The sequence below is a fragment of the Streptomyces sp. NPDC002490 genome (assembly GCF_040296045.1).
GTDB lineage: Bacteria > Actinomycetota > Actinomycetes > Streptomycetales > Streptomycetaceae > Streptomyces.
On record NZ_JBEOWM010000027.1, the window covers coordinates 1 to 56,087 of the forward strand.

Genomic DNA, 56,087 nt, shown 5'->3' on the forward strand with positions numbered 1-56,087 from the left:
GGCCGGGCGCCGGCGGGGGCGTCCGTTCCCCCCCGGGGCCGCCCCCCCCCCCTCGACCGGTGGCCCTACAGCGCCTCGCGGGACGGGGTGACCGGGGCGCCCGTCGGGCGGACGGGGGGCTCGACGCTCCACGGGAAGTTGATCCACTCGTCGGTGCGCTTCCACACGTACTCGCACTTCACCAGCGAGTGCGACTTCTCGTAGACGACCGCGGACCGCACCTCCGCCACGTGGTCGAGGCAGAAGTCGTGCACCAGCTTCAGCGTCTTGCCGGTGTCGGCGACGTCGTCGGCGATCAGCACCTTCTTGTCGGTGAAGTCGATCGCGTTCGGCACCGGCGCCAGCATCACCGGCATCTCCAGCGTGGTGCCGACACCGGTGTAGAACTCGACGTTGACCAGGTGCAGGTTCTTGCAGTCCAGCGCGTACGCCAGCCCGCCCGCGACGAAGACCCCGCCGCGCGCGATGGAGAGGATCAGGTCGGGCCGGTAGCCGTCGTCGGCGATGGTCTGCGCCAGCTCGCGGACGGCGGTGCCGAACCGCTCGTAGCTGAGGTTCTCGCGCATGCCGCCGCCCGTCGCGGCCTCGCCGCTCACACCCGGGTCCGGTGGAAGTTCTGGAAGGAGCGCGAGGCAGTCGGGCCGCGCTGGCCCTGGTACCGCGAGCCGTAGCGCTCGGTGCCGTAGGGGAACTCGGACGGCGAGCTGAGCCGGAACATGCACAGCTGCCCGATCTTCATCCCGGGCCACAACTTGATCGGCAGCGTCGCCAGGTTGGAGAGTTCGAGCGTGACGTGCCCCGAGAAACCGGGGTCGATGAACCCGGCCGTCGAGTGGGTCACCAGTCCGAGCCGCCCGAGGCTGGACTTGCCCTCCAGCCGGCTGGCCAGGTCGTCGGGGAGCGAGATGACCTCGTACGTCGAGGCGAGCACGAACTCGCCCGGGTGCAGGATGAACGGCTCGTCGCCCTCGGGCTCCACCAACCGGGTCAGGTCCGCCTGCTCGACCGAGGGGTCGATGTGCGGGTACCGGTGGTTCTCGAACACCCGGAAGTAGCGGTCCAGCCGTACGTCGATGCTCGACGGCTGCACCATCGATTCGTCGTACGGGTCGATGCGCACCCGTCCTGCGTCGATCTCGGCCCGGATGTCCTTGTCTGAGAGAAGCACCCCCCGAGGATACGCAGTGCGGCCCGCCGAACGCGCCGCCGGGCAGGTCGGCGCACCGGCGGGCCGACCGGCGGAACCCGTCCGCCGGTCCCGCGCCGTGGGGCTACCGCTTGCCGGGAGGCACCGGCACGGCGCTGCGGAGCCGCGCGCAGCGGGGGCAGCGCAGCAGCCGCCCGGGGCCGAGCCGCCCGGCCTGCTGCATCGGGAACGTAGCGGTGCTGAACACGTGCCCTTCGGCACAACGGACCACGGTGCGCTCCATCAAGTCCTTCGAGTCCCTTCCCACGAGCCGCGTCTGACGCCGGCCGTACGGGGCAGCCACCTGGACGCCCACCAGGCCGGTACGAAGCGGAACATTACGGGACGAACAGGACGTCTCCCGGACGGCGCTCCGGCACCGGTGACCCCACCCGCACGCTCCGCGCGCGCCCACCGTACCGCCCCCAACTCCGGCCGCCCGCACCCCCGTCCGGCACGCCGCGACACCGGGCCGCGCGGGCGGGAACACCTGGTGACGGGGATGGGGTAGAGTGAGCGACGATGCATCACCGGTTCAACCGGTTGCACTCGCGGGTGTAGTTTAATGGTAGAACATCAGCTTCCCAAGCTGAGAGCGCGAGTTCGATTCTCGTCACCCGCTCCACAGTCAAGGCCCAGGTCGTCGACCCGGGCCTTTTCGCTGCCCCTCCGCCGCCGACTCGGGGATCGTCACGTTGCCGGGAGTCGGTACGACAGCACGTAGGCGTCGGCCGCCATGACGGTGTCGCAGACCTCCACGGCCCGGCCCTCGGTGTCGAAGGCGGTCCGGATCAGGTGGATCACCGGGACGCCGGAGGCCAGTCGGAGCGTCTTCACCTCGGCGGGCGAGGGCATCCGGGCACGGATCTCCTCCTCGAAGTGGTCGAGGCGGTGGCCGAGTTCTTCGAGTCGGGCGTAGATCCCGCCGGGGCCGGGGTTGGGTTCGGCGATGGGGGTGCCGCGGGCGATGTCGAGGGGGAGGTACGAGGCGGCGAACTCCACCGGCCGACCGTCCAGGAGGTAGCGGCGGCGCCGGGCCAGTACCCGTCGCACGGAGCCGAGCCGGGTGGAGACATCCTGACTCGCCTTCTCCTCCTTCACCTCCAAGCCGTCGACCTGGGGGTGGCTGCCGGCCGCGTCGGCCTCCACGATGAAGGCCGACTTCCCCTGCTCACGATGGCGCCGGGCGAACCGGTCCGAGGCCAGCCGCCGCACCGGCGGCCGGGGCCGCACGAAGACACCCTTGCCGTGCTCCGCGTGCACCAGGCCCTCCCCCTGGAGGACGGAGAAGGAGTTCCGGACCGTCATCCGGGACACCCCGTAGTGCTCCACGAGCTCGGCTTCGGAGGGCAGCTTCTCCCCCTCCTTGAACCGCCCGCGGTCGATCGCCTCACGCAGTTGGTCAGCGATCTGCCGGAACACCGCACGGTCGCTCGTGGGGTCGAGCACCCCGAGCACGTTCGAGGGGATCGAAGACATGTGTACTCCTTTAGGCGTCTAGACGAGTAGCTGGGTCTTGTTGCTACGGTGAGAGCCTAGTCAGCTGAGAGGGCCCGTGGAACGTGAGCACTGACCGCCCACACTCCGTGAGCGTCGCGGGGGTGATCGTGGACGACCAGGGCCGGGCCCTGCTGATCCAGCGACGTGACAATGGCCACTGGGAACCGCCAGGCGGCATCCTCGAACGCGAGGAGACCGTACCCGAGGCACTGCAACGCGAAGTCCTCGAAGAGACCGGCATCAAGATCATGCTTCCCGCAACGCTCACCGGGGTCTACAAGAACATGAAGGGCCTCATCGTCTCGCTGGTCTTCCGCTGCGAGGCCGCCGACGGCACGCCCGCCGTCGGAAACGAGACCCGCGCACTGCGGTGGGCCACCCGCGAAGAAGTGATCGAACTCGCCGACGAGGCGTACGCGATCCGCGTTCTGGACGCACTCGACACGGCGAACCCGCCCGCCATCCGCGCCCATGACGGCGTGAAACTCGTCTAGCCCGAACCCGCTGCACATGGCGGCCTACCAGCATGAAGGAACTTGTATGCACGAGTATACGAGTACGCCGAGGGTCTGGGGACTATCCTGCCCCGGATTCCCCGAAGAGGTCAGCCGAGCTCGCCGCTGGACCCGTGACGTCCTGCGCGGATCACCCCTGGCCGACGACGCCGAACTGATCGTGAGCGAGCTGAGCGCCAACGCGATCCTGCACACCGCCAGCGGCCGGGAACACGGCAGCTTCCGTCTGGCCGTCTGCGTCTCCGCGCAGGTGGTCGCGGTGTCCGTGACCGACGACGGAGGCGTCGACGGGACCCCCAAGGTCGGGCACGACCAGGACCAGGACGCCGAACACGGCAGGGGACTGGGCATGGTCAGCGCGATCGCCCACCGGGTCGTCGTCCACGACAGCGACCACGGCCACACCGTCACCGCAGAGCTGTACGCGGACCCGCACGGAGGAGGTCACCCGTGCGGGACGACGTGACCAGACGGGGCTACTGGTGCGAATGCTGGTCGGATTGACCTCACTGGTCGGCGACGGTCGGCGCGGTTAGGAGCCCTCGACGCCTACACGGCACGCCAAGCGGACCGCTGGATCGCCGACACGCTCTCCGCACCATCTTCCCGATCTTGGACGAGGACGCTTCCGACACGGCATGGAGCTGGCTGTCCAAGGGGCGTGTGAACACCAGGCTGACCCTTCTCCGCTCCGACCCCTGCACCGTGACGGTGGCTCACGCCGACGTCCGCCTCGTGTGGACGATCAGACCGGTGGTTTTCCTGCTGCTGGCAGGTTTCGGAGGTGCCGAACTCCCTTGCCGTGCCTCTGGCTTCGGGCCCCACCTGACCGAGTGAGTTACAACTTTCTCTACGGGTTCAAGGCCCCCGGCTGCGCTCCGCTCCGCCGGGCGCGCTTCCCGGCTCTGGCTGCGCCCGCGCTCCTGCCTTCGGCCCGCTCGGCGCTGCCGCCGCCGACGCGCGCCCGCGACTGGATAGGCCCGAGGGGCATGAGACGAGAACCAAGCCGGCGGCTTCAAGACGATGCCTCCGGCGGGGGCGCTCAGACTCCGGGATGAGAGCCGGGGTGAGTGGTGGGTTGAGCGGGAAGCGGGAGTCCTACTCGGCTCGTGTCGGCCTGTGCGCCGAGTGCCGATCGCCCACGAAGGAAGTGGTGAGCTCGAAGCGCATGGCCCGAACCAGATGCCCTCGTTGCTCTGCTACTTCGGCTAGCTTGTCGCCTCCGGTCAACGCCTCTCGCGCTGCTTCGTAGACCTTGGTTCGCAGTTCGCCCATCATCGAGAGGACGGGTGTACCGGCCAGAACCGTCATCTCGACATCACAACGCTTGAAGCCTCGGGCGGCATCCAGCTGGGCAGCGGCGAGTGGAGAAGCCTGACGTGCATCGTCTGATGTCTGGATGCCTGGCGTAGCCGGAATACCACCGAGGTCTCTGAGGTCGCGGAGAACCTCGACCCAGTCATCAATGTGTGCGAGAAAGCGGATGTAGAGGGCCCGGCGTTCCTGCCAGAGGAGGGCTTCACGCTGGTCGAACGTAGCTGATGTTGATTGGACTAGGGCCAGGGTTTCTTGGCGGTCCAAGTCTGTCTTCTGCCATGTTCGCTGTTCTCGGGACTGTCGCCGTTGGAGGAGGTAGCCGACAACGGCTCCGGATAGCGTCCCCACGACCGCGATCAAGGCGACTACGTACGATTCCATGGCCGCCTCCTGCTGCTCTGCTGCCTGCCCTCATCAGGATGTCTGCTGTCACGTAGCGGCGTGCAGAGTTCGCTGATAGAGACCACAATGTGCCCGTGTCAAGGTGGTCTAAGGGAGTTGGCATCAGCGCTGGACATCAACAGAGACGTACAACAGCGGCCACGCTTGCACTTCAGGCGGGGACTACCGATCGTCCGAGTCGGTAGCCCTTGATGACCGACCTGATAAGGATGAGGCCCGGAGATTGCAGTACGGCAGCGAAGTACAGCAACCCCACCGACCGGGAGTGCCCCACACTGATCCTCACGAGCCTCCCCGCAGCCTGTATGACCGTCAATGACCGATCTCTACAGAGCTACGGATCAGAAGTTCGTCCAGTCAGTCCACCCCCATCAGCGCAGCTCGCCTTGGTCGACGGCATGGCAACGTGGCTGAGGCTGGTGGGAGTGCACCGAGGCACACGCGTGCGTGGTCGGTCGACACACCCGCCGTCGTGGCTGACTTTCGTCGGCTGAGTATCAGAAACTCCCGGCAGAGCTTCGCCAAGGGACGTATGAGGCGAGAGCCCGTGCCACTCGCGTGCCAGGTCCGGTGGGGAACTGCGGGGAACAGAGGGGACTTGCCTTGGGGTGGCGCGGGGCTCCAGCACCACCCCACCGCAGGTCAGCGCAGCGATCGCCGCCAAGGGACCCGAGCTTCCCAAGCTGAGAGCGCGAGTTCGATTCTCGTCACCCGCTCCACCACGAACCCCCAAGTCGTCGACCTGGGGGTTGTTCGTTGTCGGCGGGGAGTCTGAGCTCCTGTCCCTCTCACCCGCCGTGCGGCTCACCGCGGGCGCATCCGAACGTCCGGGAGGCCGCCTCACCGCACCCTAAACTCCACTAAAGTCGGGCGTCTTGCATCGATCCGTGAACAGGCACATGTGTGTGCACACCCGGATCATCCACGTACCCGGCAGACCCAGGAAGCCCTGAGATGAACCCGTACGACTCCGCACCCTTACCGTCCTCTCAGGCTTCTGCCGCCAGACCCTGGTGGAAGACGAGCCGTGCCGCGCTGGGGATGCTCGCGTTGGTGGCCCTGATCGGCGCGTTCAGCTTCCCCCTCGGCTTTCTCGCGCTGATCGCCGTCGTCGTCCTGCTGTGGATCCTGCCGCCGTGGCGCTGGTTCGCCAAGTTGGGTGCGAACCTCGGGGCGCTGGTCCTGCTGGTGCTCGGCTCGGGTCTGGGCGGGCAACTCGACGAGAGCAGCGAGGCGGGCGCCCGGAGCGATGCCAAGCCCACGGCGGAAGCGACTCGCACACCGTCCCCGAAGGCTCCCCCGAGCCCGGCCGCCGAGCCGGAAGTGCCGGACTACCGGGGCCGGCCCCTCCACGAGGCGGAGACAGCGGCCCGCAGCTCCGGATACACCACCAGCCTCCACGACGCGTCCGCCGAGAGCCGTTCGATCCTCCTGCGGTCCGGCTGGGTGGTGTGCTTCCAGGAGGCCGACCACGACGACGGACGGAAGCTGATCGACTTCGCCGCCGTCAAGACGGGCGAGCCCTGTCCGGGGAAGGACGGCGCGGAGATCCCGTGGCCCACGATGCCGGATCTGCTGGACGAGACCTGGCGGGACTCCGTGAGGGCCCTGACGGGCCTGGGGGTCGATGAGGGCGCGATCGAAGCCGAGTCCCACTACGTGAACGACGAGCTGCCGGGGGATCACGACACGTGGCGCGTGTGCGAACAGGACCCGGCGGACGGTGAGGACATCACCGCCGAGGTGACCCTCGGGCTCGCGCACCCCGACGCCGGCTGCTCCACGAGCGGGCTCCGGCTCGGGGACAAGGACGACGACGGTCGCCCGGACTACCGGGACCTCACCGACGACCGCAACACCGGTCCGGTCGGCGGGAGCAGCTCCACAGGAGGTTCGTCCACGAGCAGTGGGGGTTCCTCCACGGGCGGTGGGGGCGGGGCGTCGACCGTGCATCCGGGGTCGTTCTGCTCGCCCCCCGGTGCCGTCGGTGTGACCAGGGCAGGTACTCCCATGGTGTGCGGGCCCGGCTCGGACGGACGCAATCGTTGGCGTTCGGGATGACCTGGAAGCGAGGCCGACCGCCCCTTCGAAGGCCGCGGGCGGCGCCGGTCACCGGGTGACGACGGTTGCCCTGCCCTGTGCCCCTGTGCCCCCACCTCGGTGACCCGGGGGGGGGCACAGGGGTTCGTGCTGGCCCTCGCGGACCGGATCCCCGGCGCCAGCCCCGTCGTACGATCACGGGCCATGGACTGGGTCGAGCGCACCGCGAAGTTGAGGCAGTGGACGAGGGGCGGGGCCCGGGCGCCGCACAAGCCGCTGCTGTTGCTGTACGCGTTCGGCCGGTTCCAGGAGGACGCCGACGACGAGTTGCGGTACAGCGCGGTGGAGGCGGACTTGCAGCGGCTGTTGGCGGAGTACGGTCCTGCGCACCGGACGACGCCCGCCTACCCCTTCCACCACCTGGTCGGCGACGGGGTGTGGGAGGTGCGGACCGACCTCGGTCCGGGGAGTCCGGGCACCGGGCTGCGGGACCTGCGGGAGACGGGGGCCACCGGTCGGCTCGCGCCCGACCTCAGGGCCGCGCTGCGGCGGGAGCCGGAGTTGCTGCACCGGATGGCGCGGGCCCTGCTCGACCTGCACTTCCCTCCCTCGCTCCACGGTGAGCTGTGCGAGGCGGTCGGCCTGGATCTGGACCCCGAGCCGGCGGGCGCCGGGCAACTCTCCCGCGCGCGCCGGCAACGGGACCGGCGGATGCGGGAGTCGGTGCTGACCGCCTACGAGTACCGGTGCGCCTTCTGCGGCTACGACGGGAGGGTCGGTGCGCTTCCGGTCGGGTTGGAGGCGGCTCACGTGCGGTGGTGGGCCTTCCAGGGGCCGGACGAGGTCGACAACGGGCTGTGCCTGTGCTCGCTGCACCACAAGCTCTTCGACAAGGGCGTCCTCGGCATCGACGACGGACACCGCGTCCTGGTCTCGCAGCGCTTCGTCGGCCACAGCAGCGCCGCCCGCGAGCAGGTCATAGCGCTCGCCGGCCGGCCCCTCGTCGGGCCGCAGCCGGGTGCGCGTCCGGTCGCCGCCGAACACCGCGCCTGGCACACCCGTGAGGTCTTCCACGGCGATCCGCGTCCTGCCGTGCCGGTGTGACGGTTCAGCCGGTCCAGGTGCGGGGGGACCTGGCCACGGCGTAGACGTGGGCCACCTGTCGGGGCGTCAGAGTGGCCGGCAGTCCGGACAGGACCCGGTCGATGCGGGCGGCGTCCAGGACGAGCACCGGCGGGTCCGTCCCCTTCACCGTGAGCTTCGCGGAGTGCACCACGGCGATCACGGGCCGGACGGGGACGGGGTAGCCGCAGGCCCGGGAGAGGACCCGGGAGACCCGGCGGGCTTCGGAACGGCTGATGACGACGTGGCGGGTGGGTGTCCGGTTGACGGTGATGGCCCGGTCCCCGTACCAGACGGTCTTTCCCCGGTGCCGTTTGGAGTTGACGGCGAAGACGCCCGCCGGGCCGATCGCGAGGTGGTCGACGTCCGCACCGCTGGGCCATTGGACGGCGTGCAGGGTGTGCCAGCCGTGCCGGCGCAGCGCGTCGAGCCTCCGGCCGGTGACGCGTTCGCCGGTGAGCCCGTCCCACCAGCTGCGGGTCGACGAGTGCGGCAGCCAGCGGCCGAGCAGCCGGAGCACCGGGTTGGGTTGGAGTTCCCGGAGCTTCCTGCGGATCGCGTCCCCCGGCCGGTTGTCCGCCAGGTCGCCCGGCACGGTTCCCACCCGTTCCCCCTCCTGCCCGCCGTCGTGCTGGCAGATCACCACGGTGGGCGGGGCGGCACCAGGTCCTTCTCGGCCAGAGGTCGCCCACCGGTTCGGAGCGTGCGCCGAAGTGCAGCTCTGTAGGTCCTCTTGATGACCGTCGTTGCCGGCCGGGGCAGCGCAACGGTCTGGAAGCGTGCTGACACCCGGGCTGACAGCCCGAGTTCGACCGGTGGAAGCGGAGCTCGCCGGACCGACTTCGCAACGGGCCCTGCGCCGCCTCCGGCCGGAGCGGCTGACCGAACGAGAGTCCGGGAAGACGCATGGGGTCGGCGCGGTGCAAGCGTCATACTCGGCACATGCATCGCATCGGGGGGTACGCCGTCGAACGCAAGCTCGGCGAGGGCGGGATGGGAACGGTCTTCCTGGCGCGGACACGGGGCGGACGGGCTGTCGCCGTGAAGGTCGCCAAACCCGAACTGGCGGCGGACCCCGTCTTCCGCGAGCGCTTTCGCGCGGAGGTGGCGGCAGCCCGTTCCGTAGGCGGGTTCCACACGGCGCCCGTCGTGGACGCCGACGTCGAGGGCGACCCGCCGTGGCTCGCAACCGCGTACATCCCCGGCCCGACGCTCGTCGAGCACCTCGACGCCACCGGACCCATGGGCGAGCCCGAGTTGCGGGCTCTCGCCGCAGCGCTCGCCGAGGCGCTGGCATCGATCCACGGCTGCCGGCTCGTCCACCGCGACCTCAAACCGGGCAACATCGTCATGGCTTCCGACGGCCCCCGCGTGCTGGACTTCGGCATCGCCCGAGCGCTGGAGTCGTCGCGGCTGACGGCGACCGGCTCCGCCTTCGGCACCCCCGGGTACCTCTCCCCCGAACAGGCTCTGGGCCATGACGTGACCGAAGCCAGCGACATGTTCGCACTCGGCGCGGTGCTGGTCTGCGCCGCCGGGGGCAGCGCCTGGGGCGAGGGCACGTCCATGGCCCTGATGTACCGGTCGGTGCACGAACCCCCGGACCTCTCCGCAGTACCGTTCGGCATGCGCGAGGTGGTGGCGGCCTGCCTGCGCAAGGACCCGACCGACCGCCCGACGCCCCACGCGCTCCTGGACCGGGTGACCGGTCCGGTGCACGGCCCGCCCGCGAGTCGCACGCCCACGGTTCCGGTGCCCCCGCCCTCCCCGTCCGCGGCGCTGGCCTCGGCACCGACCCAACCGGCGGCCCCGCCCCCACCGGTCCGAAGGCCACTCCCCCACCACGATCACTTGGTGATCGGTGGTCCGTCCGCGAGCCTCACCGCGGACGGTGCCGGTGTGTCCCTCCGGGTGGGCCAGGAAGAAGCGGACTTCGACTGGTCCGAAATCTCCGCCATCACCTGGGTGTTCGGGCGGCGGGGACGTCTGAGCATCACGGTCCGGGTCCACGACGGCACGGCCTACCTCTGTGAACTCGATGCCCCGAGCGCGCGTCACCGCGAGGAGTGGACCCGCGGACTCCGCGAACGCGTCGGTCGGCACCTCGAACGCTGAACACCCCGTGCTGGTTCCACGTCGGGCGATCCGGGGGGGCGTCCGCCGTCCGCCCCGGGCGGGGTCGCCCACCCGCTCAGAGCAGGACCGTCCCCGCGGCCGCCCCCGCCGCGGTGAGGAACAGGGCCAGCAGGTGCAGGGCGGTGTCCCAGGTGTGGGAGCGGTGTTCGGCGGCGGGGTCCGTGGTGAAGCGGGCCGGGTCGGTGGGTGCGTGGTGGACGGTGAGGTAGCGGCCGTGGGAGTCGGCGCGGTCGGGGACGGCCGAGGGGCAGTGGGCGGTGACCTCCGTGCCCTCGCGGGTGGTGAAGGCGAGGACCGGGGTCCAGGTGGTGAAGGTGGTGCCCTCCCCGTCGGTGTCGGTGTCCTTGAGGACGGCGACGACCCGGGCCCGGGCGGTGACCATGGCGGTCGTCTCGGTCCGGCGGCGGCGCACCGCCCGCAGGTTCGCGGGGAGGCGGCCGGCGAGGAGGACGGCCAGCGGGCCGCAGGTGGCGATCAGCGCCCAGGGCCAGCCCCACTCGACCGCGGCGACGGCGACGAGTCCGGCGTAGACGAGGAGCACCGCGCAGTGGGGCACGGTGCGTCCGCGGTCGTCCGCGTCCTCGTCGTGCGGTCCGTTGGTGAGCCGGTAGGCGTGCGGTCTGCCCCGTGGGTAGTGGACGCCGAGTTCCCGGCCCACCCAGGCGACGGTGATCGACTCGCCGTGCCCGCGGTCGTTGGTGACGGTGAACCCTTCTCCGGTGGACGGGTCGCGGAAGGTGAGGACCACCGGGATGCCGTCCTTGCGGGAACCTCCGTGCCGGGGTTCGCGGACCCGCGTGACGCGGCCGGCGGTCCGCACCGTCCGCCCGGCCCGGGTCGTGCCGGCGAGTGACCTGCCGTAGCCGACGAGTGCCACGGCGACACCGCCGGCGCACCACAGGGCGAGGTAGTCGTGCGGGTCCATGCGTCTGCCCTCTCCTGCCTGCTCGGGTCCGTCACGGTGCGGGGGTGTGCCGCAGCACCTCGCCCCGTCCGTCCGCCTCCAGCCGGGCCGTGCCGTCCGGGCCGGTGACGACGATCCGGATGGTGAGGGGGCCCGTTGCGGTGCGGCTCGCGGTGAGGTGCCAGGTCTGCGGACTGCCGGTGGACGAACCGGACTTGGCCTGCGCGACCAGGGCGGGGATGCGCTCGTAGGGCAGGGCGCGCGGGTCGAAGCCGGGCGCCGCCGTGCCGGTGGGGGCGAACGCGACGGTGAGGGTGCGCTCCTGCGCGATGACCGTGAGCGCGCGGCGGCCGTTCCCGTCCCCGGTGAGGGGGTCCACGGCGCGGCGCAGTTCGCCCGGGTCCAGCAGGGACTGCCCCGGGCCGAGGGTGACCGTGGCCAGCCCCGAGGTCACGACCACGGCAGAGGTCGTGGCGGACACGGACGGGCGCGGGCCGGGAGATCGGGCACCGGTGTCCCCGGCGTCCCCGGCGAAGAGGTCGGCGCGGAACAGCAGGACGACCGCGCTCGCGGAGAGGAGCAGGGCGAGCAGCCGGGCCGCACGGCCCGCGGAACCCTTCACCGGCCGGCTCGGCATCGGCGGGCCGGGGGCCGAGTCGATGCGCGCCGCGGCGGCCCGGTCCTCCCACGCGGGGGTGGGCCGCCGCACGATCCGCACCCGCCACGGCCGGTCCGGCGGGTACTGCACCACCAGCAGGCCGCCCGGACGGTGGTCAGGCAGGTCGACGCGGTGGACGTCCTCGGTGACCTCGACCCGGTAGGCGGGGGCGTCGTCGGGTGCGACGGTCAGGTCGAACCGGACGGTCAGCTCGCTGTGTTCGTCGTCGCCGGTGGCGTCCAGGGCCTCGATCCTCGCCAGGGCCGTGCGGGGCGGGACGGCCTCCTCGCGGGCACGGCGGGCCATGCCGGCGAGGAGGGCCAGCAGACCGCAGAGCGCGGGCAGACCGAGGCCCGCGAGGAACAGCGGCACGCTCCCGATGACCGGACCGACGACCAGCGCGGCCGACGACGCCCCGGCCACCGTGCCCGTCAGCAGACCGCGGGCGACGGCGACCGGGGCACCGTGCCCGGGCGGCGCGCCGCCCGTGGTGGTCGTCATGGCTGCGATTGTGCCGGGCGGGGGCGGTGGCCGGAAGACCGTTCGGGGCGGGGGCGGAGGTGAGGCCGGCGGACGGGCGCGCCCGGCAGTCGGAGGTCGGGTCGTGCGGGGATGTGGTGGGGGGAGCATGTCCTGCGCGTTCGTCCGCCCGTTACGTCAGGCGACGCTTCATCAGATCGTCCAGGAAAAGGTGGAACGTCCAGGAAAAGGTGGAACCGTGGACCTGTTGCAGTTGCGCTACTTCCACGTCGTCGCCCGTCACGGGCACATCAGCCGTGCCACGGAGGAACTGCACGTCGTGCGACCCTCGCTGAGCCGGACCATCGCACGCCTGGAGGCCGAACTCGGCTCGCCGCTCTTCGACCGGCGGGGGGCGCATCCGGCTCAACCGGCACGGCGCACTCTTCCTGCGACACGTCGAGCGCGCCTTGAGTGCGCTCGACGACGGGCGCCGGGCGCTGGACGACGCCCGGGACGCGAGGCTCGGACAGGTCAGCATCGCCTCCGAGACCCTGCTGACCGTCGCCCGTGTCCTCGGTGGCTTCCGTACCACCCAACCCCTTGCCGATGTACGACTCTTCCAGTCCGACGGCGAGGAGATGAGTCGACAACTGCGCTCCGGTCAGGTGGACTTCTGTGTGGCATCACAACGGTTGAGCGGCCCGCGACTGAAGTCGATCGAGCTCGGCCGCGAGGAGTGCCTGCTCGCGGTCCCGCTCGGGCACCGGCTCGACGGGCGGGACCGGGTCACCGTTCCCGAACTGGCCGACGAGCCCTTCGTCACCATGCGTCCGGGCCACTTGCAACGCACCTTCCTGGACCGCCTCTTCGCGGTGCACGGCCTGGTACCGCGGTTGTCCTGCGTGGGGGACGAGCCGGGCGCCAGCCAGGACATGGTGAGTGCGGGGCTCGGCATCGGCCTCATCCCGGCGATGTCCCGCCGGCTCGGCACCAGTACCCACGTCCCGGTCGCGTGGGTGCGCGTGGACGTTCCGGACTGCCACCGGGTGCTCACCCTGGTGTGGAACGAGGGCTCCTACCTGTCCCCAACCGCCCTGGCATTCAGTGAGTTCATCACCAGTCGGCCCTTCATGACGCACCGCCTGCCCGAGCAGTGCCCCGTGGGCGACCGACGACGCGTGGGGTCCTCGTCGAGGAGGGCGTTCGGGGCCGGTAGCGGCGGGTTCCCGGCGGACGCGATGGAAGGAACGGCGGACGGGGCGCGGGCGGATCGACGGTCACCCCCTTGCCGTGGGCTGACTGGTCCGGCCTGGCCTCCGAGGCGGGCGCGACCGCCCGCGCGACCGAGCTGCTGGAGGCGGTGTCGGACCTCGACGTGACTGCGGGCCCCACCCCCGGGGCCGGCCGAACCCGGGCCGGGGGGCCGGTCCGTCCTCACCGACGCCGACCGCCCGGGCCGGGTGGGTCGTGGTCGACGACGGGACGGTCCACGGGTCGGGAACCACGCGGTGCGCCCGGCCCACCGCCAGTAGCCGCCGCCCGGCCTCGGGCCTCCCCCTACAGGGTGGAGTCGATCCACTCGCGCACGTCGTGGCGCATCAGCAGAACGGCGGCCAGCGGCATGGCCAAGGCGAGCAGCGTCAACAGGCCCACGACGAGGAGCACCATGTTGACGCCGGCAGGGAGCACCGCCATCCCGGATGCCAGCAGGAAGGCGGGCAGGCAGATGCCCAGGACGCGGGCGATCGCGATGGCGTAGGGGCCACAGCACCACACCCGGTACGCCCACAGGGCCGTGCAGGCCAGCCACAGCAACAACGGCCATCCGGCGGTGAGGAATTCGAGGAAGCCGATGTCGATCACGTCCGTTTCGGACGGTTCGGACGGTTCGGACGGTTCGGACGAGAAGTCCACGCCGAAGGACCTGGACAGGGCCTCGTCGATGGCCTTGAGGATGACCTCGACGAGGAGGGCGAGTCCGAAGTTGAACGCAAAGGGCAGCAGCCCGAACGCGGCGACCAGCAGGGCGCTCAGCTTCACCGCCCACGGGCGCGGTGCGGTGGACTTCACCCGTGCCGGCACGCCGGCACGCCGGTAGACCCTCCGCAGGGCGCGGGGCAGCGCCCGTTGGGTGCGCCGCGCGAGGCCGACGAGGGGGAACCTGCCGTCCAGCATCTCCCAGTGCGGCGTCCAGTCGCTGTCGAACCAGATCGCAGCGCGGACGTAGCGCCCCCGCAGGAGGAGATGTCGCAGCCGTCGGGGCGGGTAGGACGGTAGCCCTCGGGGAAAGTGCCTCCCCAACGCCTGCTGGAACTGCGCGTACTGACCTCGGCCGCGGCTGACGAGGAGGACCAGGCGGGTGGGGTCGTCGCGTTCCTTCAGTTCCTCGACCTCCCAGGTGAGGCCCCCTCCCGCACCGGTGGCCAGCAGGACCAGTGTGGCGCGATCGAGCGCGTGGAGCACCTCGCCCTTCCAGGTGCCGTCCGAGGCGTAGTGGCGCTCGGCGCCGAGGTGCGGCAGCTTGTCCTTCGTGTCCCCGAGCGCGACCAGCTGCCCGAACGGTGCCACCGCGCGGCTGACCTGTTGTTCTTCGGTGCGTAGATGCGCGGGCGTCGGCAGCATGAAGGAGAACAGGAGGCGGAACCACCGGAGTGCGGCGACCTGGGAGAAGCCGGCGTCGTCCTTGAACGCCCGGAGGAACAGGACGATCGGTTCGTCCGCGGGTAGGTCCCGGAGGCTGGTCAGGACGGGCGCCACATGTTGTCGTCCCCGCAGCACCGCCCACACCCCGCCCACCACCAGGACCGCGGCGAGCGCCAGCAGTCCCCAGGCCGTCGTGGCCGAGGTGCCCTCGCTTCCGTGGGCGATTCCCAGGCATCCGCTGCCCAGGGTCAGCGCGACCCATCCCAGGGCGTTCCATCGCCTTCCCCGGCGGGGGAGTTGTTTGATCACAGCGGCTCGGCGGGGTGCGCGGCGCGGTCGCGGAGGGGCTGCTGCGTGACGTGATTCCGACACGTCGCTCCGTTGGGTCGAGTCGGGTCATGCTGTCGGTACTCACCGTAGTGCTGAGAAGATGCCGTGCATGGGGGTTTCAGGAGATTCGACCGTGCAGTGGGTATGGGCTCGCCAGAGCGTGTGGTCCCAGGCGGCCAACGAAGCGAAACGCGCGATCGGACGGGCCAGGAAGCTCGGCCTCGTGCTGGGCGCGACGGGGGCGTGCGCCGGTACGGCCGCCGCCCAGGTCATGGCGTGGAACGGCACGTTGGGGAAGGTCCTGGCGTTCTTGGCGGCCGTGACGGTGGGGCTCGTGCCGGTGGTCACCAAGGCGGCGGGTCCTCAACAGGTCGGTGACTGGACCAGACTGCGTTCGGTCAGCGAACGGCTGAAGGGGGAGGTCTACGCCTACCTGGCACACGTTGATCCCTATCGGGACCCAGACGCCCACCAGGTGCTCCTGGAGCGGGTCGAGCGGGACCTCACGGACGCCTCCGACCTGGTCGGTCGCACGATCGGCATCGCCCCGCGGGCGCGCTCGCTGCCCGCAGTCACCGACGTCGATTCCTATCTGGCGGTACGGGTGGTCGGCCAGGTCGAGGGCTACTACCGGCCCCGTGCGGCGCACATGGGCCAGCGGAGCACCCACGTGCGCCGCGTCGAAGTGGCCTTGGCGGCCACCGCGGTGCTGCTGGGTGCCGTATCCGGTGCCTTCGGGGGCAGTTCGGCCACCGCGTGGGTCGCGACGGTCACCACCGTGGCCGCTGCCGTCACCGCCCATGCGGCCTCCTCCCGGTACGCCTACCAGGAGATGGAGTTCTCCCGCACCGCGACGGAGCTGGAGACCTTGATAGCCCAACGCGCCGCAGGAGCCGGCCCGGCGTCCGACGACGTCCTCGTCGCCCGCTGCGAACGGGCCATCTCGGCGCAGAACGACAACTGGGTGACGAAGTGGCTGAGTGAGTAGCCGACTCGTCGAAGGTGGTGGTGGCCCGTGCCCCGCTGCCGTAACCACCACAACTCCGCCCCTGCGGAAGCCGCATCAGGAAGCCTTCGGGTGCATGCACCGCACCCCCGGTGGTGGGACCGCCTCCCCCGCCACCACGAGGAGCCGGAGGGCAAGAGGCCGGAACGGGACGGCCCCGCCGCTCCCCCATCGGGAGAGGGCGGGGCCGTTCGGCGCCGGATGGTTGCGGGCTCAGACCGCGTCGAACTCGCCGGTCTTGACGCCCGCGACGAAGGAGGAGAACGCGCCGGCCGGGAAGTTCAGCACCGGACCGTCCAGGACCTTGGAGTCCCGCACCGGCACCGCACCGGCCACGGCGGCACGAGCGGGGGCCCACTCCACGCAGGTACCGCCGCTGCCGCTGTACGAGGACTTGATCCAGTTCAGGGGTTCTATCGTCACGAGATGCCCTTCCGTACCTGCTCGATCACGGCCACAGACTCGGCCTGCGACAGCGCCTCTGTTCCCAGTTGATGGTAGTCCCTCACCAGCGGACGGACCGAGGTGCTTTCCCGGTCCAAGAAGCCCTGGCGCTGGGACTCCTCGTAGGCCAGTACGGAGCCGTCCTTGAGCGTCAGCAGATTCACCGAGCGATTGAAGGGCCGTAGTTCCCCCATGGAATAGGGGGCGATCTGGAGCGAGGTGTTGGGCCGGGCGGCGAACTCCAGCAGGTGATCCAACTGCCGCTTCATCACCTCGGGGCCGCCGACCATCCGCCGGATACAGCTCTCGTCCAGGATCACGTGGAGCAAGGGCGGTGGCGTGCGCGTCAACGCCACCTGTCGCTCTATCAGTACCTCGATCCGTTCCTCGGCCTGTTCGTCCGTGATCGTGCCCCGCCGGACGTGGCCCGTCTCGATGGCCGCCGCGTACTCCCGGGTCTGGAGCGGGCCCGGGATCAGGCCCACCTCGAAGAGCCGGACCTCCTCGGCCCTGCCCTCCAGCACCACGTATTCCGGGAAACCCTCCAGCAGGCTGCCGCTCTTGATCTCGCGGTACCAGCGCTCGAAGGACTCGGGCTTGCCCTTGAGTCCGAACGCCTTGTCCGCTTCCAGCGCACTGCGAAGGGTCGGCGGCTTACGAGCAGTTTCCATCGCGGAGATGTGCTGGCTGGAGTAGCCCATCAATTCGGCGAGGTGTTCCTGCGTCCAGCCGCGCGCCTCGCGCTCCTTGCGTAAACGGGCTCCGAAGGCCGCCACCGGTCCTGATTCCGGGTCCAGTTGTTTCCTGTTCATGGCCAACTCTTCCTTCGTGGCTACCAGGTTGAAGGGAGTTCGACTCTAGGACACCCTGAGCCTGCCCGGTAGTGGATTCACTACGGAGAGGAGTTATCGGTGTCTGACCCGAACATTCCTGCGGAGTTGAACGAACTTCCGTTCGCTTCACCACACGGGAAGGTGGCGGAGGCGAAGCCTCCGGAAGCCTTCCCCGAGGGAACTCCGTTCGACGGGATGGGTGTTGGCGCGTTCGCCTACGACACGCGGAGGGGGCGTGTCGGGGAGATCATGCACATCAGCCGCAACCTCTACGCGCTCCGCCCGGCCGGCGGGGGCCTTGAGTGGGACGCCCGCCGTGAGGACCTCCGTCCGGCCACCGCACTGGACCGGCTCCGGCCGGCACTGGAGGAGGTGAACGGCCGGAGCGAGGAGGGCGGTTGCGCAACCGGATGGGTGAAGCGGCGGTGGTGCCACCTGGAATGGACCCTCAAGCAGGTGGAGTCCTGGGGCGTGCGGGCGCACGTCCAGTGCGTGTCCGGGAGCCCGCGGTGCGGGGCGGCTCCCCCGCTGGGGCCCGAAACCCGCACTCCGGACGGGGCCTTGGCCTGGGCCGAGGAGCACCTGCGGGCCACCGGGCACCGCCGGTACCAACGCTCCCTGCACGACACCGTGCAGTGGGACCCGCCCCGGGGCGTCGACCCGCGCACCCTGCCCGGGGTGACCACGTGATCGGCCGCTGGGCCCGGCCCTCACGCGCCCGCGCCCGCGCCGGAGTGCGCGGGCGGCCGACCCCGGTCCCGGTGCCGACGGCGCCCGAGGACCGACCGTGGCCCGTGTACCGCGCTCTGGTGCTCGCGGAGGGGCCGGTGGCCGGTACCGGTGGGCGGGGGAGGGTGGTGCTGGGGACGTTCAGCAGCCCGCATCCGGGGCGGGTGCTGCGTTGGCTGCGCCGTCAGGCGGTACGGGTCGCCAACGGGCTGGACCCGGACCCGGTCACCGCCCCGCACCTGGTCGTCCGCGCCCTGCGGCCCGACCCGGCTCCCTGCGCCGGGTATCCGGACGACGTGCCCACCGCCCTGCGCGACTGGGCCCACCGCGACGGCTGCCGCAACGAAGCCCGCCGCCAACTGACCTCCGGCGAGCCGTTCTTGCTGGTCAGCGGCGACCACACGGGCTGGTACGCGCTCACCGCCTGGCCGGTGGCCGACCCCGGCCGCGTGCCGCCCGGGCACTTCCGGCCGATACCCGGGTTCAGTCCGTCGAGCGGAAGTCGCTCAGCGGCATCCTGACCTCCGCGACCGTCACGCCCACCCGGGCGAGGCGCTCGACGGCCCGGGTCACCGCCTCCCCTGCCGTGGCACCCGGCACCGTGCAGGGGAACCGCACCCCGCCCGGGTCCTCCTCCCGGCCGGACTACTTCCGCAGTCCTTCGTCCAGGACGGTCATCAGCCGGGCCACCCGGCTCCTGCCGAACGGGGCCGCCGGGTAGCGGCTGAGCACGTCGACGACGACCGGGGCGGCCCGCAGTCGGGCGCGTTCGATCGAGTCCAGGCCGGCGGCGGGGTCCCCGTCCGCCTGGAGTTCCGCCACCCGGGCCGCGCAGGCGGCGGCGCGCAGGATGTGGCCGACCTGGGTGGCCTTGGCGAGGGGGTGGAGGTAGGCGGCGGCGGCCGCGTCGCCCGCGGCGCGGGCGGCGAGTTGCTCGGCCTCGGTGGCGGCCTGGCGGGCGGCGCGGTGCGCGTCCAGGGCGGTGATCCGTTGCAGCCGGGTCCGCCGGGCGCCGTTCACGAACTCCCGGGCGGCGTCGACGGCGGCCCGGGGGCGGGGGTCCTCGGGGTTGCCGGCCTCGAAGACGGGGAGCACCGCCTCCGCGCTCTCCAGCGCGTAGCGGGCGACCGCTCGCAGTTCGTCCATGGTCAGCTCGAAGTCCGCGGGGGCGCTCGTCATGCCTCCGATCCTGTCATCGGCCGGTGACCCCGGCCGATCGATTTTCCGGCCGCCCGGACCGGACGGCCGGAACATTCTTGACCTTTTCGATGACATCCCTTTGCCTGCACATGATGTGACTGCTCGTCAAGTTCTGATTCGGCAGTCGCCCGGATTCGACGGATGGGCGGTCGGGTTCGAGACGGAACCGGAGCGACACCCGCACCGGCTTCGCTCGGGTGTTCGAACGGTGCGAAGGGGGGCGTTCTCCCCCGCCGGCCCGCGCCGGGTGGGTACCGTTCCGCGAATGAAGGCCGTCACCGTGTCGATCGACGTACCCCAGGGGCCCGAGCGGGTCTTCGACTTCCTCGACGTCATGGCCCACCACGAGCGCTTCACCGACCACTACCTGAGGAACTGGCGCCACGAGGGCCCCGACCGGGGCGTCGGTTCGCGGGCCCACGTCACCGCCGTACTGGGCGGGGTCCCGTCCGAGGTCACCATCGAGGTGGTCGAGGCGGAACCCCCGCGGCGGATCGTCGAGCGCAACGTCAGCGCGGGTGGGCGGCGCCGGGCGCACGGCACCTACCTCATCGAGCCCTCGGCCGGCGGCGGGAGCCGGGTGTCGTTCACGTACGCCTGGGTGCACGCCCCGCTCGCCGACCGGCTCCTCGCCCCCGCCGTACGGGCCACCATGCGCCGGGCCAACCGCCGGGTGCTGCGCCGCCTGGCCGTCGAGTTGGACCGGCACGCCGACGGCGGCGCCGACTCCTGACCGCGGGGGGCGGCCCGGCCCGGACCGCACGGGAGGCGGCCGGAGCCGGGCGAACCCGCAGATATCACCAGGCCCGCACGGGTCGCTACGGATGGTGCAGGTGGGACGCCTGAGGCTCCTGTAAATGAACCGGTGCGACTTGTTCCACACTCTTTCGTCTCACATATTGAGCCAGCCGGGTTCAAGGTACTGGTCAAGTGGTTTACATGCGCGTAACACTGACCCTTGCCCCCGCGCGCGGCAACGACGCCGAGCGCTCATCGCTGTACCGGAGTCGAGCGAGCACGCCAGCCGCTTTCGATCCGGTGGTAGCCGCGCCAGGAAGGCACCCATTCCGTGACGACGCGATCCGACGTGCAGAAAACCCTCGGCACCCTCCTCACCGACATCGAACGGCGCAACCCCGCCCAGCCCGAGTTCCACCAGGCCGTCCACGAGGTCCTGGAGACCCTGGCGCCGGTGCTCGCGGCCCGTCCCGAGTACGCCGAGGCCGGGCTCGTGGAGCGGCTGTGCGAGCCGGAGCGCCAGGTCATGTTCCGGGTGCCGTGGCAGGACGACCACGGGCGGGTGCAGGTCAACCGCGGTTACCGGGTCGAGTTCAACAGCGCCCTGGGCCCGTACAAGGGCGGCCTGCGCTTCCACTCCTCCGTCAACCTGGGCGTCATCAAGTTCCTGGGCTTCGAGCAGATCTTCAAGAACGCGCTGACCGGCCTCGGCATCGGCGGCGGCAAGGGCGGCAGCGACTTCGACCCGCACGGGCGCAGCGACGGCGAGGTCATGCGGTTCTGCCAGTCCTTCATGACGGAGCTGTACCGGCACATCGGCGAGCACACCGACGTGCCGGCCGGCGACATCGGCGTCGGCGGCCGGGAGATCGGCTACATGTTCGGCCAGTACCGCCGCATCACCAACCGCTGGGAGGCCGGTGTCCTCACCGGCAAGGGCCAGGGCTGGGGCGGCTCGCTGATCCGCCCGGAGGCCACCGGGTACGGCAGCGTGCTGTTCGCCGCGGCGATGCTGCGCGAGCGCGGCGAGGACCTGGAGGGGCAGACCGCGGTGGTGTCGGGCTCCGGCAACGTCGCCATCTACACCATCGAGAAGCTGCGCGCGCTCGGCGCCAACCCGGTGACCTGCTCCGACTCCTCCGGTTACGTGGTGGACGAGAAGGGCATCGACCTCGACCTGCTGAAGCAGATCAAGGAGGTCGAGCGGGGCCGGGTCGACGCGTACGCCGCGCGGCGGGGCGCCTCCGCCCGCTTCGTGCCCGGCGGACGGGTGTGGGAGGTTCCCGGGGACGTGGCGCTGCCCTCGGCCACCCAGAACGAACTCGACGAGAACGACGCCGCCGTGCTGATCCGCAACGGGGTCAAGGCGATCTCCGAGGGCGCGAACATGCCGACCACGCCCGAGGCGGTCCACCTGTTCCAGCAGGCCGGCGTCGCCTTCGGCCCGGGCAAGGCGGCCAACGCGGGCGGCGTCGCGGTCAGCGCGCTGGAGATGGCGCAGAACCACGCCCGCACCTCGTGGTCGGCGCAGCGCGTCGAGGACGAGCTGACGCACATCATGAACGACATCCACGCCACCTGCCACGAGACCGCCGAGCGCTACGGCGCGCCCGGCGACTACGTGACGGGCGCCAACATCGCGGGCTTCGAGCGGGTCGCCGACGCGATGCTGGCGCAGGGCGTCATCTGATCCCGGCCCTCCCGTCGGTTCCGGACGTTCCACCGGCCCCGGACGTCACGCCGGTTCCGGACGTTCCACCGGTGCCGGACGTCGTGCCGGTGCCGGACGCCGTGCGGTCCGTGCCCAGGGCTTCGGCCAGGGCGCGGGCCGCGCGTTCGGTCTCGGCGAAGCCCACGTACAGCGGGGCGAAGCCGAAGCGGAGGGTGTCGGGGGCCCGGTGGTCCCCGATCACGCCCCGGGCCAGCAGTTCCGCCATCACCCGCTCGGCGTCCGCGCAGCGCAGCGCCACCTGGCTGCCCCGCTCGGCGCGGGCGGCGGGCGTGAGCACCTCGACCCGGCCGGGCGGCAGGTAGGCGGCCACGCACTCCAGGAAGAGCTCGGTGAGCGCCAGCGACTTGGCGCGCACCGCCTCCACCGAGACGCCGTCCCAGACGGTGAGCGCCTCCTCCAGGGCCAGCATGGACAGGATGTCGGGGGTGCCCACGCGCCCCCGCAGCACGCCGGGCGCCGGCTCGTACCCGGGGCGCATCCCGAAGGGCTCCCGGTGGCCGTTCCAGCCGGGCAACGGCGAGTCGAACCGGTCCTGGTGGTCCCGGCGCACGTACAGGTAGGCGGGCGCCCCGGGCCCGCCGTTGAGGTACTTGTAGGTGCAGCCGACCGCGAGGTCCACCCCGTGCAGGTCCAGGTCGACGGGGAGGGCGCCGGCGCTGTGGCAGAGGTCCCAGACCACGAGGGCGCCGGCGGCGTGGACCGCGCCGGTGAGCCCGGGCAGGTCGTGCAGCCGCCCGGTGCGGTAGTCGACGTGGTTGAGCAGGACGGCGGCCGTGCGGGGGCCGAGCGCCCCGGGCACCTCGGCCGGCGGCACCGCCCGGACCGTGCAGCCGGTCATCCGGGCGGCCGACCCGGCGAGGTACCCGTCGGTGGGGAAGGTGGTGGCGTCGACCACGAGTTCGTCCCGCAACGGGGCGTCCGGGTCCGCCTCCCGGGCCAGCCGGACCGCGCCGACCACGGCCTTGAAGACGTTCACACTGGTCGAGTCGCCGACCACGAGCTGGCCGCGGGCCGCGCCGAGCAGCGGGGCGATCCGGTCGCCGACCCGCTGCGGGGCCTGCCACCAACCGCTGTCCGTCCAGGACCGGATGAGGAGCTCGCCCCACTCGTGGCGGACCACCTCCTCGACCCGGGCGGGCACCGAACGGGCCAGTGCGCCCAGCGAGTTGCCGTCCAGGTAGACCGCGCCCGGCGGTTCCCCGGGCAGCGCGAACAGGTCGCGGCGGGCGGCCAGCGGGTCGGCGGCGTCGAGTTCGGCGGCCTTGCGCGCCAGCGGACGGTCCGCGGTGGCGCCGGGGCCGGCGGGCGGCCTCACACCCGGCTCCGGGCGGTCCACAGCTCGGGGAAGACGGTCTTGGCGGCCCGCTTCTCCAACCAGGCCACGCCCGCCGAGCCGCCGGTGCCGGGCTTGGCGCCCATGGCCCGGCGGGTGGCGGACAGGTGGTCGTTGCGCCAGCGCCAGACCAGCTCCGCCACGTCGGTGAGCGCCTCCCCGAGCCGCAGCAGCTCCGGATCGGCGTCCCCGCGGGCTTCGCCCGGGCGATCCGGGGCCCCGGCCGGGCGCTCGGCGGCGTACAGGGCCGTCCACACGTCCTCGACCTGCGGGGACGGTGCGTAGCGTGCGGTGGGGTCGCGGTGCAGGACCTCCGCGGGGATGCGGTGGCCGCGGCGGTCGAGGAGCCGCAGCACCTCGTCGTACAGGCTGGGGGCGTGCAGCGCCTCTTCGAGCTCGGCGTGCACGCGGGGCGCGCCCCGGTGCGGAACGAGCATGGACGCCGACTTCTCGCCGAGCAGGAACTCCATGCGCCGGTACATCGCCGACTGGAAGCCGGAGCCCTCGCCGAGGGCCGCCCGGTAGGAGTTGAACTGGGCGGGGGTGAGGCCGCTGAGCGGGCGCCAGGAGGCGTTCAGGGCCTCCAGCTCCCTGGTGGAACGTTTCAGCGCAGCGGTGGCCGCAGGGACGTCGTCCTCCCGCAGGGCCCGCGAGGCGGTCTCCCACTCGTGGACGATCACGGTGAACCACAGCTCCATGACCTGGGTGGTGACCAGGAAGACCATCTCCCCCGGATCGTCCGAGAGGGGCTGCTGGAGGTGGGTGAGCACCTCCGCGCGGACGTAGTCCTCGTAGGGCGTGGTCCCCTGGAAGTCGAGGTGCGGCGCCGTCTCGGGCCCGGTCGCGTCCTGCGGTCGCCCGCCGGGCGGGGCCGTCGGGCCGTACTGGTGCGTCTGGTGGGACATCGCTGTCTCCGTGCCTGTTCGGGTGGCGGTCCGCCCCTGCCCTTCCGGCAGGGGGCCCCGGTCCCCACCGGCATCCTCGGCGATCTTCCCGCACCCGACAAGGGGTCGCACGTCGAGCGCCGCCCGACGTGCGACCCGGCCCCGCGGAGGGGCCCGCCCCGCCCGGGCGAGGGGGTGGGCCCGGGCGGGGGGGGTGGTCACCGGTCCTGGGCGAACCTCGCCAGCACGTTGCCGGTGATCCGGGCGACGTTGTTGTCGAAACCGCGGTAGGCGAGGCTGCCCGCCCAGCAGATGGAGCCCACCGAGAAGACGGCGCCGCCCCCGTCGATCGTGAAGTAGGTCAGATCGGAGCGCACCCGCTCGTTCTCGGTGCCGCCCTGGCCCGGCGCGGTCATCAGCAGCTCCTCCTGGGTGATCTGGTACCGGTCGTCGAGTCCGGTCGAGGTGGCCAGCCGCAGTGCGTGCGCGGGGGTGCCCAGGTCGAAGCCGAACCGGTCGACCTCGTCGCCCGCGGCGCCGCCCAGGACGTGGCCGAAGTCCCCGATCACCTCGTCCGGTGCGACGCCCTCGAAGATGAAGGCGACCGACTCGTCGTGGCTGTCGTCCAGCCGCCGGTACCCGGCGGCCGGGCCCCAGCCCTGTGCCGCCATGCCGACGCCCACGACCTGCTGCGGGACGTAGCCGTTGAACCGCCACAGCCCGCCGTGGTCGCCGCTCGCGCTGTGCACCAGTTCCCCGGGCGGCGAGTCCCAGCACCTGGTGCCGGAGTTGCCCCGTCGCACCTCCACGAGGTGCGGCCGGTCCTCGAAGACGCTGGTGACCCAGTAGAAGCCGTTGCCGCCCAGGTACATCAGCCGCCCGCCGTCGGCCAGGTAGGTGGTCAGCGCGTCCATCATGTCCCGGGTCCAGTACTCGGGGTGGGAGCCCGTCACCAGGGTGTTGTACCGCGCGAGCAGGGCCGGCCCCTCGCGGTGCAGGTCCTCGTCGAGGGCCACGTCGAACTCGTACTCCTCCCCCAGGGAACGGAGCCAGCCCAGGATGAACAGGTCCGCGGCCAGGTGGCGCACGTGCCCGGACAACCAGTTGTGGTAGTGCGGCCGGAGGTTCAGCACGGGACGCAGCCGGGAGGAGTAGGCGACGCCGCTGCCGTCGGTGTGCGTGTCGTAGAGGGACCTGCCGACCTCGTCGTGGCGCACGATGAACTCGTCCTGGGGGGCGAGCGCCATGTCGTGGACCATGAAGTCCTCTTGCAGCCCGGACTCGAAGAGCCGCTCGTTGGCGTACGCCTGGTAGGTGAGGCTGGGGACCAGGAAGAGCACCTTGGCCCGGCTGCCCGCCGGGCGGCGGACGAAGAAGGGGACGTAGTCCACCTCGTCGCCGGCGCGCAGTCGCAGGGCGTAGGCGCCGGGGGGCGTGCCGGTCGGTACGGTCCAGGTGAGCGAGGGCAGCCACCCGGAGTCCTCCAGGTCGTCCTCGTGGAAGTGGACCGCCGCGTAGTGGTCGGGCGCGGTGCGGAAGTCCGTGTGGCGCCCGTCCCACCGGCTGCCGGTCACCCCCCGTTGGGGTGCCTGGTGCAGGGTGCCGTGGTGGCCGTTGCCCGAACGGTCGTGCAGGCGGCTGGTGGAGAAGTCCGTCCCGAAGTCGTAGTCGGCCACGAGGGCGGTCGGTCGAACGCTCCCGCCGCTCAGGGCGCCCGCCACCTCGGAGGGGTCCAGGGCGCGGTGGTGACAGCGCGGGTCCTCGATCTTGCCGTTGAAGTGCCGGTCCAGGTAGCGGGTACCGTCGATCGGTGTCGGGGCTCCGGCGAGGTAGGTCCCGGACAGCAGGGCTCCGCTGAAGTCCAGCGCCGCGGGGGCTTCGACGGTGTCCCGCGGGCCCTCGGCCCGCCAGCCCGTGGTCCGGGCGACGTCCAGCCGCACCAGGCCCGCCGCTCCGTCGTAGGCGAGGTTGACGAAGTACCAGCAGCCGGCGTGCAGTTCGGCGCCCGAGACCAGCCGGACCTGCCCCGAGGCGTCGGCGAGGGTGAGGCCGAGCCGGCCCTCGGGGTCGACGGCCAGTTCGACGAGGTGCGGTCCGCCGTCGAGGTCACCGGAGTGGAAGAGGACCTGCTGGTGTCCGGCCCGCGGCACGGTGGGCAGGAAGCGCAGCTGCACGTTGCACGCGTTGCCCGCGAGCCACCGCTCCGGCAGCGGCAGTTCGGCGTACGAGCCGATGTCGGTGCGCTGGATCCGTCCCGGACGGGTGCCGTCGCACTCCGCCCCCACCTCCCGTACGGGGAGCTGCGTCGAACGGGGGTCGGTCATCCCGCCGAGCAGCTCCACGACCTCGGCGCGGTACTCGGCCCGGTTGGTGCTGACGTGGAAGGTGATCGGCTCGCCGGGGCGTACGCTCCACCGGTCCGCGTAGCCGGTGATGTCGAGGACGTCGCCGTTCTCGTCCAGCCGGAGGTAGGCGTCAGATGTCGGCATGGTCCGGTGCTCCCTTGGTGTCGTGAGTGCCGTGGGCGGTCGCGAAGAACCGTTCCACTTGTGGATCGATGGCCTTGCGGCCCCCCGCCAGCGTCATGATCGTGCCGACCAGGGCGCTCAGCGCGATGCCGACGGGGCTGACGAGGTGGTACGGGAAGTCCGCGAGCAGGGCGATGACGACGTACACGACCCCGACCACGAGCGAACCCAGTGCCGCGTCCGTGGTGAAGCGCTTCCAGTACAGGCCCGCCAGGATCGGGAAGGCGAGCAGCGCGGTGAACACGGAGACGTAGGTCAGGACGAGGAGGATGTTGCCGACGAAGGAGAGCGCGAACACGAGGGTCGAGAGGCCGAGCACCAGGAACACGATCCGGCTGGCGCGCACGTAGAACTGGTCGCTGCGCTCGCGGAACGCGTACCGCTTGAGCAGGTCGTTGACCACGATCGAGACCGCGGAGTTCCAGATCGCCACCATGGTGCTGATCCCGACCAGCAGCAGGGTCACCAGCATCAGCCCCTGGATGATGGGCGGGGTGTACTCCAGGACCAGTCTCGGGAGCGCTTCCTCGGGCTTGTCGAGGTCGGGCATGAGGACCCGGCTGAACATGGTGGCGAGCGCGACGAAGGCGTACAGCACGACGATCAGCACCGTGTTGGCCAGCATGGCCCGGTAGGCGACGCGTTCGTTGCGGGCGGAGAAGATGCGCTGCCCGTACCAGGGGGCCGCCACGTACAGCATGATGTTCTGGAAGCACCAGGTGAGGATGGCGGCGAACCCGTAGTTCTCCAGGTCCCAGATCGGCTCGAACGACAGGTACTGGGCGTCGAAGACCTTGCTGAGCTGGTCGAAGCCGCCCGCGTTGGTGTAGCCGATCCAGAACATCGCCGGCACGAAGACGAGGATCATGACGTAGGCGACGATGTCGAAGGAGATGGCGGTCATGAAGCCGCCGGCCAGGGAGAGCAGGAGGCACAGGATCGTGATCACGCAGACCGTGACCAGCGGTTCCACGCCGAGCAGCACGGACAGGACCACCGACAGTCCGGCGAGGTAGGTCGCGGGCGCGATCCAGGTGAAGGTCAGGGTCACCACGCTGGCGAGCGCCCTGGTGGTCTCCGCCCGTCTGCCGGGGAATCTCCGTTCGAAGAACTCCGCGATCGTCGATATCCGCAGGCGCCGGTAGGGCTTGGCGACGGTCCAGGCGTAGATGCTGAAGACGAAGACGAAGATGAACGACGTGTACCAGAGCCCCACGGTGCCGTAGAGGTAGGCGACCGAGGCCCCTCCGATCAGCGTGGCGGTGTTGAACTCGGCCGCGCCCAAGGTGGCCACGAGGGTGGCGAAGCCGGTCTTGCGCCCCGCCAGGTTGTAGTCCTGGTAGCTGTTGATGCGGCGGTAGGACCGGTAGGCGAGGAAAAACAGCAGCGCGGTGAAGGCGATGGTTATCGCGTACTTCTCCGTCATGACTCTCCTAGTTCATGTCTGCCTCCTTGACGAGGGCGCCACAGCCGTGGGGGGCGGGGCGTCTCGTGCCCGGATAGCCCAGGTCGCTCGGAGTGCGCGTGCCGCGAGCCAGAAGAAGACCGATTCTGCCCGCAATCGTGGTTTCCTGTGGGTTGCGTGAGGACATAGTGACCGCCTCTGTGACACTTGACAAGACCTCGCCCACCGGGTGCAGCCCACCGCTCCATCCCTCCGCTTTCTGGAGTCCCGAAGAAAGGCCAGTACAGAGGAGGTTGATCGAGCCATCCAGCGGCGGACGGCGAGACCCCGGGGTCGTCGCCCAGGGGAAGCTCCTTGACTGACCTGGAGGCCAAGGCCATACTTCCCCACAGAAAACCACATTCGGCCATAGGGACGGTCAGAACATGCTCGCAGCCGAACGGCACGCCCTGATCTCGCAGGCGATCCAGGAGGGTCGTGTGGTGTCGACCGCCGAACTGGCGGGCACCCTGGACGTCTCCACCGAGACCATCCGCCGCGACTTCGCCGAACTGGAGGCCAAGGGCCTGCTGGTACGGGTCCGCGGCGGCGCCACCCGCACCGATCACCTCAGCGGCGAGCCCCCGTTCGGAGAGCGCAACTCCGCCGCCGGCGAGGCGAAGGCGGTCATCGGCTCCCTCGCCGCCGAACTGGTCCGGCCGGGGCAGACGGTCGTGATCGACGTCGGCACCACGGCGATGCACGTCGCACGTGCCCTGGCGAAGGACTTCACCGGGGTGGTGCTGACCTGCTCGGTACTGGTCGCCAACGAACTCGCCGAGGCCACCGGCATCGAGGTCCACCTCAGCGCCGGGCGCATGCGCCGGGGCGACCTCGCCCTGGCCGGACCCGTGGCCCAGCGGTTCTTCGAGGACGTCTACGCCGACGTGGCGTTCCTCGGCTCCGGCGGCGTGCACGACGAGGCCGGCCTGACCGACTTCCACCTCGACGAGGTCCACGTCCGGCGCGTCATCATGCGGAACTCCGCGGTCAACTACGTGCTCGCCGACGGCTCCAAGCTCCAGCGCATCGCCCCCTACCGGGTGGCACCCCTGGAGCACGTCGACGGACTGATCACCGACCGACGACCGCCCGAGGAACTGGCCCGCGCCCTCGCCGCCGAGGGCAGCCGGATCATCCGGCCGGGACACGTGCGCGAGGACGTCCACCCGCAGCCCGGTCGACGCCACGAGAGCGCGACGCCCGACCCCTCGCACGGAGCCGGATCATGACCGTCGTCCTCGCCATCGACCAGGGGACCTCCGGCACCAAGGCCATGGTGGTCGACGCGGAGGGCACCGTCCACAGCGTCGTCGAACTCCCGGTGCGCCCCGTCTACCTGGCCGGCGGCGGCGTCGAGCAGGACCCGACGGAACTCCTGGAGTCGGTGCTCGCCGCCGGCCGCGCCGCGGTCGCCGAGGCGGGCCTCCCGCTGGACTGCGTCACCCTGGCCAACCAGGGGGAAACGGTGCTCGCCTGGGATCCGCGCACCGGTGAACCGCTCAGCAGGGCGATCGTCTGGCAGGACAGCCGCTCCGCCGACGTCTGCGCCGCGCTGGCCCCGTACGCGGACCTGGTGGCGGACCGCACCGGACTGGTCCTGGACCCCTACTTCTCCGCGCCCAAGATGCGCTGGCTCCGGGACCGGGTGACCGGCGACGGCGTGGTCACCACCTCGGACAGCTGGCTGCTGCACCGGCTCACCGGCGAGTTCGTGACCGACGCCGCCACCGCCTCGCGCTCCCTGCTGGTCGACCTGGACACCGTGCGCTGGGCGCCCGAACTGCTGGAGTGCTTCGGCCTCGCCGACGAGGCACTGCCCAGGATCGCCGACTGCGACGAACTCGTCGGGGAGACCACCGCCTTCGGCAGGCCCGTCCCGGTCGGCGGCCTGGTCGTCGACCAACAGGCCGCGCTGCTCGCCCAGGGCTGCCTCACCCCCGGCGAGGCCAAGTGCACCTTCGGCACCGGCGCCTTCCTCCTGGCGAACACCGGCACGACACCGTTCCGGTCCCGCGCCGGCCTGTCCGCGTCCGTCGCCTGGCGGGTGCGCGGGGAAACCGCGTACTGCCTCGACGGACAGGTGCCGACCGCCGCCTCCGCCGTGCGCTGGCTCCAGGACCTCGGCCTGCTCGCCGGCGCCGGCGAACTCGACTCCGTCGCCGCGGCCGACGCGCAGGGCGTGCTCTGCGTCCCTGCGTTCGCCGGGCTGTCCGCCCCCTGGTGGGCCCCGGAGGCCACCGCGACGCTCACCGGGATGACGCTCTCCACCACGGCCGGACACCTGGTGCGGGCGGTCCTCGACGGGATCGCCGCGCAGGTCGCCGAACTCGTCGACTGCGCCGGCACCGACATCGGCGCCCCCGTCCGCCGGTTGCGGGCCGACGGGGGACTCACCCGCAGCCGGGTCCTGATGCAGGCCGTCGCCGACCTGCTCCAACTCCCGGTCGACGTCTACCCCTCGGCCCACGCCACCGCGCTGGGCGCGGTCGGCTTCGCCCGCGCCGCCACCACCCCGGGCCTGCCGCTCGACCGGGCGGTCATCGACTGGACCCCGAGCACCAGCTACACCCCGCGCATGAGCGCCGACCGGGCCGCCGGGTTCCGGGACCGGTGGCGCCGCGCGCTCGGCCACACGGTGCGAGACAAGGAGAACGCATGAAGAGCCCATCCGACGACGTCGACGTCGTCGACGTCGCGGTCGTCGGGGCCGGTGTCATCGGCTCGGCCATCGCCCGGGTCCTCGCCGGGCACCGACTCGACGTGGTCCTGCTGGACGCGCGCGCGGACGTCGGCGACGGCACCAGCAAGGCCAACACCGCGATCCTGCACACCGGCTTCGACGCGAGCCCGGGCACCCTGGAGTCACGGCTCGTCGCCGAGGGGTACCACCTGCTCAAGGAGTACGCCGGCCGGACCGGCATCCCCTACGAGCCGACCGGCGCCCTCCTGGTCGCCTGGGACCCCGAACAGCTCGCCGCCCTGCCCGCACTGCGCGACAAGGCCGAACGCAACGGCTACCGGGAGACCGAGATCGTCGACGCGGACGAGGTGTACCGCCAGGTCCCCGCCCTCGGCCCGGGGGCGCTCGGCGGACTCACCGTCCCCGGCGAGTCCATCATCTGCACCTGGACCACCAATCTGGCGCTGGCCACCGACGCCGTCAACCGGGGGGCGCGGCTGCTCCGCTCCCACCGGGTCGAATCGATCAGCGCCGGCACCGACCGGACCGTCCTGCACACGAGCGGGGGCGACGTCCACGCGCGCTGGGTGGTCAACGCGGCCGGCCTCGGCGGCGACCTCCTCGACGCGCAGTTCGGCTTCGACCGCTTCCACCTGAACCCCCGCCGGGGCGAACTGCTGGTCTACGACAAGCAGGCCAGGCCCCTGGTCGACCGCATCGTGCTCCCGGTGCCGTCCAAGGTCGGCAAGGGCGTACTGGTGAGCCCCACCGTCTACGGCAACGTCCTGCTCGGGCCCACCGCCGAAGACCTCACCGACCGCTCGGACAGCGCCACCACCGAGGACGGCTACGCCTTCCTGCGGGAGAAGGGCGAGCGCATCATGCCGGGCCTGCTGGACGAGGAGGTCACCGCGGTCTACGCCGGGCTCCGCGCGGCCAGCGACGTCCCCGACTACACCATCGAGGTGAGCGCCGAACAGCGCTACGCCGTGGCCGGCGGCATCCGCTCGACCGGACTGACCTCGTGCATGGCGGTCGCCGAACACCTCAAGGGCCTGCTCGGCGCCGCGGGCCTGCCGCTCGACCCGCGCACCGACCTGCCCGGGCCGCCCCGCATGCCGAACATCGGCGAGGCCACGCTGCGCCCCTACGCCGACGCCGAGCGCATCGCCCGGGACCCCGAGTACGGCACGGTCACCTGCTTCTGCGAACGGGTCACCCGCGGCGAGATCCGGGACGCGCTCGACAGCACGATCCCTCCGCGGGACCTGGGCGGACTGAGGCGACGCACCCGCGCCATGAACGGACGCTGCCAGGGCTTCTACTGCGGCGCCACCGTGCTGTCCATGCTCGACGACGCCCTCACCTCGTCGAGGGCGGCCTCCGACGGCGCGGACCCGTCCGCACCGGCCGCCGAGCCCCGCACCACCGGAAGGAAGCCCGCCCGATGACCACGACCCGCACCCGACTCGAACCCGAGGTGGTCATCGTCGGCGGTGGACCCGCCGGACTGCGGACGGCCCGGGAACTCGCCGCGACGCTGCCGGGCGAAGTCCTCGTCCTGGACCGGGAAGAGCGGGCCGGGGGCATCCCCCGGCACTGCGCCCACACCGGGTTCGGCCTGCGCGACCTGCACCGGGTCATGCAGGGCCCCGTCTACGCGGACCGGATGGTGCACGACGCCGAGCGGGCCGGCGCCGTCATCCGCACCAGCGCGACGGCCACCGGGTGGTCGACCACCGGCGGCCTGGAGGTGACCACCCCCCACGGACTGCTCGACGTGCACGCCTCAGCCGTGGTGCTCGCCACCGGAGCCCGGGAGCGTCCGCGCGCCGCCCGGCTGATCCCCGGCCACCGGGTCGCCGGGGTCCACACCACGGGCCTCCTCCAGAACCTGGTCCACCTGCGGGGCCGGGACGTCGGACGGCGGGCGGTGGTCGTGGGCAGCGAGTTGGTCAGTTGGTCGGCCGTGCTCACCCTGCGGCACGCCGGGTGCCGGACCGTGCTGATGACCAGCGACCGGCGGCACGTCGAGAGCTACGGCCTGCTCTCCGGAGCGGGCAGGCACCTGATGCGGGTGCCGGTGCGCACCCGCACCCGGGTGACCCGCGTCCTCGGCTCGGGGACCGTCCGTGCCGTGGAGATCGAAGACCTGGACACCGGGGTGCGGGAGACCGTCGACTGCGACACGGTGGTGCTCACCGGGGACTGGGTGCCCGACAACGAACTGGTGCGCGCCGCCGGTCTGGCCCTGGATCCCGGAACGCGCGGCCCCCTCGTGGACACGGCCCTGCGCACCGACCGTCCCGGCGTCTTCGCGGCCGGCAACCTGCTGCACCCCGTCGACACCGCCGACGTCGCGGCGCTCGACGGCGAGCGGGTGGCGGCGAGCGTGCGGGAGCACCTGGCGGGACGCGCACCCGACTCCCGAGCGGTCAGGATCGTCGCCGAGGAACCACTGCGCTGGATCTCGCCGTCGCTGCGGCGGGTCGGGGACGGGCCGCCCGCGCGGGGGCGGCTACTGGCCTGGACGGACCGCTACGTCCCGGCCCCGCGGGTCGTCGTCCGCCAGGGCGGCCGGGTCGTCGCCCAGCGGCGGCTCCCCTGGCCCGCGGCGCCCGGCCGGGTGTTCCGCATCCCCAGCGACGTCCTGGACGCCACCCGCCCGGACGCCGGGGAGGTGCGGATCTCGGTGCGGTGACGGGGCCGCCGCCCCGTCACCGCCGGGGCCGGCTCGACCCGGGCCCGGCGTCCTCGGCGACCTTCCCGCACCCGACAGGGGGTCGCACGTCGGGCGCCCGCCCGACGTGCGACCCGGCCCTCCGGTCAGCCCAGGGTCTGGGCGGCGGTCGGGGAGGAGTCCTTCAGGAACTGCGAGCAGCGCGCGTGCTCCTCGGTCTCGCCGATCGCCCCGGCCGCGCGGGCGAGGGCGTGCAGGGCGCGCAGGAAGCCACGGTTGGCCTCGTGCTCCCAGGGCACCGGGCCGTGGCCCTTCCAGCCGCTGCGGCGCAGCGCGTCCAGGCCCCGGTGGTAGCCGGTGCGGGCGTACGCGTACGACTCCACGACGGAGCCGCGCTCGTACGCCTCGTCGGCGAGCTGCGCCCAGGCGAGCGAGGAGGTCGGGTAGCGGCCGGCGACCTCGGCGGGGGCGGTGCCGGCGGCCAGCGCCTCGCGCGGACCGGGGTCGTCGGGCAGGTGGGTCGGGGGCGGTCCCCCGAGCAGGTTCTCGTGAATGGCCATGGTCTCCAGTCTCCCAGGTGCGGCGGAACGCCGAAGAGGCCCGGTTCCGCTCGGGAACCGGGCCTCTCGGGACGTACCGGACGGGACTACTTGATCCGCGTGCCGGTGGAGCGCAGGTGGGCGCAGGCCTCGGTGACCCGGGCGGCCATGCCGGCCTCGGCCAGCTTGCCCCAGGTGCGCGGGTCGTACTGCTTCTTGGCGCCGACCTCGCCGTCCACCTTGAGGACGCCGTCGTAGTTGCGGAACAGGTGGTCCACGACCGGGCGGGTGAAGGCGTACTGGGTGTCGGTGTCGATGTTCATCTTGACCACGCCGTTCTCCAGCGCGGTGGCGATCTCCTCGACGGTGGAGCCGGAGCCGCCGTGGAAGACGAAGTCGAACGGGTCCTGCTTGCCGAACTTCGCCGAGACGCCCTCCTGGAGGTCCTTCAGCAGCTCGGGGCGGAGCACCACGTTGCCGGGCTTGTACACGCCGTGCACGTTGCCGAAGGAGGCGGCGAGCAGGTAGCGGCCCTTCTCGCCCAGGCCGAGGGCCTCGGCGGTGCGGACGGCGTCGTCGACGGTGGTGTACAGCTCGTCGTTGATCTCGTGGGTGACGCCGTCCTCCTCGCCGCCGGTCGGGGTGATCTCGACCTCAAGGACGATCTTGGCGGCGGCGGCCTGCGCCAGCAGCTCCTGGCCGATGGCCAGGTTGTCGGCGAGGGTCTCCGCGGAGCCGTCCCACATGTGGGACTGGAACAGCGGGTTCTCGCCGCGGGCGACCCGCTCGGCGGAGACCGCGAGCAGCGGCCGGACGTAGCCGTCGAGCTTGTCCTTGGGGCAGTGGTCGGTGTGCAGCGCCACGGTGATGTCGTACTTGGCGGCGACGATGTGCGCGAACTCGGCGAGCGCGACCGCGCCGGTCACCATGTCCTTGTTGTGCTGGCCGCCCAGGAACTCCGCGCCACCGGTGGAGATCTGGATGATGCCGTCGCTCTCGGCCTCGGCGAAACCACGGAGGGCGGCGTGCAGGGTCTGCGACGAGGTCACGTTGATGGCCGGGTAGGCGAACTTGCCTGCCTTCGCCCGGTCCAGCATGTCGTTGTAGACCTCGGGGGTTGCGATGGGCATCTGTCCGCTCCTCGATGCTGTGCGGGATGTGGTACTGACCGACCCCGTACTAGGTGTTCCGGACCCGGGCTCCGCCGCTGCGTCCTCATCGGCCGGTGCTCCGGGGTGGCGACGTCATCGTCGGGGCCATCCTTCCAGATGTGGAAGGCCCCCTCCGGCCCGGGGTGCCCGGAGCGAACCGGGGCACACCGGGCATGTCGACCGGGAGGGCGGGGTCAGTCCAGGCCCAGCTCGTCCTTGCCGAAGGCGTACCGGTACGGCACCGAGGCGCCTTCGCTGATCTTCTCGGCGGCGCCCGTGGCGCGGTCGACGATGGTGGCGACGGCGACGACCTCGGCACCGGCCTCGCGCACCGCGGCGACGGCGGTCAGCGGGGAGCCGCCGGTGGTGGAGGTGTCCTCCACCACCAGGACGCGCCGGCCGCGGATGTCCGGGCCCTCGACCTGGCGCTGCATCCCGTGGGCCTTGGCGGCCTTGCGCACCACGAAGGCGTCCAGCCGCCGGCCGCGGGCCGCGGCGGCGTGCAGCATGGCCCCGGCGACCGGGTCGGCGCCCATGGTGAGGCCGCCCACCGCGTCGTAGTCGAGGTCGGCGGTGAGGTCCAGCATCACCTGGCCGACCAGCGGCGCGGCCTCGCCGTCGAGGGTGACCCTGCGCAGGTCGATGTAGTAGTCCGCCTCGATCCCCGAGGAGAGGGTCACCTTGCCGTGGACCACGGCCTTGTCCTTGATCTGCGTCAGCAGGGCGTTGCGTGCGTCGCTCATGCCGGTCAGCTTAGGGTCTCTTGTTCGGGTCAGGCTGGACCGGGGAGCGGGGTCTGGTGCCGTGGATCGCAAGGCGGAGGAGGGAGCCCACGCGGAGCGTTGGCGACTGACGACAACGCCGCGAGGCGCGGTGCCAGGGCACGCGAGCCCAGCAAGATCCGAACAAGAGACCCTGGGCCGCGGGCGGTTGCCGGGCCCGCTGGGGAGATCCGCCCGGTCGGGGCCCGGGAAACCTCGTCTGACCTGGGGCGCACCGCCGCCGGGCCGGTGACCTGGAGGTGGTCACCGGCCCGGCGGGTGAGTGGTGCGGGTGGGGTCCGGTCAGTCGGTCGGGGGCTTCTCGGCCTTCGGGGGCGTCGGTCCCCCGGTGCCGTTCCCGTCCGCGGACTCCTTGTCGAGCGACGGCTTGGCGCCCGCGCCGACGGCGGCCCCGGCCCCGCCCTCGCCGTCCGTGTCGTCCTTGCCGTCCGCGGCCTCGATCTCCGCGCAGTCGACGGTGTCGTCGTGCGCGGCCTCGACGAGGATCTCGTGGTGCGTCGGGCGACGGCGGAGCAGGAAGCCGCCGACCAGGACGGCGGCCAGGGTGAGGTACACGACGATGGTGAAGGGCGTCGAGACCAGGGTGGTGAGGTTGCCGCCGGCGATGTCGAGGGACCGGCGGAGCTGGACCTCGGCGAGCGGGCCGAGGATGGCGCCGACGATCATCGGCGAGATCGGGAAGCCGAACCGGCGCATCAGGTAGCCGACGAGGCCGAAGACCAGCAGGACCCCGACGTCGAAGGCGCTGCCGTTGACGGCGTAGGTGCCGAGCAGGGCGAAGCTCATGATGCCCGCGAACAGGTACGGCTTGGGGATCTCCAGGATCTTCACCCAGAGGCCGATGAGCGGCAGGTTCAGACCGAGCAGGATCACGTTGGCGATCAGCAGGCTGGCGATCAGGCCCCAGACCAGCGAGGACTGGGTGTCCAGCAGCTGCGGTCCGGGCTGGATGCCGTACTGCTGGAAGGCGACCAGGATGACGGCCGCGGTGGCGGAGGTCGGGATGCCGAGCGTCAGCAGCGGGACGAGGGTGCCGGCCGCGTTGGCGTTGTTGGCGGCCTCCGGTCCGGCGACGCCCTCGATGGCGCCGTGTCCGAACTCCTTCGGCTTCTTGGAGAGCTTGCGCTCCAGGGTGTAGGAGAGGAAGGTCGGGATCTCGGAGCCGCCCGCGGGGATGACGCCGAGCGGGAAGCCGATGGAGGTGCCGCGCAGCCAGGGGCGCCAGGCGCGCCGCCAGTCGTCGCGGGTCATCCAGGTCTTGCCCTTGCGCAGTTCCATGACGTCGAAGCGGCTGGTCATCTGGTGCGCGGAGACGTAGAGCACCTCGCCCAGCGCGAAGAGGGCGACGATCAGCACGACCGTGTCGATGCCGTCGAGCAGGGACACCTCGCCGAAGGTGAGGCGCTGCTGGCCGCTCTGGAAGTCCAGGCCGACCATGCCGACGACCAGGCCGAGCGACATGGAGACGAGGCCGCGCAGCGGGGAGCTGCCGACGAGGGCGCTGACGGTGAGGAAGGCGACCACCATGAGCGCGAAGTAGTCGGGGGCGCCGAGCTTGACGGCGATCTCGACCATCCACGGCGCGAAGAGCGCGAGCAGCACGGTGGCGATGGTGCCGGCGACGAAGGAGCCGATGGCGGCGGTGGCGAGGGCGGCGGCTCCGCGGCCCCGACGGGCCATCTTGTTGCCGTCGATCGCGGTGATCACCGAGCCCGACTCACCGGGCGTCTTCAGCAGGATCGCGGTGGTGGAGCCGCCGTACATGGCGCCGTAGTAGATGCCGGCGAACATGATGAACGCGGAACCGGGCTCCAGGCCGTAGGTCATCGGCAGGAGCAGGGCGATGGTCAGCGCCGGGCCGATGCCCGGCAGCACGCCGATCAGCGTGCCCACGACGGTGCCGATCAGGGCGAAGAGCAGGCTCTCGAAGGTGAGGGCGACCGCGAGCCCGTCGAGGAGTCCTTCCAGACCCGACATCAGAGCACCCCTTCCAGGACGCCGGCGGCCAGGTGGATGCCCAGCGCGCGGGTGAAGACGAGGTACACGACGACGGAGACCACGACCGCGATGAGCGCGGACTTGACGTGGCTGCGGGCGCCCATGGCCCAGGCGGTGAGCCAGAACGCGATCGCGGAGACGATGACGTAGCCGAGGGTGTCGATGCCGGCGATGAAGATCAGTACGGCGGCGACGCACACGGCGAGCGGCACCCACTGGGTGTGGCGGACGTCGACGTCGCCCTCGGCGGTCTCGGCCTCGCCGCGCTGGCCGCGGGCGATCTGGACGCCGAGCGCCAGGGAGAGCCCGATCAGCAGGACGCCGACCACCTTGGGCAGGAAGCCGGCGCCGACCCCCGAGGCGGAGGTGGAGGCCGTCTGCCCGAGCCCGTCGAGCAGGGTGACGATTCCGATGGCGAGGAGTCCTGCGGCCACCGCCCACTCGCCCAGGGGTAGTCCTCGGCTGTCCTGGCGCTCGGTGCTCTCGGTCGAGGCGGGCTCGGGGGGTGACGAGTGGGTGCTGCTCATGCGGTGCCTTTCACGCCTTGCGGTGGGTGCCCGCGACGCGCGGGCACCCACTTACCGGAGTCGAATCACTTCTTGGACAGGCCGAGCTCGTCGAGGACCCCCTGGACCCGGGCGTTCTCCTCCTTCAGCCAGGTCCCGAACTCGTCGCCGGCGATGAAGTTGTCGTTCCAGGCGTTCTTGGCGAGGGCGTCCTTCCACCCCTGCGAGTCGTGCATCTTGGTGAGGGTGTCGACGTACTGGGTCTTCACCGCGTCGCTGATGTCGGCGGGCGCCATCATGGAGCGCCAGTTCTGGAAGGCGAGGTCCTTGTTGACGTCGGCGCCGGTCTGGGCGAACTCCACGCCCTCGACGGGCTTCTCCGAGGAGATCAGGAGGCCCTTCATCTTGCCCTCCTTGACCTGGGCGGAGAACTCGCTCAGGCCGGAGATGCCGGCCTGGACCTTGCCGCCGAGGATCGCGGTGGTGGCTTCGCCGCCGCCGCTGTAGGGCACGTAGTTGACGTCGGCCGGCTTGACGCCGAAGTGCTTGGCGAGCAGGCCGATGTAGATGTGGTCGGCGCTACCGGCCGAACCGCCCGCGATCGCGACCGACTTGGGGTCCTTCTTGATCGCCTTGAAGAGGTCCTCGACCGACTTGTAGGGCGAGTCCTTGGGCGTGACGATCACCTCGTACTCGCCCACCAGGCGGGCCAGCGGGGTGAGGTTGTCCAGCGTGACGTCGGTGCCGTTGCTGATGACACCGCTCATCATGGCCAGGCCGGAGGCGATCCAGACCTCCTCCTTGCCCTTCTGCGGGGCGACCTGGGCGAGGGCCACGGTGCCGGAGGCGCCCGGGACGTTCTTGACCTCCGGCGCCTTGACCAGGTTGCCGGCTCTCATCACGTCCTGGACCGCGCGGGCCGTCTGGTCCCAACCGCTGCCCGGGGCGGCGGGAGCGATGATCTCCAGCCGGTTCAGGGACTTCGCCTGGGACTTCTTGTCGCCCGCCTTGGGCTTGTCGCCCGAGGAGGTGTCATTGGTGTCGCTGCACGCGCTGAGGGCGACGAGAGCGACGGTGACCGCGGCGGCAGCGGTGACACGAGTGACCTTCATAGAGACGTCCTTGCCTCTTCGACGGGGTGACGGGGGGTCTTGAGCAACGGAATGTATACATCCAAGGGGGTAGCTACAAGAGTTCCCGGGGAAAAGGTGCCCAGGTCGTGACCATCACTGAAGCGTATGTATACACTCACTCTATGTTCACCTCTTCCCCCACAGCCGCAGGGCGTGCTTACATGCAACTGCGGTCGGAGATCCTCGACGGCGTACTGCCGCCGGGCGCACACCTCTTCGAGGTCGAGCAGTCCGAGCGCCTCGGGGTCTCCCGCACCCCGGTGCGCGAGGCCCTGCGCCAGCTCGTCGCCGAGAGCCTCGCCGAACCGTCCGGCAAACGCGGACTCGTGGTCACCCAGATCAGCGAACGCGACGTCCGGAGCCTGTTCGAACTACGGGCCTGCCTGGAGGCACAGGCGGCCCAACTCGCCGCACAGCGCGGGGAGTCCACCGTCTTCGCGGAGTTCGAGGACGAGTTCGCCCAGTGGCAGGACGTCCTGCGGGGCCCCACCCCCACGGACGAACAGGTGAGCCAGTACTTCGCGCTCATCCGACGCTTCGACGAGGCCATCGCCGCGGCGACGGAGAACTCCTTCCTGGTCGACGCGATGGAGAACCTGCGCATGCACGTCGCCCGGGTGCGGCGCATGGCCGGCCACTCGCAGGCCCGGTTGGAGGCCTCCGCCGGAGAGCATTCGCTCATCGCGCGGGCCATCACCCGACAGGACGTGGTACTCGCTCTCCACGCCACACACGTACATCTGCACAACAGTTTTGAGCATTACCGCCAATCTTGGCGTCCCTCGGAATGAGCTAAAGAAGCTAAAAGGCTGCAAGAGCCTCAAGTTTCGAAATATTCGCGACATCTCCAGGAGACGCCTCCGCGGGGCCACCACCCCGTCCGAACCACGGAGACGCCCGCATGAAGAACCATCCCGTCCGCTCCCACCGCAGCGAGGAGAACCTGGCCCGCGAGGAGCAGCTGGCCTGGAAGATGGCCGAGGTGGCCGCCGACCCGGTCGAGGTCACCGAACCCGTCGTCGAGATGATCGTGAACCGGGTCATCGACAACGCCTCGGTCGCCGCCGCCTCCCTCGCCCGGTCGGCCCCCTCCTCGGCCCGCGAGCAGGCGCTGACGCACTCCGCGAGCCGCGGCGGAGCGGGCGCGACGGTCTTCGCCCTGGGCGCCGAGACGCGCACCAGCCCCGAGTGGGCGGCCTACGCCAACGGGGTCGCCGTCCGCGAACTCGACTACCACGACACCTTCCTGGCCGCCGACTACTCGCACCCCGGCGACAACATCCCGCCGATCCTCGCGGTGGCCCAGCACGCCGGCAAGGACGGCGCCGCCCTGGTCCGCGGCATCGCCACCGGCTACGAGCTCCAGATCGACCTGGTGCGCGCGATCAGCCTGCACAAGCACAAGATCGACCACGTCGCCCACCTCGGCCCCTCCGCCGCCGCGGGCATCGGCACCCTGCTGGACCTCCCGGTCGAGGTGATCTACCAGGCCATCGGCCAGGCGCTGCACACCACCACGGCCACCCGGCAGTCCCGCAAGGGCGAGATCTCCTCCTGGAAGGCGTACGCCCCGGGCTTCGCCGGCAAGCTCGCCGTCGAGGCCGTGGACCGCGCGATGCGCGGCGAGACCAGCCCCGCCCCGATCTACGAGGGCGAGGACGGCGTCATCGCCTGGCTGCTGGACGGTCCGGAGGGCCGGTACGAGGTGCCGCTGCCCGGCCCCGGCGAGGCCAAGGAGGCGATCCTGCTCAGCTACACCAAGGAGCACTCCGCCGAGTACCAGGCGCAGGCGTGGATCGACCTGGCGCGCAAGCTGCTGCGGGAGCACCCCGAGGCGGCGGACCCGACACGGGTCGAGAGCATCGTGGTGCACACCTCCCACCACACCCACTACGTCATCGGCTCGGGCGCGGCCGACCCGCAGAAGTACGACCCGCTGGCCTCCCGCGAGACCCTCGACCACTCGCTGCCCTACATCCTGGCCGTCGCCCTCCAGGACGGACGCTGGCACCACGTCGACTCCTACGCCCCGGAGCGGGCCGCCCGCCCCGACACCGTCGCGCTGTGGCAGAAGATCACCACCGTGGAGGACCCGGTGTGGACGGAGCGCTACCACGCCGGCGGGGACAGCCAGTCCTACGGCGGGCGCGTCGTCGTCACCCTGACCGACGGCCGGACCATCGAGGACGAGATCGCCGTCGCGGACGCGCACCCCGCAGGGGCTCGGCCCTTCGCCCGGGAGAACTACGTCGAGAAGTTCCGCACCCTGGCCACCCCGGTCCTGGGCGAGGCCGAGGTGCAGCGGTTCCTCGACCTGGCACTGCGGCTCCCCGAGCTCAGCGCCGCCGAGGTCCGGGACCTGACCTTCGTCGCCCTGGCGGGGCAGCTGCCGCCCGCCGGACGCCCCGGAATCTTCTAGGAGCCGAGGATGCTGTACAGCACGCGCACCGATGCCGAGAAGCGTCGGTCCTTCCGTCAGCGCTTGGCCTCCGGCGAGTTGCTGCGAGTGCCGGGCGCCTTCAACCCCCTGTCGGCCCGGCTCATCGAGCGCCGCGGCTTCGAGGGCGTCTACGTGTCGGGGGCGGTGCTCAGCGCCGACCTCGGACTGCCCGACATCGGGCTGACCACGCTCACCGAGGTCGCCCAGCGCACCCGGCAGATCACCCGGGTCACCGACCTGCCGGTCCTCGCCGACGCCGACACCGGCTTCGGCGAGCCGATGAACGTGGCCCGCACGGTCCAGGAGTTGGAGGACGCCGGACTCTGCGGCCTGCACATCGAGGACCAGGTGAACCCCAAGCGCTGCGGCCACCTCGACGGCAAGCAGGTCGTCGAGGTGTCCACGGCGGTGCAGCGGATCAGGGCCGCCGTGGACGCCCGCCGCGACCCGGACTTCCTCGTCATGGCGCGCACCGACGTACGGGCCGTGGAGGGGGTGGCCGCCACCATCGAGCGCGCGAAGCGGTTGGTGGACGCGGGGGCGGACGCGGTCTTCCCGGAGGCGCTGCGCACCCTGGAGGAGTTCGAGCGGGTCAGAGCCGCGATCGAGGTGCCGATCCTGGCCAACATGACCGAGTTCGGCAAGAGCGAGCTGTTCACCGTCGACCAGTTGCGGGACGTCGGGGTCAACCTCGTCATCTGGCCGGTCTCGCTGCTGCGGTTGGCGATGGGCGCGGCGGACCGCGGTCTGAGCACCCTGCTGGAGCAGGGCGCCCTGACCGACCGGCTCGACGAGATGCAGCACCGGCGCGAGCTGTACGACCTCATCGACTACGAGGGCTACAACCGCTTCGACTCCTCCGTCTTCGACTTCCGGTTGGAGACGGACTGAGCGGGGTCGGGGCCCCGGCGCCGTCCCTCAGGGGCGGCGCCAGGTCCAGGTGGTGGTGGCCTCCAGCGGTTCGACGGGGGTGACCAGCCGGGGGGCGGTGTTCAGGCCGTTCGGCGGGCCGGTCTGCGGTTCCACGCAGACCGCCGCCTCCTGCTCGTCGTAGACCACCACCCACGGTTCGCGGGAGGCCACGGTCAGCGCCAGCCGGCCGGGCCAGGTGAGGGTCACGTCGACGCCCTCGGGCATCCCGAAGCAGTCGTCCCAGGGGCCGGGGAGCGGATCGATGCGGCGCCCGGTGGGCAGGTGGTCCTCGCCCCGCTCCTCCTGCCAGGCCGCGTCGAACGCGATCTCCACCTCCGGGCCGTCCGCCTCCAGCCGCCGGTTGAACCAGGGGTGCCAGCCGAGTTGGGCGGGGAACGACGAACCGTAGGTCTCCACCGCGAGGCCCAGCGTCAACGAGTCCGGAGTGATCTCCACCGTCTGGGTGACCAGCCCGGGGTAGGGCCACGGGTCGGTCAGCTCGTGGGTGAAGACCGCGCGGGTGGCGGTGAGCGCGTGCCGGGCGGTGCGCCAGACGCCGTCCCGGGCGGTGCCGTGGATGGCGTGCGGGGCCGCGTTGAGCGGCATCTGGTGGACCCGGGCGCCGTCCCGGAACCGGCCGTCGCGGATGCGTCCGCACCACGGCACCATGGGGAAGGACCCGAAGCGGTCGCCCTGCCGCAGCAGTTCCGTCCCGTCGACCCGCAGACTCCCGATCCGGCAGCCGTCGCCCGGCCGCACGGTCACCTCCGCGTCGCCCGCGGTCAGCGTGATCTCGTCGTTGCTCACGCACCGACCCTACGACCAGCGATCAGCCCCGCCGGCGCAGGGCCCGGCCCACCACGATCGCCGTGGCCACCACCACGGCGGCGGCGGGGGCGGCCCACCGCAGGGTCGCGCCGGGCGCGACGGTCTCGGGCGCCGGCACGGGCGCGTAGCGACCGCGCGGGGGCGCGTGGTCGACCTCCTCCGCGCTGCGGCCGATCATCGTGCGCCGGGCGTGGGCCGCTTCCGCGGGCGGGGCGTCGCCCCGGGCGATCCCGGCCTCCACCTCGGCGGCCATCCGTTCGGCGAGCGCCTCGTCGAGGGCCTCGGCCACCCCGCGTTCCCGGGGGTCCTGCTCGGCGCCCGGCCGGTCGGAGGGTCGGTCGGGGGGCTGTTCGGTCGGTTCGTCGTCGCGTGCGGCGGGGTCCGGGGCCGGTGCGGCCCCGCCCTCCGCGGGGGCCTCGCCCGCCTCGTCCCCGGCTCCGTGCTCGTGGGCCCCGTCGTCGTGGGCCCCGTCCTCGGCACCGTCGTCCTCGTCGGCGGGAGCGCTCGGGGCGGGCCGGGCGAGCCCGGCGGCGAGGGCCTCGGCGAAGCGGTCCAGCAGACGGGCGCCCGCGGCGTGCAGGGCCTCGACCGCGAGGTCACCGGCGCGGCCGTCGCCGCTCGCGGTGACGGTGAAGGCGAGGCGGGTGCCGGCGGCGGGCTCCGGGCCGGGGGCCAGGGCGACGGTGACGGTGGCGAGGACGGTGGCTCCGCCGCGGACCTCCGTACCGATGGCCTCCAGGGTGACCCCTTCGGCGCCGGGGGAGATCCGAAGGGTTCCCCGGTAGGTGATGGTGGTGCCGCCGGCGCGCAGCCTGAGCCGGCCGGCGCCGGGGGCGTCCCCGGCGTCCTGTTGGAATCCCGGGACCGAGCGCGCCACGGTCGCCGGGTCGGCGAGCGCCGCGCGCAGCACCTCGACCGGCGCTGCGATGACCACCTCGTGTTCCATGGCTCCGGAGCCTACCGACGTCACCGCGGGCGGGCTGCCGGACCCGGAGAACTTCCCCCGGGCGCGGTCCGCGGGCGGGCGCGCCGGCGCTCAGGCGTAACGCGGGTGGACCAGGGTGGAGACCGGCGCGGAGGCGGGTCGTCGCCGTTCCGCACGCCGTACCGCCTCCGCGAGCGCCCCGGTGGTGAGCCCCCGGGTGCCGGGGGGCCGTTCGGTGGACGTCCCTCCCTCGGGCAGGGTGATCCGCGGGGTGTCCCGGCCGGCCAGCAGCACGCCCCAGCCGCGGTCCCCGGTGCCGGGCGACAGGTAGGGGACCACGTGCAGGCCGGCCGCCCGCAGGGTCGCCTCGGCGGTCCACAGCCCCCGCGGTCCGGGGGCGCCCGCGGTCGGGGCGCCCATGCGGACGGCCAGCCGTCCGCCGTCCGCGAGGAGCGAGCGGGCCAGTGCGTAGAACTCCTGTGAGTACAGTTTGGCGCTCTCGGTGCGGGCGGGTCCCGGGAGGTCGCAGAGGATCACGTCGTACCGCGGGCGGGCGGGGGCGGAACGGGCGTGCGCCCGGCGCAGCCAGTCGAAGACGTCCGCCCCGGCGGCCCGTGCCCGCGGGTCGTTGAACGCGCCGTCGTTCAGTCGGGTGAGGGCCGGCTCGGTGCGGGCGAGCCGGACGAGTCCGGGGTCGGGCTCCACCAGGTCGAGCCGGGTGACCCCGGGGTGGGCGAGGACCTCCCGGGCGGTCAGGCCGTCGCCGCCGCCCAGCACCAGCACCCGGGCGTGCCGGCCGCCCGCCAACGCCGGCCGCACCAGGGCCTCGTAGGGCGTGCGGGCGGAGTCGGCCGGCGCGGCGGGGGCGGCCAGCCGGGGCCGGCCGTCCAGGTAGAGGTGGACCGCCCGGTCCCCGCCGCCGGTGAGCACGACCTCCTGGCGGCCGGTCCACACCGCGGCCCGCACGTCGCCCCCGTACACGGCGCGCCGGGCGGCGTGCTCGAAGTCGTCGACGAGGACGGCGCCGGTGGCGAGCAGCGCCAGGACGAGCAGGTTGGCGAGGAGCACCAGTCGGCGGGCCCGCCGGGTCAGGTCGCGGTGGAAGAGTCCGAGCGCCAGCAGCCCGCCCACCACCGCGTTCACCGCCCCGGTCAGCAGTGCGCCGACGAGTTGCCCGAACGCGGGCAGCAGCAGGAACGGGAAGGCGAGCCCGCCGAGCAGGGCGCCCACGTAGTCGGCGGCGAACAGGTCGGCGACGGCCCCGCCCGCGTCCTGGCGCCGGACGCGTTGGATCAGGACCATCAGCAGGGGGACCTCGGCGCCGATGAGTCCGCCGATCGCGAAGGAGAAGCAGACCAGCAGGACCGCCGGGTCCTGCGCCCAGGTCAGCGGCCCGGTCCCGGTGCCGTCCGGGGCGCCGGACCAGGCGAACGAGGCGTGCAGGGCGAGTCCGCTGGCCCCGCCGACGAGGGCGAGCAGCGCCTCGACCAGTCCGAAGCCGAGCGCCGCGCGGGTGCGCAGCCGCTTCGCCGCGAGCGAGCCGACGCCCATGGCGAAGACCATCACCGAGAGCACGACGGAGGCTTGGGTGACCGAGTCGCCCAACAGGGAGGAGGCCAGGGCGAGGAGTTCGAGTTCGTAGGCGAGTCCGCAGGCCGCGCAGACGAACACCCCGACGAGCACGAGGAGTCGGGCCGGTCCTGCGGGCAGGGGCAACGGCGCCCGGCGTTCCGTGCGGGGGGTCGGGCGGGGCGGTGCGGCGACCGGGGCCGGCGGGGGCGATTCGATCACGTTGCGACGGTACGTCACCGTTTCACCGGGGTCGGTCACCCACACGTGTGGACCTGGCGGGGGGGGCGACATGACCGGCCCGGTGCGGCGGTCAGAGGGTGGCGGCCACCCTCACCCCGACCCGGGTGCGGGTGGCGACGAGTTGACCGTCCTGCGGGTAGGCGTGCCAAGTCCGCCAGTGCACGTGGCCGTTGTGGCGCCGGGCGAGCATCGCCGTGAACGCGTTGGGGTCGCCGGGGAAGACGCCGGCGAGCCCCTGCGGATGGTCCGAGACCAGGGCCAGGAGTTCCTGCGCCCGGCCGGCGAACTGTCCGCCGGAGAGCGTCTCGACCCGGGCCGCGAACTCGTACTCCCAGTCCCCGACGCGCTCGGCGACTCCCAGCGGGAGGGGGGTGCTGCGCCCGGGGATGCAGGCCACGGTCTCCGAGCAGGTGCCGTACTCCTCCTCCAGGAGGACCTGGTGGGAGGCGCCCAGCAGGCGCAACTGGAGCTTGGCTCCCGATAGTTCGAGGTCGAGTGTGGCCAGGGCGGGCAGCGGCTCCCGGCCCAGCGCCCAGGCGAGGTCGGAGGCACTGGTGTCGGTGTAGGAGGTCTTCAGGGTCGTGAGCATGGGTCGGCTCCGCTAGCACACAAAAGGGAGTTGGGGCCGGCGGACGCCCGCGGCTGGCGCGGGGGTACGGCCCGGAGTGGCTCCGGGCCCGCTGCATGCCGGCTCGTGCCCACGAGGTGTCCGAGGGCTGCGTTGACGTTAAGAGGGAATCATGAACTTCAGCGTCACCACAGCGTTTTTACCCAACTTCATGCGCATTCCATCCCGTGGAGGGCAGCACAGCTCACCTGTTCAACCCCCGTCCTCCGAACCGGTGATGACGGGACGGGACGCATGGGGCGGGCGGTGCGCAACACGACTCCCGAACCGGGAGTGCGCCGCTGTCACGCGCCCCCGCCTCGCATCGGGCGCCCCCGTGTGGGGAGTGACGCACCGGGGCGCCCGCCGGTCGGAACCGCCGGGCGCCCCGGGCGCACAGGAGGTGCGCGGTGTCAGGCGTCAGCTACCGCCACCGCATCCGCCGCCACCCCCGCAGGAGGACGAGCTGCCGCAGGAGGACCCTCCCCCGCCACAGGACGTGCCGGTGTCGCCGGAGGAGCTGCTCCCGCCGTACCAGCTGCCGGACGAACCCTTCTTGCCCTTGCCCTTCTTCCCGCTCGCGCCCCGGCGCGCTCCGCCGCCGCTGCTGCCCCGTGCGCTCGCCGAGGTGCGCACGGAGAGCAGGATGGAGCCCAGGAACACCATCGACGCCACGAAGATCCCGGCGGCCAAGACGACCCAGATCATGACTCCCCCTCTTTCCGTTCGGCGGACCGCGCCGACGCCCGACGCGGTCGACCGACCGCGCTGGCCCCGTGCCCCCGTTCCGCTCCCGTACCGGCGGCGCTCGTGGGCCGATGGCCCCGTTCGCGCCGCTTGCACCCGCTTGCCGGGTGCGTGGTGTTCTCCGACGAGTGTGCCCCGCCCCTCGTGCCTGCCCCCGGGCGGGGCTCGCGCCCGTGTGCCGAGGTGATGCCCCCGCCCCGACCTGCCCAAAGCGGAGTTGAGCAAGTCCAGAGGTTCGGTACGCGGGGGACGGCAGGCGGGGCCCCGGCCGGCGGGCCCGGCCGCGCGGGACGAGGGCCGCGGTCAGCGCCGGGACGGCGGTGCGCGCCGCACCCCGGGGCGGGCTTGTCCCCGCTCGGCCCCGACCGCGAGGATGAGCCCGACCGCACACCGAGGAGGGGGAATCCCGCAATGAGCCCGCGACCGCTGCTCAACCGCCGGATGGACGGCATGGGGACGACGATCTTCGCCGAGATGTCCGCCCTGGCCGCCGCCACCGGCGCGATCAACCTCGGCCAGGGCTTCCCCGACACCGACGGACCCGAGTCCGTGCGGGAGGCCGCCGTGCGCGCGCTGCGCGACGGCCGGGGCAACCAGTACCCGCCCGGCCCGGGCGTCCCCGAGCTGCGCACCGCGATCGCCGACCACCAGGCGCGGCGCTACGGCCTCTCCCTGGACCCGGACACCGAGGTGCTGGTGACCGCGGGCGCCACCGAGGCCATCGCCGCGGCGCTGCTGGCGCTGGTCGAGCCGGGCGACGAGGTCATCGCCCTGGAGCCCTACTACGACTCCTACGCCGCGAGCATCGCCCTGGCCGGCGGCGTCCGGGTGCCGGTCACCCTGCGCCCGGCCGACGGCCGGTTCCGACTCGACCTGGACGAACTGCGCGCCGCCGTCACCCCGCGCACCCGGCTGCTGCTGATCAACACCCCGCACAACCCCACCGGCACCGTGCTGACCCGGGCCGAGCTCGCCGAGATCGCCGCGCTCGCGGTGGAACGGGACCTGCTCGTCCTCACGGACGAGGTGTACGAACACCTGGTCTTCCCCGAAGCGGAGGGCGGGCACCTGCCGCTGGCCGCCTTCCCCGGCATGCGCGAGCGGACCCTCACCATCTCCAGCGCCGGCAAGACCTTCTCGTTCACCGGCTGGAAGGTCGGCTGGATCACCGGCACGCCCGCTCTGGTCACCGCCGTCCGCACGGTGAAGCAGTACCTCACCTACGTGTCCGCGGGGCCGTTCCAGTACGCCGTGGCCGAGGCCCTCGCCCTGCCCGAGGACTACTTCGACGGGCTCCGCGCCGACCTGCTCGCCAAGCGCGACCTGCTCGCGGACGGCCTGGCCGAGGCCGGCTTCACGGTCTACCGACCCGCCGGGACCTACTTCGTCACCACGGACGTCCGCCCCCTCGGCGAGAGCGACGGCCTCGCCTTCTGCCGCTCCCTGCCCGAGCGCGCGGGCGTGGTCGCCGTCCCGAACGCCGTCTTCTACGACGACCGCGCGGCCGGCGCCCCCTTCGTGCGGTTCGCCTTCTGCAAGCGGGTGGAGGTCCTGACCGAGGCGATCGGCCGGCTCAAGGGCCTGGCGTCCTGAACCCCGGGCGCCGCCCTCGCTGCTCGGGGGCGGCGCCCGGGAGCGTCACTCGGTGTCCTTCGGGTGCCGGAGGGAGGCGTACCCGAGGACGCCCGGCCTCGCCGGTCCAAAGGAGAGTCCTCAGCGGGCGTTCGTCTCGGGCTCCGGGCGGGGAAGTTCGTCGAGGTCGAGGGTGAAGGTCCGACCGTCGGCCAGCGGGATGGGGAGCTTGCCGGTGCCGTACTGGTGGGTGTGCGCCGCGATGTAGCCGGTTCCGGTCGGCTCGGTGTGGAGGACGACCTCCTGGGCGTAGGGGTCCACGACCAGGTAGATCGGGATGCCATAGCGGCCGTACTTCGCGGTGCAGTCGTCGTAGTCCTTGCGCGCGGAGGAGGTCGAGACGACCTCGGAGATCAGCAGCACGTCCTCGAAGCCGTAGCGCTTGCCCTCCCTGCGGGCGTCCTCGCGGAGGATCGCCAGGTCGGGCGCGGAGTTCTCGTCGGCGGGGAAGTCGATGTACACGTCGGAGGTGACCTTCGCATGACGACCGAGGGCGAGAGCGGAGTCGATCTGCATCGACCTGATGGTGCTGGAGTGCTCTTCGCTCTGCGGAGTCATGATCACCTTCCCGTCGGCCCCGAACAGGACCGTGTACCCCTCCGGGAACTCGGTGTGCACGATCGCGTCGACGCTCATGGGGCGGCTCCTTCCCGTTGTGCAGCCAGGATACGGCGAGCGACGCTCCGGGCCTCCGGTACGCCCCACCCCCTACCCCGAACACCAGTTCCCGGTGCGCCGGATCGGGTGGGCGTCGGGGGTGCCCGGCCGCGCCTGGTCCGGGGGGCGCGGGCCCGGCGCCAAGGTTTCCGGTGTGAACCAGCCCCGCACCCCGCTGCCCCCGGCCCCCGCCCGGACGCCCGCCCCCGACGCCCGGGGCGCCCCCGCCGCGGCGCTGCCGGGCCCGCCAGCGCCGTGGTGGCGGCGGCTGCCGCCGGCGGCGGTCGCGGTCGGGCTGTTCCTCGCGGTGCGGCTGGCCGGGGTGCTCGCGGTCGGCATCGGGGCCGCGGCCACCGACCGTTCGCTGCTGCGGATGCTGGGGCGGTCCTGGGACTGCGTCTGGTACCTCAGCGTCGCGGTGTACGGGTACGGGCACCGGACGGTCCACTACCGGCCCGGGGTCGTCTTCAGCGACCTGGCGTTCTTCCCGGTCTACCCGGCCCTGGTGCGTGCGGTGGCGACGGTGCTGCCGGTGTCCTGGGGCGCGGCCGGGCTGCTGGTGTCCTGGACCGCCGCGACCGTCGCCGCCTGGGGGATCTACGCCCTGGTGAGCCGGTTGTACGACCGGCGCACCGGGGTGCTGGTGGTCGTGGTGTGGGCGGCGCTGCCGCACTCGGTGGTGCTGTCCCTGGGGTACACCGAGCCGCTGCTGACCGCGTTCGCCGCCTGGGCGCTGTACGCCGCGGTCACCGGGCGCTGGGTGTGGGCGGGCGTCCTGGCGGCGCTCGCCGGGGCCTCCCGGCCCAACGGGTTCGCCGTCGCGGCGGCGGTGATCGCGGCGGCGGCCCTGGAGCTGTGGCGGCGGTCCCGCGCCGGGGACGGGGTCGCCGCGCGGGGCCGGCCGCCCGCTGTCCACAGGCTGTGGACAGGGGCGCTGCTCGCCCCGGCGGGCTGGGTCGGCTACGTGCTGTGGGTGGGGTGGCGCCGGGGCGATCCGCTCGGCGGCTACTTCGGGGTGCAGCGCGACTGGGGGTCCCGCTTCGACTTCGGGCAGGGCGCCGCCACCTTCGTGGGGGTGCTGCTCACCCGCACCAGCAAGTTCGTGTTCCCGATGGCCCTGCTGATCGTGCTGCTCGCGGTGCTGCTCTTCGTGCTGCTGCTGGTCGAGCGCACCCCGCTGCCCCTCGTCGTCTACGCGGGGGTGCTGCTGCTGGTGGCGCTCGGCGGCGCCGGGTTCTTCGAGTCCAAGCCGCGGTTCCTGCTGCCCGCGTTCCCGCTGCTGATCCCGCTGGGCCGGGCGCTGGCGCGCACGACGAGAGCCCGGTCCGGGCCCGCGATCGTGGTGATCGCGTTCCTGACCGGGCTCTCCCTGTCCTACGGGGTGTTCCTGATCGGCTTCGGGCGCGCCCCGCTGTGACGGGCGGCGCGCGGCACCCCGGGGCTGCTAGTCCTCGCCGTCCGAGGAGTCCACGTCCTTCTCCAGGCCCAGGTGCTCCACCAGCCAGCGGTCGAACTCGATCGCGGCCCGCACCCAGCTCACCGTGGAGGAGACGAAGTGCTCCAGGCTGACGCCGGTGCCGATCAGCATCTGCGCCTCGCCGATCAGCCGGACGGTGCCGTCGTCGTGCGTGTGGCTGTAGACCTTGGGCCACAGGGTGCGACGGTTCCAGTCGTCGACGGACTCCAGCAGCGCGGCCTTGTCCTCGATGGAGTGCGGCCGGTCGTAGAACGTCCGCACCGAGAAGACCTGCTGCTCCTCCTCGCCGCGGAACATGAAGTAGGTGCGGAACTCCTCCCACGGCGCCGCGAGGTCACCCTCGTCGTCGACGACGTACTTCAGCTCCATCTGCTCCAGGAGCTGCTTCACGAGGTCCTGATCCGGGATGACGGGACCGGCCGGCCCACCGGGCTCGGGCTCGGGCTGACCCCCGAAGTTCGGAATCGAGGACGGGTCGATGCTCACCGTGTATTTCCCTTCGAACGGATTGAGTCATCCTCCCCCATGCCGGGCGGGTGCTGGCAAGCCCCGCCCGGCGCTCTTTGCGCCCCGGTGGCCGAATTGGGCCGGGGAGCGCGTCGGGGTTTCGCTCAGAGCGTCTTCCCACCGGCCGCGTCGGCCTCCTCGGCCCCGGTCGCCCGGCCCACGAGGAGGCCGTCGCCGACGGCGTCCACCCGGACGGTGTCGCCGTCGCGGACCTCGCCCGCGAGGATCTCCCTGGCGAGTCGGTCGCCGATCGCCGTCTGCACCAGCCGGCGCAGCGGCCGGGCCCCGTAGGCGGGGTCGTTGCCCTCGTCGGCCAGCCAGGCGAGCGCCTCCTCGCTCACTTCCAGTGTGAGCCGCCGCTCGGCCAGTCGCCCGGCGAGCCGGTCGATCTGGAGCCGGGCGATCCGGGCCAGCTGGTCCCGGTCGAGCGCGGAGAACACCACCAGGTCGTCCAGCCGGTTGAGGAACTCGGGCTTGAACGAGGTCCGCACCACCTCCAGGACCTGCTGCTTCTTCTCCTCCTCGCTGGTCAGCGGCTCCACCAGGTACTGGCTGCCGAGGTTGGAGGTGAGGATGAGGATGGTGTTGCGGAAGTCGACCGTGCGGCCCTGGCCGTCGGTGAGCCGGCCGTCGTCGAGGACCTGGAGGAGCACGTCGAAGACCTCCGGATGGGCCTTCTCCACCTCGTCCAGCAGCACCACGCTGTACGGACGGCGGCGGACCGCCTCGGTGAGCTGACCGCCCTCCTCGTAGCCCACGTAGCCGGGGGGCGCCCCGACCAGTCGGGCCACACTGTGCTTCTCCCCGTACTCCGACATGTCGATGCGGACCATGGCCCGCTCGTCGTCGAAGAGGAAGTCGGCGAGGGCCTTGGCCAGCTCGGTCTTGCCGACGCCGGTGGGGCCGAGGAAGAGGAACGAGCCGGTGGGCCGGTCCGGGTCGGCGATGCCGGCCCGGGTGCGGCGCACCGCGTCGGAGACCGCGCGGACCGCCTCGGCCTGTCCGATCAGCCGGTGGCCGAGTTCCTCCTCCATGCGCAGCAGCTTCTGCGTCTCCCCTTCGAGCAACCGTCCGGCCGGAATTCCCGTCCAGGAGCCCACCACGTCGGCGATGTCGTCGGGGCCGACCCCCTCCTTGACCATGGTGTCGCGGGCGGCCTGCTCCTCCGCCGCGGAGGCGGCCTCCAGATCGCGCTCCAGGCCGGGGATCTCCCCGTAGAGCAATTTGGACGCGGTGTCGAAGTCGCCGTCGCGCTGGGCCCGTTCGGCCTGTCCGCGCAGCTCGTCGAGGCGCTCCTTGAGTTCGCCGACCCGGTTGAGGGACTGCTTCTCCTTCTCCCAGCGGGCGGTGAGGTGGCGCAGTTCCTCCTCCTTGTCGGCGAGGTCGCGGCGGAGCTTGTCCAGGCGCTGCCGGCTGGCCGGGTCGGTCTCCTTGGCGAGGGCCAGCTCCTCCATGCGCAGCCGGTCCACCGAACGCTGGAGCTCGTCGATCTCCAGCGGCGAGGAGTCGATCTCCATGCGCAGCCGGGAGGCGGCCTCGTCGACCAGGTCGATCGCCTTGTCGGGCAGGAAGCGGGAGGTGATGTACCGGTCGGAGAGGGTGGCGGCGGCGACCAGGGCGCTGTCGGCGATCTGCACCTTGTGGTGGGCCTCGTAGCGGCCCTTGAGCCCGCGCAGGATCGCGATGGTGTCCTCGACGGTGGGTTCGGCGACCAGCACCTGCTGGAAGCGGCGCTCCAGCGCGGGGTCCTTCTCGATGCGCTCGCGGTACTCGTCCAGGGTGGTGGCGCCGACCATGCGCAGTTCGCCGCGGGCCAGCATGGGCTTCAGCATGTTGCCGGCGTCCATCGCCGAGTCGCCGCCGGCGCCCGCGCCGACCACGGTGTGCAGTTCGTCGATGAACGTGATGACCTGGCCGTCGCTGTCCTTGATCTCGGCGAGGACGGTCTTCAACCGCTCCTCGAACTCGCCCCGGTACTTGGCGCCGGCCACCATCGCCCCGAGGTCCAGGGAAACCAGCCGCTTGTTCTTCAGGGATTCCGGCACGTCGCCCTTGACAATGCGCTGGGCGAGTCCCTCGACCACCGCGGTCTTGCCGACGCCGGGTTCACCGATGAGGACGGGGTTGTTCTTGGTGCGGCGGGACAGCACCTGGACCACCCGGCGGATCTCCTGGTCACGGCCGATGACCGGGTCGAGCTTGCCCTCGCGGGCGGCGGCCGTGAAGTCGGTGCCGAACTTCTCCAGGGCCTTGTACGAGCCCTCCGGGTCCGGTGTGGTCACGCGGCGCCCTCCCCTGTTCTCCTCGAAGGCGGCCAGCAGTCTCTTCGCCGACGCGCCCTGCTCGGCCAGGATCTCACCGGCCCGGCCGCCCTTCGCGGCCAGCCCGACCAGCAGGTGTTCGGTGGAGAGGTAGTCGTCGCCGAGTTCCTTGGCACGCCGTGCCGCGTCGGCGATGACGGCCAGCGTCTCGCGGCTGGGCTGCGGGGGCGCGACCGTCGATCCGGTGACGCTGGGCAGCTCGGCGAGCAGCCGCTCGGCGCCGCCCCGCACGGCCGCCTGGTCGGCCTCCACGGCGGCCAGCAGATCGGTGAGGTTCTCGGCCGCGTCGCCCTCCCCGCCCAGCAGGGCCAGCAGCAGGTGGGCGGGGGTGAGATCGGGGTGCCCCTCGGCGACGGCGCGGTTGCTCGCCGTGTTCAGGGCGTCCCGGCTCCGGTTCGTCAGCTCGGCGTCCACGTGCGCTCTCTCCTCCTGTCGCGCGTACCTGACCATCCCAACTTACACAAAGTTGAGTCCATTCCGCTCAGCCTTGAGGAGGACTCCCGGAAGCCGGGGAAGCACGAGAACGCCCCGGGCCCGGGAGGGGGCGCGGGGCGCGGATGGCCGACCGTACGCGGGAACGACAGCGGCGCCACCGAGTTTCAGGTCCACGGTGGCGCCGCTGCGGGGGGAAGCACCTGAAGCGATCTATAACGACGGGGGAATCGCTTCAGGCACTGCGGGGGGTGGCGGAAATGGTCTTCAGGGCGTCGCGCGGCGCCGGGGCGTCGCGGTCCACCAGTTGTTCGTGGTCGCGCTGGTCGAGGTTCACGAAGATCATCCCGTAACGGATGGCGCACCGAACGGGTCGGGGCGCACCTCGCGGCCTGCGCAGGCACCGGTAGGCACGGACGTCCTCGTCCTCGTCGCGCACCACCACGACCGGCTCACCGAACAGGGTCACCATCAGCGAGTCCCCCTGATGGGGGATGGCGGTGACCAGGTCGATGAAGTGCCATCCGGAGCGATAGGCGGTGGCCATCTCGCGCCGGAACGACCGGTCGTCGGGCGGCGTGCTCATGATCGCCGACCGGTGTCGGTGACCTTCACGGGGACGCTGTAGCCCCAGCCCGTGTCGGTGGTCCGGACCGGGGTGTCGTAACCCCAACCCGTGTCCTTGGTCCGCGCGGGCACGCTGTAGCCCCAGCCGGTGTCGGCGGGCTTGTCCGTGACCGGGCCGCTCCGAGCGGGGGCCACGTAACCCCAACCCGTATCGGCGTGCGCGGTCGTAGCGCCGGCGGCACCGAGTGCACCCGCGGCCACTACCACGGAGAAAGTCGCCAGCACTGAGCGAAGCATTCCCTTGAACATAGTCGGCTTCGTCCTCACCTGATGAGTCCTCTCCCCCGGTGCAACAAGACGATGGCTCATTCAGGCATGTCAACACCACTGGAGCGATGCATCATGTTCTTGCACGTACAAGACCCTGGGGGGTGGAGATTTGCCCATAACCGACACACATCCGACACATCACCACTCCATGGCCGAGCTGTGCGCCGAAGGCGGACAGCTCTACGCGAGCGCACTGAGTGCCGGACGCATCGCGCGGGCAGAGGTTGCGGCGACTCCGTGCCTTCTGGAATTCGCTCTTCTCCACCCCGATCCGGACGATGCGAACTGGCTGCGTCCGGTTCCCCCGTCGGTCGCCCTGGCACAACGGCTCCACC

At 72.0% G+C, this 56,087-nt stretch carries 52 protein-coding genes, 1 tRNA gene and 1 pseudogene (1 of these 54 running past the window's edge); 22 read left to right on the forward strand and 32 right to left on the reverse strand.

Annotated elements, in window-relative coordinates; all coding sequences use genetic code 11:
• Positions 1-65: 65 nt before the first annotated feature.
• The 3 genes from ABT092_RS18620 to ABT092_RS18630 form a co-directional block, all read right to left on the reverse strand.
• Positions 66-566: a phosphoribosyltransferase gene (locus ABT092_RS18620; protein WP_351245272.1), complete on the reverse strand. Its 501-nt coding sequence runs from the start codon at positions 564-566 to the stop codon at positions 66-68.
• Between the two features lie 26 nt (positions 567-592).
• Positions 593-1,168, reverse strand: a complete 576-nt coding sequence (dcd, locus tag ABT092_RS18625) for a dCTP deaminase (protein WP_351245123.1) — start codon at positions 1,166-1,168, stop codon at positions 593-595.
• 103 nt (positions 1,169-1,271) lie between these two features.
• Complete coding sequence (locus ABT092_RS18630; protein WP_351245125.1) at positions 1,272-1,430, reverse strand: hypothetical protein; 159 nt, start codon at positions 1,428-1,430, stop codon at positions 1,272-1,274.
• A 307-nt stretch (positions 1,431-1,737) separates the two neighbouring features.
• Here ABT092_RS18630 and ABT092_RS18635 point away from each other — a divergent pair.
• Positions 1,738-1,811: transfer RNA gene (locus ABT092_RS18635), tRNA-Gly, on the forward strand.
• 65 nt (positions 1,812-1,876) lie between these two features.
• Here the strand turns inward: ABT092_RS18635 and ABT092_RS18640 are convergent.
• The gene (locus ABT092_RS18640; RefSeq protein WP_351245127.1) at positions 1,877-2,665 is read right to left on the reverse strand and encodes a GntR family transcriptional regulator; all 789 of its coding nucleotides are present in this window, start codon (positions 2,663-2,665) and stop codon (positions 1,877-1,879) included.
• A 107-nt stretch (positions 2,666-2,772) separates the two neighbouring features.
• Here ABT092_RS18640 and ABT092_RS18645 point away from each other — a divergent pair, with 107 nt between their 5' ends.
• Complete coding sequence (locus ABT092_RS18645) at positions 2,773-3,180, forward strand: NUDIX hydrolase (RefSeq protein ID WP_351245274.1); 408 nt, start codon at positions 2,773-2,775, stop codon at positions 3,178-3,180.
• Positions 3,181-3,226: 46 nt separating this feature from the next.
• Positions 3,227-3,667: an ATP-binding protein gene (locus ABT092_RS18650; RefSeq protein ID WP_351245129.1), complete on the forward strand. Its 441-nt coding sequence runs from the start codon at positions 3,227-3,229 to the stop codon at positions 3,665-3,667.
• Positions 3,668-4,299: 632 nt separating this feature from the next.
• Here the strand turns inward: ABT092_RS18650 and ABT092_RS18655 are convergent.
• Complete coding sequence (locus ABT092_RS18655; protein WP_351245131.1) at positions 4,300-4,899, reverse strand: hypothetical protein; 600 nt, start codon at positions 4,897-4,899, stop codon at positions 4,300-4,302.
• 1,074 nt (positions 4,900-5,973) lie between these two features.
• Between ABT092_RS18655 and ABT092_RS18660 the strand changes: the two genes are divergently transcribed.
• Together ABT092_RS18660 and ABT092_RS18665 are read left to right on the forward strand one after the other, a co-directional pair.
• On the forward strand, positions 5,974-6,981 hold the full coding sequence (locus tag ABT092_RS18660) for a hypothetical protein (protein WP_351245133.1): 1,008 nt from the start codon (positions 5,974-5,976) through the stop codon (positions 6,979-6,981).
• A 183-nt stretch (positions 6,982-7,164) separates the two neighbouring features.
• A complete protein-coding gene (locus tag ABT092_RS18665) occupies positions 7,165-8,064 on the forward strand; it encodes a phosphorothioated DNA-binding restriction endonuclease (protein ID WP_351245135.1) in 900 nt (299 codons plus the stop codon).
• 4 nt (positions 8,065-8,068) lie between these two features.
• Here the strand turns inward: ABT092_RS18665 and ABT092_RS18670 are convergent, their stop codons facing one another.
• Positions 8,069-8,686: a nuclease-related domain-containing protein gene (locus ABT092_RS18670; protein WP_351245137.1), complete on the reverse strand. Its 618-nt coding sequence runs from the start codon at positions 8,684-8,686 to the stop codon at positions 8,069-8,071.
• Between the two features lie 338 nt (positions 8,687-9,024).
• Here ABT092_RS18670 and ABT092_RS18675 point away from each other — a divergent pair, with 338 nt between their 5' ends.
• Positions 9,025-10,197, forward strand: a complete 1,173-nt coding sequence (locus ABT092_RS18675; RefSeq protein WP_351245139.1) for a serine/threonine-protein kinase — start codon at positions 9,025-9,027, stop codon at positions 10,195-10,197.
• A gap of 76 nt (positions 10,198-10,273) precedes the next feature.
• Here the strand turns inward: ABT092_RS18675 and ABT092_RS18680 are convergent, their stop codons facing one another.
• Together ABT092_RS18680 and ABT092_RS18685 are read right to left on the reverse strand one after the other, a co-directional pair.
• On the reverse strand, positions 10,274-11,143 hold the full coding sequence (locus tag ABT092_RS18680; protein ID WP_351245141.1) for a DUF3592 domain-containing protein: 870 nt from the start codon (positions 11,141-11,143) through the stop codon (positions 10,274-10,276).
• 31 nt (positions 11,144-11,174) lie between these two features.
• Positions 11,175-12,281, reverse strand: a complete 1,107-nt coding sequence (locus ABT092_RS18685; RefSeq protein ID WP_351245143.1) for a hypothetical protein — start codon at positions 12,279-12,281, stop codon at positions 11,175-11,177.
• A 217-nt stretch (positions 12,282-12,498) separates the two neighbouring features.
• Between ABT092_RS18685 and ABT092_RS18695 the strand changes: the two are divergent.
• Positions 12,499-13,390, forward strand: a pseudogene (locus ABT092_RS18695) (LysR family transcriptional regulator); the annotation flags it as partial.
• A 409-nt stretch (positions 13,391-13,799) separates the two neighbouring features.
• Here ABT092_RS18695 and ABT092_RS18700 read toward each other — a convergent pair.
• Complete coding sequence (locus tag ABT092_RS18700) at positions 13,800-15,194, reverse strand: hypothetical protein (protein ID WP_351245147.1); 1,395 nt, start codon at positions 15,192-15,194, stop codon at positions 13,800-13,802.
• A gap of 154 nt (positions 15,195-15,348) precedes the next feature.
• Between ABT092_RS18700 and ABT092_RS18705 the strand changes: the two genes are divergently transcribed.
• Positions 15,349-16,203, forward strand: a complete 855-nt coding sequence (locus ABT092_RS18705) for a DUF4231 domain-containing protein (protein ID WP_351245149.1) — start codon at positions 15,349-15,351, stop codon at positions 16,201-16,203.
• A 231-nt stretch (positions 16,204-16,434) separates the two neighbouring features.
• On the opposite strand, the gene ABT092_RS18710 is transcribed toward ABT092_RS18705, so the two are convergent.
• Positions 16,435-16,644 carry a DUF397 domain-containing protein gene (locus ABT092_RS18710; protein WP_351245151.1) on the reverse strand — a complete coding sequence of 70 codons (210 nt, stop codon included), beginning with the start codon at positions 16,642-16,644 and terminating at the stop codon, positions 16,435-16,437.
• Complete coding sequence (locus ABT092_RS18715; protein WP_351245153.1) at positions 16,641-17,477, reverse strand: helix-turn-helix domain-containing protein; 837 nt, start codon at positions 17,475-17,477, stop codon at positions 16,641-16,643. The genes ABT092_RS18710 and ABT092_RS18715 overlap by 4 nt, the downstream gene beginning before the upstream one ends.
• Positions 17,478-17,747: 270 nt before the next feature.
• Between ABT092_RS18715 and ABT092_RS18720 the strand changes: the two genes are divergently transcribed.
• Together ABT092_RS18720 and ABT092_RS18725 are read left to right on the forward strand one after the other, a co-directional pair.
• Complete coding sequence (locus ABT092_RS18720) at positions 17,748-18,188, forward strand: hypothetical protein (protein ID WP_351245155.1); 441 nt, start codon at positions 17,748-17,750, stop codon at positions 18,186-18,188.
• A gap of 104 nt (positions 18,189-18,292) precedes the next feature.
• The gene (locus tag ABT092_RS18725; protein WP_351245157.1) at positions 18,293-18,748 is read left to right on the forward strand and encodes a hypothetical protein; all 456 of its coding nucleotides are present in this window, start codon (positions 18,293-18,295) and stop codon (positions 18,746-18,748) included.
• A 124-nt stretch (positions 18,749-18,872) separates the two neighbouring features.
• Here ABT092_RS18725 and ABT092_RS18730 read toward each other — a convergent pair whose 3' ends face one another.
• The gene (locus tag ABT092_RS18730; RefSeq protein WP_351245159.1) at positions 18,873-19,406 is read right to left on the reverse strand and encodes a putative immunity protein; all 534 of its coding nucleotides are present in this window, start codon (positions 19,404-19,406) and stop codon (positions 18,873-18,875) included.
• Positions 19,407-19,692: 286 nt separating this feature from the next.
• Here ABT092_RS18730 and ABT092_RS18735 point away from each other — a divergent pair, with 286 nt between their 5' ends.
• Both ABT092_RS18735 and gdhA read left to right on the forward strand, forming a co-directional pair.
• Positions 19,693-20,160, forward strand: a complete 468-nt coding sequence (locus ABT092_RS18735) for an SRPBCC family protein (RefSeq protein WP_351245161.1) — start codon at positions 19,693-19,695, stop codon at positions 20,158-20,160.
• A 336-nt stretch (positions 20,161-20,496) separates the two neighbouring features.
• The gene (gdhA, locus tag ABT092_RS18740; protein WP_351245163.1) at positions 20,497-21,855 is read left to right on the forward strand and encodes an NADP-specific glutamate dehydrogenase; all 1,359 of its coding nucleotides are present in this window, start codon (positions 20,497-20,499) and stop codon (positions 21,853-21,855) included.
• Here gdhA and ABT092_RS18745 read toward each other — a convergent pair.
• The 4 genes from ABT092_RS18745 to ABT092_RS18760 form a co-directional block, all read right to left on the reverse strand.
• Positions 21,848-23,212: a kynureninase gene (locus ABT092_RS18745; protein WP_351245165.1), complete on the reverse strand. Its 1,365-nt coding sequence runs from the start codon at positions 23,210-23,212 to the stop codon at positions 21,848-21,850. The two genes, gdhA and ABT092_RS18745, sit on opposite strands and share 8 nt — an antisense overlap.
• Positions 23,209-24,135, reverse strand: a complete 927-nt coding sequence (locus ABT092_RS18750; protein ID WP_351245167.1) for a tryptophan 2,3-dioxygenase family protein — start codon at positions 24,133-24,135, stop codon at positions 23,209-23,211. The genes ABT092_RS18745 and ABT092_RS18750 overlap by 4 nt, the downstream gene beginning before the upstream one ends.
• Positions 24,136-24,332: 197 nt before the next feature.
• Positions 24,333-26,603, reverse strand: a complete 2,271-nt coding sequence (locus ABT092_RS18755; protein WP_351245170.1) for a N,N-dimethylformamidase beta subunit family domain-containing protein — start codon at positions 26,601-26,603, stop codon at positions 24,333-24,335.
• On the reverse strand, positions 26,590-28,068 hold the full coding sequence (locus ABT092_RS18760; protein ID WP_351245172.1) for a sodium:solute symporter family protein: 1,479 nt from the start codon (positions 28,066-28,068) through the stop codon (positions 26,590-26,592). Before ABT092_RS18760 ends, ABT092_RS18755 begins: the two co-directional genes overlap by 14 nt.
• Positions 28,069-28,472: 404 nt before the next feature.
• Here ABT092_RS18760 and ABT092_RS18765 point away from each other — a divergent pair, with 404 nt between their 5' ends.
• Genes ABT092_RS18765 through ABT092_RS18780 form a run of 4 tightly spaced genes read left to right on the forward strand, consistent with a single transcriptional unit; the run spans position 28,473 to position 33,470 of the window.
• On the forward strand, positions 28,473-29,318 hold the full coding sequence (locus ABT092_RS18765) for a DeoR/GlpR family DNA-binding transcription regulator (RefSeq protein WP_351245174.1): 846 nt from the start codon (positions 28,473-28,475) through the stop codon (positions 29,316-29,318).
• Complete coding sequence (locus ABT092_RS18770) at positions 29,315-30,748, forward strand: FGGY family carbohydrate kinase (protein WP_351245176.1); 1,434 nt, start codon at positions 29,315-29,317, stop codon at positions 30,746-30,748. Before ABT092_RS18765 ends, ABT092_RS18770 begins: the two co-directional genes overlap by 4 nt.
• A complete protein-coding gene (locus ABT092_RS18775; RefSeq protein WP_351245178.1) occupies positions 30,745-32,220 on the forward strand; it encodes an NAD(P)/FAD-dependent oxidoreductase in 1,476 nt (491 codons plus the stop codon). Before ABT092_RS18770 ends, ABT092_RS18775 begins: the two co-directional genes overlap by 4 nt.
• Entirely contained in the window at positions 32,217-33,470 is a 1,254-nt protein-coding gene (locus ABT092_RS18780) for an NAD(P)/FAD-dependent oxidoreductase (protein ID WP_351245179.1), read from the forward strand. The genes ABT092_RS18775 and ABT092_RS18780 overlap by 4 nt, the downstream gene beginning before the upstream one ends.
• Before the next feature lie 125 nt (positions 33,471-33,595).
• Here ABT092_RS18780 and ABT092_RS18785 read toward each other — a convergent pair whose 3' ends face one another.
• The 6 genes from ABT092_RS18785 to ABT092_RS18810 all read right to left on the reverse strand — a co-directional run bounded on the left by ABT092_RS18785 (position 33,596) and on the right by ABT092_RS18810 (position 39,537).
• Positions 33,596-34,009, reverse strand: coding sequence for a DUF3151 domain-containing protein (locus ABT092_RS18785; protein ID WP_351245180.1), 414 nt, complete (start codon positions 34,007-34,009; stop codon positions 33,596-33,598).
• An 86-nt stretch (positions 34,010-34,095) separates the two neighbouring features.
• On the reverse strand, positions 34,096-35,118 hold the full coding sequence (gene fbaA, locus ABT092_RS18790) for a class II fructose-bisphosphate aldolase (protein WP_351245181.1): 1,023 nt from the start codon (positions 35,116-35,118) through the stop codon (positions 34,096-34,098).
• 215 nt (positions 35,119-35,333) lie between these two features.
• Complete coding sequence (gene pyrE, locus ABT092_RS18795; protein WP_351245183.1) at positions 35,334-35,882, reverse strand: orotate phosphoribosyltransferase; 549 nt, start codon at positions 35,880-35,882, stop codon at positions 35,334-35,336.
• A gap of 321 nt (positions 35,883-36,203) precedes the next feature.
• Complete coding sequence (locus ABT092_RS18800; RefSeq protein ID WP_351245185.1) at positions 36,204-37,898, reverse strand: tripartite tricarboxylate transporter permease; 1,695 nt, start codon at positions 37,896-37,898, stop codon at positions 36,204-36,206.
• Complete coding sequence (locus ABT092_RS18805) at positions 37,898-38,446, reverse strand: tripartite tricarboxylate transporter TctB family protein (protein WP_351245187.1); 549 nt, start codon at positions 38,444-38,446, stop codon at positions 37,898-37,900. Before ABT092_RS18805 ends, ABT092_RS18800 begins: the two co-directional genes overlap by 1 nt.
• A 65-nt stretch (positions 38,447-38,511) precedes the next feature.
• Entirely contained in the window at positions 38,512-39,537 is a 1,026-nt protein-coding gene (locus ABT092_RS18810; RefSeq protein ID WP_351245189.1) for a Bug family tripartite tricarboxylate transporter substrate binding protein, read from the reverse strand.
• 143 nt (positions 39,538-39,680) lie between these two features.
• On the opposite strand from ABT092_RS18810, the gene ABT092_RS18815 reads away from it, so the two are divergent.
• The 3 genes from ABT092_RS18815 (at position 39,681) to prpB (ending at position 42,889) form a co-directional block, all read left to right on the forward strand.
• The gene (locus ABT092_RS18815) at positions 39,681-40,349 is read left to right on the forward strand and encodes a GntR family transcriptional regulator (protein ID WP_351245191.1); all 669 of its coding nucleotides are present in this window, start codon (positions 39,681-39,683) and stop codon (positions 40,347-40,349) included.
• A 110-nt stretch (positions 40,350-40,459) separates the two neighbouring features.
• Positions 40,460-41,977 carry an MmgE/PrpD family protein gene (locus ABT092_RS18820; protein ID WP_351245193.1) on the forward strand — a complete coding sequence of 506 codons (1,518 nt, stop codon included), beginning with the start codon at positions 40,460-40,462 and terminating at the stop codon, positions 41,975-41,977.
• A gap of 9 nt (positions 41,978-41,986) precedes the next feature.
• Positions 41,987-42,889 (forward strand): methylisocitrate lyase, encoded by a 903-nt coding sequence (gene prpB / locus ABT092_RS18825; protein WP_351245195.1) that lies wholly within the window; start codon positions 41,987-41,989, stop codon positions 42,887-42,889.
• Between the two features lie 27 nt (positions 42,890-42,916).
• Here prpB and ABT092_RS18830 read toward each other — a convergent pair whose 3' ends face one another.
• The 5 genes from ABT092_RS18830 to ABT092_RS18850 all read right to left on the reverse strand — a co-directional run bounded on the left by ABT092_RS18830 (position 42,917) and on the right by ABT092_RS18850 (position 47,790).
• A complete protein-coding gene (locus ABT092_RS18830; protein ID WP_351245197.1) occupies positions 42,917-43,717 on the reverse strand; it encodes an aldose epimerase family protein in 801 nt (266 codons plus the stop codon).
• A gap of 22 nt (positions 43,718-43,739) precedes the next feature.
• On the reverse strand, positions 43,740-44,684 hold the full coding sequence (locus tag ABT092_RS18835) for an SRPBCC family protein (protein WP_351245198.1): 945 nt from the start codon (positions 44,682-44,684) through the stop codon (positions 43,740-43,742).
• A 90-nt stretch (positions 44,685-44,774) separates the two neighbouring features.
• Entirely contained in the window at positions 44,775-46,454 is a 1,680-nt protein-coding gene (locus ABT092_RS18840) for a polyamine aminopropyltransferase (protein ID WP_351245200.1), read from the reverse strand.
• 91 nt (positions 46,455-46,545) lie between these two features.
• Positions 46,546-47,064: a DUF2617 family protein gene (locus ABT092_RS18845; protein ID WP_351245202.1), complete on the reverse strand. Its 519-nt coding sequence runs from the start codon at positions 47,062-47,064 to the stop codon at positions 46,546-46,548.
• Positions 47,065-47,502: 438 nt separating this feature from the next.
• Positions 47,503-47,790 carry a hypothetical protein gene (locus tag ABT092_RS18850; RefSeq protein WP_351245204.1) on the reverse strand — a complete coding sequence of 96 codons (288 nt, stop codon included), beginning with the start codon at positions 47,788-47,790 and terminating at the stop codon, positions 47,503-47,505.
• 450 nt (positions 47,791-48,240) lie between these two features.
• Between ABT092_RS18850 and ABT092_RS18855 the strand changes: the two genes are divergently transcribed.
• Positions 48,241-49,422 (forward strand): pyridoxal phosphate-dependent aminotransferase, encoded by a 1,182-nt coding sequence (locus ABT092_RS18855; protein ID WP_351245206.1) that lies wholly within the window; start codon positions 48,241-48,243, stop codon positions 49,420-49,422.
• 120 nt (positions 49,423-49,542) lie between these two features.
• On the opposite strand, the gene ABT092_RS18860 is transcribed toward ABT092_RS18855, so the two are convergent.
• Positions 49,543-50,097: a Uma2 family endonuclease gene (locus tag ABT092_RS18860; protein ID WP_351245208.1), complete on the reverse strand. Its 555-nt coding sequence runs from the start codon at positions 50,095-50,097 to the stop codon at positions 49,543-49,545.
• A 175-nt stretch (positions 50,098-50,272) separates the two neighbouring features.
• Here ABT092_RS18860 and ABT092_RS18865 point away from each other — a divergent pair, with 175 nt between their 5' ends.
• Positions 50,273-51,535 carry a glycosyltransferase family 39 protein gene (locus ABT092_RS18865; RefSeq protein WP_351245210.1) on the forward strand — a complete coding sequence of 421 codons (1,263 nt, stop codon included), beginning with the start codon at positions 50,273-50,275 and terminating at the stop codon, positions 51,533-51,535.
• Positions 51,536-51,562: 27 nt separating this feature from the next.
• Here the strand turns inward: ABT092_RS18865 and ABT092_RS18870 are convergent, their stop codons facing one another.
• From ABT092_RS18870 to ABT092_RS18885, 4 genes are all read right to left on the reverse strand, one after another.
• Positions 51,563-52,081, reverse strand: coding sequence for a type III secretion system chaperone family protein (locus tag ABT092_RS18870; RefSeq protein WP_351245212.1), 519 nt, complete (start codon positions 52,079-52,081; stop codon positions 51,563-51,565).
• Positions 52,082-52,206: 125 nt separating this feature from the next.
• Entirely contained in the window at positions 52,207-54,837 is a 2,631-nt protein-coding gene (gene clpB, locus ABT092_RS18875) for an ATP-dependent chaperone ClpB (RefSeq protein ID WP_351245214.1), read from the reverse strand.
• A gap of 253 nt (positions 54,838-55,090) precedes the next feature.
• Positions 55,091-55,441, reverse strand: a complete 351-nt coding sequence (locus ABT092_RS18880; RefSeq protein ID WP_351245216.1) for a hypothetical protein — start codon at positions 55,439-55,441, stop codon at positions 55,091-55,093.
• On the reverse strand, positions 55,438-55,617 hold the full coding sequence (locus ABT092_RS18885; RefSeq protein ID WP_351245218.1) for a hypothetical protein: 180 nt from the start codon (positions 55,615-55,617) through the stop codon (positions 55,438-55,440). The genes ABT092_RS18880 and ABT092_RS18885 overlap by 4 nt, the downstream gene beginning before the upstream one ends.
• A 283-nt stretch (positions 55,618-55,900) precedes the next feature.
• Between ABT092_RS18885 and ABT092_RS18890 the strand changes: the two genes are divergently transcribed.
• Positions 55,901-56,087 carry the start of a helix-turn-helix transcriptional regulator gene (locus ABT092_RS18890; protein ID WP_351245220.1) on the forward strand. 767 nt of this gene lie beyond the right edge of the window, so the window shows 187 of its 954 coding nt (coding positions 1-187); it begins with the start codon at positions 55,901-55,903; the stop codon falls past the right edge of the window.

Excerpts from the sequence above, each read along its gene's own strand:
- ABT092_RS18755 (WP_351245170.1), bottom strand. The coding sequence starts at position 26,603 with ATGCCGACATCTGACGCCTACCTCCGGCTGGACGAGAACGGCGACGTC.
- ABT092_RS18685 (WP_351245143.1), bottom strand. The coding sequence starts at position 12,281 with ATGACGACCACCACGGGCGGCGCGCCGCCCGGGCACGGTGCCCCGGTC.
- ABT092_RS18680 (WP_351245141.1), bottom strand. The coding sequence starts at position 11,143 with ATGGACCCGCACGACTACCTCGCCCTGTGGTGCGCCGGCGGTGTCGCC.
- ABT092_RS18620 (WP_351245272.1), bottom strand. The coding sequence starts at position 566 with ATGCGCGAGAACCTCAGCTACGAGCGGTTCGGCACCGCCGTCCGCGAG.
- ABT092_RS18775 (WP_351245178.1), top strand. The coding sequence starts at position 30,745 with ATGAAGAGCCCATCCGACGACGTCGACGTCGTCGACGTCGCGGTCGTC.
- ABT092_RS18860 (WP_351245208.1), bottom strand. The coding sequence starts at position 50,097 with ATGAGCGTCGACGCGATCGTGCACACCGAGTTCCCGGAGGGGTACACG.
- ABT092_RS18655 (WP_351245131.1), bottom strand. The coding sequence starts at position 4,899 with ATGGAATCGTACGTAGTCGCCTTGATCGCGGTCGTGGGGACGCTATCC.
- ABT092_RS18640 (WP_351245127.1), bottom strand. The coding sequence starts at position 2,665 with ATGTCTTCGATCCCCTCGAACGTGCTCGGGGTGCTCGACCCCACGAGC.
- ABT092_RS18805 (WP_351245187.1), bottom strand. The coding sequence starts at position 38,446 with ATGAGCAGCACCCACTCGTCACCCCCCGAGCCCGCCTCGACCGAGAGC.
- ABT092_RS18810 (WP_351245189.1), bottom strand. The coding sequence starts at position 39,537 with ATGAAGGTCACTCGTGTCACCGCTGCCGCCGCGGTCACCGTCGCTCTC.
- ABT092_RS18820 (WP_351245193.1), top strand. The coding sequence starts at position 40,460 with ATGAAGAACCATCCCGTCCGCTCCCACCGCAGCGAGGAGAACCTGGCC.
- ABT092_RS18765 (WP_351245174.1), top strand. The coding sequence starts at position 28,473 with ATGCTCGCAGCCGAACGGCACGCCCTGATCTCGCAGGCGATCCAGGAG.
- pyrE (WP_351245183.1), bottom strand. The coding sequence starts at position 35,882 with ATGAGCGACGCACGCAACGCCCTGCTGACGCAGATCAAGGACAAGGCC.
- fbaA (WP_351245181.1), bottom strand. The coding sequence starts at position 35,118 with ATGCCCATCGCAACCCCCGAGGTCTACAACGACATGCTGGACCGGGCG.
- ABT092_RS18780 (WP_351245179.1), top strand. The coding sequence starts at position 32,217 with ATGACCACGACCCGCACCCGACTCGAACCCGAGGTGGTCATCGTCGGC.
- ABT092_RS18720 (WP_351245155.1), top strand. The coding sequence starts at position 17,748 with ATGCACATCAGCCGCAACCTCTACGCGCTCCGCCCGGCCGGCGGGGGC.
- ABT092_RS18650 (WP_351245129.1), top strand. The coding sequence starts at position 3,227 with ATGCACGAGTATACGAGTACGCCGAGGGTCTGGGGACTATCCTGCCCC.
- ABT092_RS18845 (WP_351245202.1), bottom strand. The coding sequence starts at position 47,064 with ATGCTCACGACCCTGAAGACCTCCTACACCGACACCAGTGCCTCCGAC.
- prpB (WP_351245195.1), top strand. The coding sequence starts at position 41,987 with ATGCTGTACAGCACGCGCACCGATGCCGAGAAGCGTCGGTCCTTCCGT.
- ABT092_RS18785 (WP_351245180.1), bottom strand. The coding sequence starts at position 34,009 with ATGGCCATTCACGAGAACCTGCTCGGGGGACCGCCCCCGACCCACCTG.
- ABT092_RS18770 (WP_351245176.1), top strand. The coding sequence starts at position 29,315 with ATGACCGTCGTCCTCGCCATCGACCAGGGGACCTCCGGCACCAAGGCC.
- ABT092_RS18880 (WP_351245216.1), bottom strand. The coding sequence starts at position 55,441 with ATGAGCACGCCGCCCGACGACCGGTCGTTCCGGCGCGAGATGGCCACC.
- ABT092_RS18760 (WP_351245172.1), bottom strand. The coding sequence starts at position 28,068 with ATGACGGAGAAGTACGCGATAACCATCGCCTTCACCGCGCTGCTGTTT.
- ABT092_RS18855 (WP_351245206.1), top strand. The coding sequence starts at position 48,241 with ATGAGCCCGCGACCGCTGCTCAACCGCCGGATGGACGGCATGGGGACG.
- ABT092_RS18735 (WP_351245161.1), top strand. The coding sequence starts at position 19,693 with ATGAAGGCCGTCACCGTGTCGATCGACGTACCCCAGGGGCCCGAGCGG.
- ABT092_RS18675 (WP_351245139.1), top strand. The coding sequence starts at position 9,025 with ATGCATCGCATCGGGGGGTACGCCGTCGAACGCAAGCTCGGCGAGGGC.
- ABT092_RS18815 (WP_351245191.1), top strand. The coding sequence starts at position 39,681 with ATGTTCACCTCTTCCCCCACAGCCGCAGGGCGTGCTTACATGCAACTG.
- ABT092_RS18715 (WP_351245153.1), bottom strand. The coding sequence starts at position 17,477 with ATGAACAGGAAACAACTGGACCCGGAATCAGGACCGGTGGCGGCCTTC.
- ABT092_RS18665 (WP_351245135.1), top strand. The coding sequence starts at position 7,165 with ATGGACTGGGTCGAGCGCACCGCGAAGTTGAGGCAGTGGACGAGGGGC.
- ABT092_RS18730 (WP_351245159.1), bottom strand. The coding sequence starts at position 19,406 with ATGACGAGCGCCCCCGCGGACTTCGAGCTGACCATGGACGAACTGCGA.
- ABT092_RS18630 (WP_351245125.1), bottom strand. The coding sequence starts at position 1,430 with ATGGAGCGCACCGTGGTCCGTTGTGCCGAAGGGCACGTGTTCAGCACC.
- ABT092_RS18850 (WP_351245204.1), bottom strand. The coding sequence starts at position 47,790 with ATGATCTGGGTCGTCTTGGCCGCCGGGATCTTCGTGGCGTCGATGGTG.
- ABT092_RS18750 (WP_351245167.1), bottom strand. The coding sequence starts at position 24,135 with ATGTCCCACCAGACGCACCAGTACGGCCCGACGGCCCCGCCCGGCGGG.
- ABT092_RS18800 (WP_351245185.1), bottom strand. The coding sequence starts at position 37,898 with ATGTCGGGTCTGGAAGGACTCCTCGACGGGCTCGCGGTCGCCCTCACC.
- ABT092_RS18835 (WP_351245198.1), bottom strand. The coding sequence starts at position 44,684 with ATGGAACACGAGGTGGTCATCGCAGCGCCGGTCGAGGTGCTGCGCGCG.